The organism is Microcoleus sp. FACHB-68 (assembly GCF_014695715.1).
GTDB lineage: Bacteria > Cyanobacteriota > Cyanobacteriia > Cyanobacteriales > Oscillatoriaceae > FACHB-68.
Genome location: NZ_JACJOT010000018.1, coordinates 57,672 through 115,342, shown reverse-complemented (window position 1 = coordinate 115,342; position 57,671 = coordinate 57,672). Strand labels below are relative to the sequence as shown.

Here is a 57,671-nt window from a genome sequence, read left to right as displayed (position 1 = left end):
TTAACAATTACTATCATATGAGGTTGTTTTTTTGCGATGGGTACCGGCAATTTCTACAATTTTGAGCAGTCTCCGCGTGGACAAGCCACAGATACTGCGCGAATGGTGGCGTTTTCGCGATATTCCTTTGTTTGGCGGTAGGCGGTTAAGTTACGCACGTTACGTGGGTCGAGCCTCGGATAAACTCCTGCTAAGCGGTTCTCACCTTTACCTACAACCGAACCCAGGCGAAAATTGAGATACGCCGGTGCGTTGGCAAATCTGACATATTCTATGCCTTCGACCCGAAGCGTGTGATGTAAGGTGGCGTCTCCGTAAACTTCCTCAGCTTTTTTGATCGATGTACCGGGGCCAACGTTTTTATCGGTTCGATATTGGGAATTTTCGGTGCTTAACATGACGATAATATCGGAATCTTGAAGCGGCTTTCTGGTTGAGTAGGGAATGTAATACTGCACGATTCCGCCTTGGATGACCGCTACTGCGTCATATTCCTCCGAGGAATACCACCCTACTATAAATTCAGTATTTGTGCCTAACTGCTGTTTAAGTTCTCCTATTGTCATTCCCAACTTAGCAGATCCAATACCACTGGCTGAGATTTGTAGGTTTTGAGAGGCGACGAGGTTGCCGGGACTCGGTGCCGCCAGTGACTGGGGTGTAATGATGCTGCCTGGAGGCGGTGGTGCCGGCAGTGCGGTGGTGCTCGATGCGGGGGAATTTTCTGCTGCTAGTTCAGTAGAGCCGGTGAGGGCGATGAATATGCCGGTGAGTAACCAATGAAATTTCATATTTTTTTTAAACAACGGTGAGTTTATTATATAAGCTTAAACTTTCAAGAATTTTGCTTCTGAGCTTTTGCCTTTTATTTTCCTTAAACTGCCCAATCACCCACAACCGGCTCACCTTATTTTTCTTTTTCTGCTCATTGTTGATTCAATTTAAAAAGGTTCTCGAATTTAATAGTTTACTAACATTCATCTGCGCTTATATGCCTATCCCTGACGAAAGACTATCGCCAACATCTGTATCTGTGGATGCAGGTGGAACTCCTATGACAAGCAAAGCACATTCGGGTTTCACCTGCGGAATCTGTGGTTAAAAAAATTCCTGATCCTCCCTCTAATCACTCTCATCCAAAATCGTCAAAGCCAACTGATAAATTTGCCGTCGAGGAAGAGACGTTTGCTGCGCCAATAACCGGCTGGCTTCAGAACGGGAAATTCCCTGATTTAACAGCGCTTGTAATTCCGCTTTGAGCGTTTCCTCAGAAATTGCCGGCACCTCCATCTCGCAGCCGGCAACCACCAAACTTATCTCACCTTTCACTTGAAAATTGCCATCATAATGGGCAGTCGCTTCTTCAAGTGTTCCCCGCCAAAACTCTTCATGCAACTTCGTCAACTCTCTCGCAACAACAATCTGCCGGCTAGTTCCTAAAAAAGTCTTCAAATCTTGTAGAGTTTGCAGCAGCCGGTGCGGCGCTTCATATAAAATCATCGTGCGAAATTCAGTTTGTATAGCTTGCAGACGAGATTGCCGATCTTTACCTTTTGCCGGCAAAAAACCTTCAAATACAAACCGATCTGCCGGCAAACCACAAGCACAAAGCGCCGCAATTACAGCAGTGGGTCCCGGAACCGGCACCACTGGAATTCCCGCCTCAATACACGCCTTAACCAACTCATATCCCGGATCAGAAATTGCCGGCATTCCCGCATCCGTCACCAAAGCAATTGTCTGTCCCTGAAGCATCATTTCAACCAGCTGGGGAATGCGTTGCTGCCGATTATGTTCGTGGTAGCTAATCTGTGAAGTTTTAATTTGAAAATGCTGTAACAGCTTGCCGGTGTGGCGTGTATCCTCAGCAGCGATCACATCTACCGCCTGCAAAATCCGCACCGCCCGAAACGTCATATCTTCCAGATTGCCAATTGGCGTACCAACAACATAAAGTGTGCTGGGCTTTGGTTCAGTTTCCATTAAAATCGTCAAAAATGAAGTCTTAAAACCGAAAGTTAACGGTCACGAGTGTTTTCAATTCTAAACGATTTATGTTCAACTGTGATCAGTCGCTGCGGCATAGCAATTTCATAACCTTGAGCATAATCTACGCCCAGAGCTTTAATTTTCTCCAAAATAATCTCATCAGACACAAACTCTGCTATTGTTTTCAATCCCATCACATGACCGATTCGGTTAATCGCTTCCACCATGACAAAATCAATCGGATCATCTGCGATATCTTTAACAAAATTACCATCAATTTTTAAGTAATCCACCGGCAAATTTTTGAGATAAGCAAAAGAAGACATTCCGGTTCCAAAATCATCCAAAGCGAAGCGGCAACCTAAAGCCTTCAGTTTGCGAATCAGTTGTGCAGCCTTAGTTAAATTGGAGATAGCCACGGTTTCAGTAATCTCAAAGCAAATCGCCTGGGGGGGAACTTGATGAATTGAAAACTGCTGTTGCAAGAAATCAATAAATTCGTCATCATTAACACTTGCACCAGACAAATTGATCGCATAAAGATTATGGGGTTGATCTTTTCTCCACTGTCCAGAGTCAGACACTAATGACGTTTGACCAATGACATAAGACAAATAAGCAAAAAACTTGCCAATCACCCAGCGATCAATCATTGGCATTAAGTTATATCGTTCAGCAGCCGGTAGAAAAGCCATCGGTGGAATTAATTCCCCGCTTTCTTCCACCAAACGCAGCAGCACTTCGTAATGCTCTCCAACTTCACAACCATTCGTCAGAGAGGCAATTGGTTGAAAGTACAAACAGAACTGATGCTCCTCACAAGCTTTATTAATCCGCGTCACCCACTGCGCCTCGCTGCGCTGCTGAGCCACATCCCTATCATTTGGCTGGTAAATATGTACGCGATTTCGTCCTCGATTTTTAGCCGCATAGCAAGCTGCATCAGCCGCACTTAACAAGCTATCTGTGGAGATGCTACCCGTCAAACTGATCAGCTCGGCATCAATTGTTACCAAACCAATACTTGCACCGATGTTAAACGTTTTTTCTTGCCAGATAAAGCGGAATTCTTGAAAGCTTTCGAGCAGCGATTGGGTAACTTTTCGACCTTTTTCTAAGGGGCATTGCATTAAAAGCAAAGCAAATTCATCGCCACCTAAACGTGCGAGAATATCGGTTTTGCGACAGCGAGATTGCAACAGTGTGCTAACTTGGCGCAAAAGTTCATCTCCCGCCACATGACCACAAGTATCGTTAACAATTTTGAAGCGATCCAGATCCAAAAAACATAGCGTGTGCTGTTGGTTTTTCGTCGTAGCCGTAACCACGCATTGCTCTAGATATTGCTCAAATTCCCGGCGATTCGCCAGTCCAGTCAGCGGATCATGGCTGGCTTGCCAAGATAATTGATGGGCTAAGTTACGCCGTTCCGTGACATCTCGAAACACTAAAACCGCGCCTAAAATTTGCCCATCTCCCGTTTGGATAGGAGCGGCAGAGTCCTCAATCGCGTATTCTTTTCCATTACGAGAGATCAGCAGGGTATGGTTAGCAAGACCGACAATACGCCGCTCTTTGAAAACAGTTTCTACAGGGTTGTCCGCCGGCTCTCGTGTCGTTTCATCGACAATGCGGAATCTCTCAATTAGAGGCAATCCTTTGGCATCTTCAACTTTCCAGCCGGTGAGCTTTTCCGCAATTGGGTTGAGATAAACAATTTTGCCAAGCGCATCAGTCGTGATCACTGCATCCCCAATCGATTGCAATGTAACTTGAGCGAGTTCCTTTTCTTGAAAAAGCGCTTGTTCCATTTGTTTGCGCTCAGTGACATCCTCCAAAATTCCAGCAGTGCGGTAAACTTCTCCCGCCTCATTTCTGACGGGAAAGCCTCTCGTCCAGATCCAGCGCACTGAACCATCGGGTCGGATAATTCGATACTCGTGATGAAAATACTTGCCTTCGCGGTGTTTTTGGCTAGCAGCGATGAAAGATTGCAAATCTTCTGGATGGATGGTGTCAAGAAAGGTCTGCGGTTTCTGGTATAACTCAGCACAGGAACGTCCCCAGATTTTTTCGTAAGCAGGACTGATGTAAATGATCTGAGCCTTTCCGACTGCGGCGATCCAAAAGACCTCAGCAATATTTTCTGCGATTTGGCGGAACTTCTCCTCACTTGAGCGGAGCGCCTCCTCGGTTTGCTGGCGCTCAATGGCCGTAGAGAGGACGTTGGCGACCGCTTGGAGAAAATAAATGTCATCTTGGGTAAACTGCCGGTGAGAGCGCGTGTGTGCGCCCAGAACCCCAAAAGGTTGATCTCTACCGGCAATCGTTACGCTTAAGCCGGCAATTACGCCATGCTCGTGCAGCAATGCTGGCCCTGTAAAGCGGGTTTCCTCACGCAAGTCTTCAACGATCACCGGCTCACCCACGTGCAGAGTGTAACCGCTTTGAGAATTGAGATCCGCACCAACGGTAGCGTAACCGACTAGCCCCTTTTTCCACCCGATGCCGGCTCTCAAAAGCAATGCTCCCACCCCTGGCAGGAGTTCCAACACCTTGCAATACTCAACTTGCAGCGTTTGGGCAACAAGCGCCACTGCTTCATCCATTAGACAGGAAAGCTCAGCGCCGGCCAGTGCTCGCTGACCCACTTGGGCCACCACTCGCTGCTGCCGCGCCCTTGTTTCTAATTGTTCGTTAGCAACCCTTAACTGTGCAGTTCGCTGGGTTACCCGTGCTTCCAACTCTGCGTTTAAATTGCGAATCTCTTCCTCTGCCTGCTTGCGCTGTCTGATGTCCTCTACCATTGCAATGGTGTATTGTGGCCTTCCTTCAGCATCCCGGATCGGCGAAACCGTAAGATTGGCCCACATTAGCTGCCGGTCGCTGCAGATATAGCGCTTCTCTAGCTGGTAGCTGTCGCGTTCCCCTGCCATGAGTTGCCGGTCAAATACGTGCTCGGCATCGAGATCCTCTGGGGCCGTCAATGCTGCGTAACTCATTCCGCACAGTTCGTTCTCGCTGTAACCTAGCATCTGCTGGAATGCCGAGTTTGTCGCTAAAATCCGCCCTTTCAAGTCTCCAAGGGCGATCCCAATCGCGGCGGACTCAAAAATTGAGCGGAAACGGGCTTCACTTTCTCGTAACGCCTCCTCTGTGTACTGATGAGCTTGGATTTCTTGGGCCAACTTTTCATTAGCTGCTCTTAATTGGGCAGGACTTGCCAGTGCCAGTGCTTGAGGGATCAGGGGAAACAGCGCCACAGCCGTGTACAGGGAAACTGTCGCTGTAACCGCTTTAATGCCCCCCGACAGCCAGTAAGTTGGATGCCACAGCGTCCAGACTTCCATCAAATGGGTGGTGCCACAAGCAGCAATGAACGCCCCAAATAGCCAGAACATCGCGGAAAAAGGCACATCATGCCGCTGGCGGACAAAGTAGCCCAGGCTGAGGGCGATTATATAATAGGCCAGTGCAATCAGAAAATCTGACAGGAAGTGCACCCCTACTAACTCTGGTTTCCAGAGATAGCCGTGCCCGTGAGGCATAAAGGCTGAGGCTAAGTAAGAACCGAACGGCATCAACTGGTTTGAGAAAAAAGGGTATTTTAGGAGTTCCAACATCGAAGGCAACCCAGACTTGGGGTTGAGACAAATTTCTAGTTTTAGCCGGGGCTTGACAGGATTTCAAGCTTTGAGAATACTTTTTTTAAGGCTGACTTCTTAAAAACAAAGATTGTACAAATCCAGTTTTTGGAAAAAATTTAGTTTTTTCTACGCCCAACTTGATAATATAATTGATAGCTTATTATATCTTCTGTTTTTCAAAGCGGGTTTGCTATCAATTAGCCGATCCACGATAGTTTAAAAAGCTTGCAGGTTTAATCGTTGATATCAATATCAATGTTAGCAGCCGGAATCGAAGTGGTAGAAGAGGTTCAAACTGAATCGTGACCGCACAATTGGCTAGGCAAGGACTGTTCGTAGGATTATCAACTCTGGACTTAGTATATTTAGTGGCAAGTCCCCCTCACAACAATCAAAAAATTGTGGCCTCCGATTACATGGTTGCTGCTGGCGGCCCTGCTACTAATGCCGGCATCACCTTCAGCTACTTGGGCAATCAGGCAACATTCCTGGGGGTTTTGGGTGTTCATCCCATCGCCCAACTAATTCGGGCTGATTTAGAAATTCATGGTGTGACAATCGTAGATTCTGATCCTTACCGGATTGCCCCTCCAGCAATTTCTTCAATTATGGTGACTCAAAGCACCGGAGATCGGGCTGTTGTTTCTATCAACGCAACTCAAGTACAAATTGCTGCTGAACAACTGCCGGCAATGGATTTGGACAACGTTAATATTATTTTAATCGATGGCCATCAAATGGCCATCAGCAAAGTCATTGCTCAGGAAGCTTACTCAAAAAATATCCCAATTGTGATTGATGGGGGAAGCTGGAAAGCTGGTTTTGAAGAAATATTACCTTTGGCAAGCTATGTCATTTGTTCAGCCAACTTTCATCCTCCCAATTGCTGCCGGCCTGAAGAAGTTTTTGCCTATCTTCAGGGGCTAGAAATTCCCAACATCGCGATTACTCACGGAGAAAAATCAATTCAATATTTCAGTATTGAAAAGATCGGTGAGGTGCCGGTGCCGGCAGTTAATCCTGTAGATACCCTCGGTGCCGGTGACATTTTTCACGGCGCGTTTTGCCACTACATTCTCCAAGAAAATTTTACCGACGCCCTAACATTATCTGCGAAAGTTGCATCCCATTCTTGCCAGTTTTTTGGCACTCGCCGGTGGATGAAGGAAGAAACTAACGCTGACATTTGATAAATATTTTTTTATTAAATTCTAATTGCAGTAGATCTATGAAAAATGTAAAACTAATCCTTGGGCATCAACGGCAATGTCACAGTAAATGTCGTTCCCATCCCAACCTTACTCGCCACAGAAATTTCACCCCCGTGTAAATCTACACACCGTTTGACAATTGCCAATCCTAAACCAGTCCCAGCAATATTGCCAACATTTGTAGCTCGATGAAAAGACTCAAATAGATGAGTGATATCCTCATCTGGGATGCCAATACCCTGATCCTTAATCTGAAAAATTGCCTCGCACTCCTGATAAATCAGTTCCAACCGAACCTCTCCCCCGTTAGGAGAATATTTAAGCGCGTTCGAGAGCAAATTGCTAAGAATTTGCCGCAGTAACTTTTCGTCCAGACAAGCCGGCACCTCAGATATGGCGAGAATATTTGGGTGAGTTTCTACAAAATGAATCTTGTGTTCGCTTGTTACGCAAAGCTGGATTTCCGCCACTAACTGACTACAAAACTGTGTTAAGTTCAGCGGCATGGGATTAAAAGGAAGTTTGTCGGCATCTGTCCGACCAATAAACAAAACATCCTCTAACAATTCTGTCATATTAATGGCAGCAATTTGAATTCGCTGAATGTATTCGAGGAGTTTTTTGTCAGAAGTCTCAAATGGCTCTTGTTCCAGGTAATATTCCAGTAAATCCGCAGAAGAAAGTACAGTAGTCAAGGGAGTACGAAACTCATGGGAAACCATCGATATCAAGCGATTTTTAAGTTCGCCAAGTTCTTTTTCTTTAGCAAGTGCTTTCAGCGTTTCTTCCTCAGCTCGCTTGCGTTCCGTAATGTCTATACCCACAGCTTGATACTCAATAAAGCGACCCAAAAAGTCAAAAATGGCGCGACCTGTCCAATGTTGAGTGCGAACTTCCCCAGAAGGTAAAACGACTTTTTGTTCGCGAGAAATGAGAGGATATTTAAAAGGATCACGCTCAATATCAGGAATCAGCGTAAGAATATATTTATTTCTCAGATCCTCTTGAGTGACGCCAAAATAGCGACAGTAAGCGTCATTAACAAAAGTCACCGTGCCATCCAGCGCAAAACGACAAATAAGTTCAGTTTGATCCTCAACAATAGCCCGATAGCGAGCCTCACTTTCCCGGAGGGCTGACACAGCCTTTGAGCGCTCTTTGTGCAACGAAACAGCCGCTGCTGCTGCCCGTAAAAACTCAATTTCTGAGGCAGACCAAACTTCTGAACAATCCCAATGTTCAAAGCCGAGACAACCGAAATACTCTTTATTAACTGTGAGAGGCAAAAGCAAAATTTTGACAATACCCAGTGGCTCTAAAATTAGACGTTCTTCAGCGGGAAACTCAGATGCCGGCCCAGCAACAATCTCGCCTTTTGCTAGCATTTCTACCCACCGAGGAGGAAACAAACATAAAGTAGAAGATAAACGATTAGAATCTTTTGTTTTGCTTTTTTTTGATTGACTTTTTTCTTCATTAGCCAACCATTGGGCACACACAATCGACGCTCGATGAGTTTGCCCAGCTAACAAATTATCTGTCGTATCCCAGCAGTTTTCGATGACATAAACACGGCTGGCACCGGCAGTTTTTCCCAGCAGTTCTACAATTTGATCGTAGCAGTTGTCATCACTGTTAAAAGCTAGCAACCGGCGCTGTACTTCCACCAGTGCTGCCAAATGTTCGTTTGCTTGACTTAATTGTTGCGTTAATTGCCGCGAACGCAAACCGGCTCTCACCCGCGCCAGTAACTCCTCAACTTCAATGGGTTTAGTGAGAAATTCATCCGCCCCAGCATCTAGCCCTCTGACGCGATCAGACACCTGTTCCCGTGCGGTTAGCAGAATTACAAAGGTTGTTGCCAGTTCTGGATTAGTTTTCACGCGCCGGCATACTTCCAACCCATCGAGACGTGGCATCATCCAATCGCAAATCATTAAATCAGGATGCCATCTTTGGACTTCGAGTAAGGCTTCTTCTCCATCACCAACGACCCTAACTTCACAATTTTCACCTTCAAGTAAGTGCCGCAAGACTAACTGAACGGTTAAATCATCATCAACTACTAAAATTTTAGGCATATCAAACAAATGGTTGATTAAAGCTGTTATAGTTTCTCTTATTATTTTCTAAATAGAAGTTAACTCTCGTTTTTAATTTAGCTTAAATAAAATTAAATAAAAGCTCCAACTTCTCCAACTCAGTTATTAAAGCTGATAAGATTTCAAAAGTTATAATAAGCGTGTGTTAATGCATCTGACATCCTAGTTGGGCGGCAACCTCGCTGATTGAGAGTAAATCCATCTCGCAGTCACTTGGCGTCCCATGAGCCGTTAAAGCAACAATCGCTGTATATGCCGGCCTCTGCTTTTTCTGGCGTGGAGTTGTCGCATCGCTTTATAGCTCAATATGTGCAATTTATTCAGAATAACTTGCGGGTTGATTGGGTGGTCTTTTACGACCAGAAACTTTGCAGACGTTGCCGGCAATTATAGCCAAATTGTAGAGACACTAACTTTTTGCAGAAGGATCGAAGCATTTAAAGCGTCTACAGCTTCGTTAAGGTACAATTCCCCAAATTTGTGGGAATATAGCCCGCTGACAGACAAGTGCCGGCCTGAGCATCCGCAACAAACAGCCTTGCAGATACAAAATTGCCTGAATTTTCAAGCGCAATCGCCACCGCTACTGTCCCGCACGCCGGGGGAACCACAAAGTGAGATTAATGAGAAACTTCGGGAACAAGTTGCAGCCGTCCCAAAAATTGGGGGAAAATCCTAAAGTGAAGACTGCCGGCTTAGCGCTAGAAAAATGTCAAGATAAGATTGAAGGGAACAGTGACAGATAAAAAGCCCATGAGTGCTGAAGTTTTGGTTGAGAAGAAAAAGTTAAAAACACCCCCACTGGAGATTCACTATCTAGGGGATCGGGCATTGCGCCAAAATGCCAAACGGATTGCCAAGGTAGATCGGGAAATCCGCCAGCTGGTGAAAGAAATGCTACAAACCATGTACAGCGCTGATGGCATTGGTTTGGCAGCACCCCAAGTGGGGATTCAAAAACAACTGATTGTGGTGGACTGCGAACCGGATAACCCAGCCACACCGCCTTTGGTGCTGATCAACCCAACGATCAAGCAGTACAGTGACGACGTTTGTCTGTTCCAAGAGGGCTGTTTGAGTATTCCTGGGGTTTACATGGATGTCAAACGCCCAGAAATGATTGAAGTGGCTTATAAAGACGAGCTGGGGCGTCCCCAGATGATCATCGCTACAGAGATGTTGTCCCGTGCAATTCAGCACGAGATGGATCATCTCAACGGGGTGCTATTTGTTGATCGAGTAGAAAATCAACTAGCGCTGACTGAGGAACTAACGAAGCATAAGTTTTCCCATCGGGCTGTTAAACCTGTTGCGTTGTAAAGGGGCTAGGGATAAGTACAAAGTGCAAAGTGAGGATTTGTTTGATTTGTCTGTTGTCAATGAGGGCATTTTTCACTTTGCTTTGACTTGTTTCTCTTTTGCCAGAATTTTCTTAGCAACCTAGATGCGGTAGGCTCTTGATAGTCTTGTGGTTTTAGCTTGTGATGATGACAGGAACTCCTAAAAGTGCTTTGTTTCTAGGTGCGTGCTGTGTGGCTGCGATTGCTGCAGTGGGTTCGATTTTTGAGCTGTCTTCTGGCCACCCCCAGTTAGGGAGTTCAGTCACCGGCATTATTTTGGCAATTAGTGTGCCGGCGGTGGGGTTACTTTTTTATGCGGCAGTGCGGGACGCGAATGCCAACCAATAAACTGGGAAAACTGGAAGGGTTAAACGTGAAGCGTGAGGTGCAAGTATTTCACGCTTCACGCTTTGGTTCTGTTGATCGCAGCATTTCACAGGAATGACCGGCTACCCGAAATCTCGTGTATTTTTGCGCCAGCTGAACACGACTGTGGCAGCCGGCACACAACCCTTCCTCTACCCGCTATCTGAGACACAGCCGGTGGCCATCGGGCGAGAACCCAGCTGTGAAATTGTCTTGGATTCAGGACTGTATGGCGGTGTGTCCCGGCGTCACGCCACAATTGCCTATCAGCCCCAAATTCAAGCCGGCTCAAATTTGGGCGGTTGGCAAGTTTGCGATCTCAATAGTGCCAATGGCACCTATATAAATGGCCAGCGCTTGCAGGGCTGCCGGTTTTTGCAAGCCGGCGACCGAATTGCCCTGGGTGTCAATGGCCCAGAATTTATCTTTGAGAACACAGCCGTTACGCTTGTGCCGGCAGCCAATGTGGGGAATGCCGGCATTAATAATCAAACAGAGGCAGTAACTTTAAGCCAATTATTTCCCATTCTCTCAACAGGCCGGGAATTGAGGAGCAAAGCTTACTTGGTGCCGGCGACGGTTACGGTTACCTTCGTAGTGTTGCTATTTGCCTCGATTGGTAACTCCCCTGCGTTTAACCTGCTGCTGGCAGCTTACCTGGGCGGTGTGGCGTATTACTTTGTCTATCAACTCTGTGGCAAGCACAAGCCTTGGTGGTGGCTTTTGGGCTGTTGCTTTTTGACGATAGCAATCCTGCTAAGCCCCATCCTGACAGGCTTTGTTGTCGTATTTCGTGAAATTCTACCCGGACGTTTGCCGGGAGAACATGAGTCTTTAAGCTTCGGTTTACGGTTAGTGCGAATGTTTTTTGGAGCCGGCTTGATGGAAGAATTGCTCAAAGCGCTGCCGGTGCTTGGGGCTGTTCTCATCGGTTACTGGCTGCGATCTCCTTGGCGAGAGCGTTTGGGAGTCTGGGAACCGCTAGATGGCATTTTGTTGGGAACGGCTTCTGCTGTTGGCTTTACCCTCTTGGAAACTTTAGGGCAATACGTTCCTGAAATTATTCAAAATGTCACCCTGCAAGCGGGAAAAGACTTGGGGGAACTGGCAGGATTGCAGTTACTCATTGCCCGCATTTTAGGTTCTGTGGCCGGCCACATGGCTTACAGTGGCTATCTAGGGTATTTCATCGGTCTAAGTGTCCTCAAACCCAACCAGCGCTGGCTAATTCTAGCGGTGGGCTACCTCACAGCAGCTGGACTTCATGCCCTCTGGAATGCGACCGGCTTCATCAGCGTGCTGATATTGGCGTGTGTGGGGATGGTTTCCTATGCCTTTTTGGCAGCGGCTATTCTCAAAGCGAGGGCACTTTCTCCCACGCGTTCACAAAATTTTGCGACTCGCCTTTCCGGGAAGTGAGTGCTGAGTCCTGAGTCCTGAGTCCTGAGTCCTGAGTCCTGAGTTGGGGAGTTGGGAGTATCTGAACCCTGAGTTAGCAAAATTGATATAAGTGAGAAGGTAGTTCGATAGTCTTGAGTGCTGAGTTGGGGAGTTGGGAGTATCTGAACCTTGAGTTGCCAAAATTGATATAAGTGAGAAGGTAGTTCGATCTAACTTTTTACGCTTCACGCTTGACTTTCTTCTCACTTTAGTTACTTTATTTTTCAGTTTGTAATTTTGTCAGAGCGTAACGAGCCACTGCTAAAGTGATGCGAGCTTGTTCGATTTCTGATAGCTCTGTCCAAGGTACAGGAGGCGTGCCGGTAAGGGTAGATTCTACACCGACAACTTCGCTGCCACGCATGGCGTAGGCGATCGGTCTAGCTAATACCTGCAAATCTTCTTCTGCCCAGTGAGGTAACAGCTGCTGCACGCAGTGTACGAGCTTTTCGGCAACAGATAGGTTACTTGAGAGCAAATGCTGGGCTTGATTGGCGATGCTATCTAGCCAGCTTGCCGGCAGATAAGCTGCAAACTGCTGCTGCAACTCGTTGCCAAGTTCGCTGAGGGGTTGCATAGACTCGCTGCCGGTACTTGCGACCGGCCACAATTGCTCTAGTTGAGTGTACAAACCTTGGGAACGCGTCTCTACTTCCTCTGCCGGCCAATCTTCAAGCACAAACTCTTGTTCTAAAGCAGCCAAGTAGGTTTCTGACTCAGGGGATGCTGGATTCCACGGATAGGTCACATCAGTCAGTAGAAGCGCTTCTAACAGTTCTAGCTGAGCCTGCGATTGGGAATCCTGGTAATTTTCAGGCCGAATGCGTTTATTTGTCATAAATGGCTGCGATGTGCGTGAAAGGATTAGCCTCGGTACGGGTGGATACACCCTCAGTCCTTCCCGTTCCGCAATAAAGGGCACTTTACCCCAATCTGTTTAGGTTTGAATAGATGATTGAGGGGAGTCAATCACAAAATCCCACGTTTGACCTTGGGAACTGCCAAATTTTAGCTGAACACCTGATTGCAGAGGGACTTCCTGATGGTGGATTTTTTGCCAACCTGCCGGCAATAAAATGAGCGTGCCATAGCGAGAAAAATCACGCAGAAAGTAGCAGGGTGACGGATAACCATTTGAGGCGGTATCGCGGCAGAAGATTTCGGCGTGTCTTTGAGATACCCAACGCTCTTGAATGACCAAGTCGTTTTCCCAAAGCCGGCCTACCCGCATTAAACCGCCGCGAATTGGCCAAACTTTGTCTAGCGTACCCACGGGGCGCAAGAAGGCTCCGGGCATAGACTGCCCAATCCAGGTGGTAGAGTTTTTGGGAAGTTCTGTACAGACTTCATCCACCGGCTCGATCAGTTCGCCGTGAAACTCTGGGTGCATATACAGCACCGGCAGCGTCCAAGCCGGCTGATTAAATTTATATAAAGTGAGTAGCTGCTGTCTGGCGATTGCTGCCGCTCGGTCAATCGGCATCCGTTCCGCCAAGGCTTGGGCAAAGGCTTGAATAAAGCTCAAGGCTTCTTGGTCGGCTATCGAGTCTCGCATGGCCAAAACGGCAGGGACGCCATGATGGATCAAGACCTCTGCTAAACTGCTGCGAGGGCTAGGAGCATGATTGTAGCGGTCACTTTGAGCGCCCCAGCAAGCGTTAAACACGGCTAGGGTGACGCGGCTAGAAACGAGAACTTGTGCCAATTCTGTGCCGCTGAGGGTGGTGCCGGGACGTAATAGCAGTTGGCCACCGGCAGGAGCCGGCACGCCATGACCGGCATAAAAGAAAATATTGTAATTGCCATTTTCCAGACGTTCGATTAATTCGGCTGGAGTTGGCTGGATGAGGGTATCGACTTGGCAAGGGACACTAAAAGTATCTTCGCCGGTGATATCAGCTTGCGGGCACTGTTCTAGAATTTGAGCGAGTGCGGCGGCTTCTTGTTGCAGTTGCAGCCGGTTTTGCTGTCCGCCAACTGAGCTAAGGGCGTCCTCTCCTAAAACGAGCAGAATATTTAAGGACTGAGCCGGGTTGCGGTTAGGCAGGGGGTCTACATCACTGACAGTACGGCTAAACAGAAGCTGCTGATTGAGAGAAATGGCCGGTTGGCCGGCTTGGGGTTGCATAATTTCCCAAGGCAAAGCAATTAATTCTGGATCGCGAATTTCCAGCCGCAGTCGCAGGGGTTTATCCTGTCCAATGGCAATGCCTCGGCTTTGGGCAAAACTGTTTTGGATGATGCCGGCAAATAGCCACTGCCAGAGGCTTAACCCCAGCTGTTGCATCAGGCGTGCGCTGTAACTGCTTGTTTGGCCGGCAGATGCTAGGGGAATGGCAGGAATTACTGTAGCCGGCTGGGTGGCCGCAACTGGCAAGGGTATACTCTCCAGGGAAAATAGCTGTTGCCAAGCGTACCAAGTCTGGCTCAAGTCTGCCGGCCACATACAATCGTGATGGACGTATCCACCGGGATAAGGCGCTTTGAGAACCCAGATAGCAAAGTGTTCTGCCGAGGCAGTGGCTTTTAGGCGGGCGATGCAAATGCTGAGGCAAGGACTCTCAGACCGAGACATTCAATAGCGGGGGTAAGAGGTTTTTTATCAGTCTATCCGTTCCATCGCCGGTTTGAAATTTCGAGCTTCAGGCGTGTTGACTAAATTATCTGATTTTTGGTTGGGTGTTTAAAAGTTATTGCTATTTATTAAAGCTTGATAGACTTTTGGAAAAATTCTTTTTTTTTACCGCAGATAAATCAAACAGAATATGCAGTTAACGGTTTTATGGATTTGTCTGTGAGATTTTAAAGTCTTTTTTTAGTTTTTTAGACAAAGTTTTATTTAAAGTTTGAAATAATGGTTGGATTGGCCACGAAAAAATTAGCTCTGTGATAATTTTAGACTGCATTGAAATAGGTGGCGAGCAAGCGCTGGCTAATTAACAGGAAAAGGGAAATTTTAGCAGCTAGGGCTATTACGAAGCTTGACCAAGGGAAGATTGACAAGAAGTTTTGACTTTTTAGTACAGGTAAACTTTAGAAAAATCAATCTAAAGGAAGAGATTTAAATCTGCTGTAAATTACTTGGCAAATGGGATGTTTTTTTTCAAAGAATTTTCTAAATTAAGAAGAGAATCACATCTGCAGCTCATCCTTGGAGCAATAAAGGTTTTTTATGAATTTCTTTACCCATGTCCTGCATCTTGTGGGTTCTGGTGCTGTCGCCTATATTTCTGCCCGCAATTTACGAGATCCTCTGACTCGACCCAATACCCTAGCAGGGCTACAATTGGCAGAATCCGGCTCAGTTCCCTTCTTAGAAACACTCTCAAAACGAGCTGCCGATGAAGGCGATGCGTGGCTTGCGGAAAAATTGGCTCGCCATGCGGCTGACGAAAAGCGTCACGGTCAAATTTTTGCCCACGCCCTAAAACAGCTCAACAAGCAAGTGATTGACTTCAAGAATTTGCCCAAACCGGCAGAAACTGACAAGCAAGACAAACCCAAGCGCAGTCCCTTCTTTGCCGCTTATTTTGAGGGTTACGATCAAGCGCAGCTCAAGCCTGAGAATATTGACTGGAACGTGTTTATGGCCAGCACATATATTCTGGAACTTGATGCCAGCAAAGATTTCGCACGGATGGCAAACGTCCTGCCGGATGACGATCTCCATAGCGCCAATCTTAAGAAGGGAATGCTCAGCGTTGCTAACGATGAAACCGGCCATGCTGCTTATCTGTATGAAGCAATGCAGCGTCGGCTTTCGGCTGCCGGTGTTCAGCCACTGATTGATGAGTGGCGCACTCGCAAGATAAATGCGATGTTGGCAATGGCCGGCAACTTCTTGCAAGGGAAACCGCAGCCTTCCTTAGTTCAAGATGGTGCGCCGGTGGAAATGCCTGAACCGACTTTCGCAAAATGATTACAACAGATAGCCTAAATAATCCCTAGGGGCTTTCTAATACCACTTTAATTTCATCGCTTTGGCTCCCCCCATCTCAACCTTGTTGGGGGGATTTTAACAGCTTTACCACCCTAATTCGGTTCTCCTGTACTTTTAGTGGCAACCTGCTTAGTTTTTAATAACTTCCTCAAAAAATAGTTTGAAAAGCCTTGATCTACGATGCACTTCATTGTTGCGCTGGCGCATTTTTGATCAAATTTCGACAAAACTTAATAGGGTGATTATTTGCTCACAGATGAGTGGATTCGTAAGTAAATTTCTCCTAAAATAATGCTTCCTGCAACACTAACTAAGCTCAGCCATGCTCCAGCAGAACCCAGATAATAAATACTACAGGCAACGAGCAGTGTGATGGCGATGTATGCACTAGCCACTTGTGCATGAGACCAGCCAGACTGCTGTAATCGTTGATATAAATGAGTGCGATGAGCCTTGAAGATATTTTCGCGGCGTATCAAACGGCGAGTGAGGGTGTAGATAGCATCAGCGACGAGGGGGAGGGTAATGGCGATGGCTGACCAAGCTGGAATTGGGTCACTGTGGGTGTTTAACAGGGAAGTTGCAATAATCGCACCTAAAACTGTGCTGCCGGCATCACCCATGAAAATTTTAGCGGGAGACCAATTCCACCACAGAAATCCCAGTAGTGCAGCAACAAGAAGCCAAAGTATCGGCTGATTCAGGTAGATAGCTAAGAAGCTCAGTTGAACTGCGCTAACACCGGCAACCAGACCATCAAGGCCATCCATAAAGTTGTAAAAGTTAATCAGGGCAGTCATGCCGATACAGGTGCCGGCGATTGCTGCCATTTGACCGATCATCCCGAAATCGGTAAGCCAAGGTAGAAAAAAAGCGCCAAAACACGCAACAGCGATGGCAGATACCGCCAGTTGTACTAAGTATCGCAAGCCGGCGGGCACACCGCGTTGGTCATCTATAATGCCAACAATAGCTAGGGGTGTGAGAATTAACCATAACCAACTTAAATTTGGGTAGATCAGTTGGTTGTGAAATGAGTCGGGAAAATAGCGAGCTAAAATCGCGGCACTCCCACTTGTGAGTGCGAATGCAATAATAAACCCCAAACCGCCGCCGCGTGGTGTCGGCTGGGTGTGAGAACTACGCTCATTGGGGATATCGAGCAGCTGTTGGTTGAAACGTTGCTTAATCAGGGCAACGCTCAGCAGGCTAAGTAGAAAACTGGCCAATACCAGTATGAGGTACATGAGAATCCTCAAATAATTCCTTGGCTACGCAGTAACTCTACCTCCTGCTGCAGTCCAACTTCCAGAGTTCGAGGGAAAAAGTTGAGATCCTGTTGAGCAGCATCGTGAGGATAGGCTTTATCTTCTTGTAATCGCAGGATCTGTTCGCGCCTGACAGGGGAACGTTGCCCTAAGACTCCTTCCAACCTTGTAGCGAACCATATACCCAAGTTAAGTGGGAAGGAAATTTGTCGAACCGGCTTGCCAATCAGTTTAGCAACTAACGCTAAAAGTTCTCGGAATGCCACGACACTGCCACCAGAAAGATTGTAAGCACCTTGGATTTCTGGGCGTTGCAAGGCAGCAAGAATCGCTTGAGCTAAATCATCCGCATGGACAGGTTGTAGGAGACAATTACCTGAGCCAAAAACTGGGAAAAAGCCATAGCGGTTACAAAAAACGATCAGCTTGTGCAGGTTTTGATCGCGGTGCGAACCGTATATCATTGTGGGGCGTAGTAAACAGGAAGAACCTGGATACTGTGCCAGTTGAGTTTCAATATCTTTGTAAATCGCTGAATAGTGATTGTATTGAGAATATATGCCGGTGGTGCCAATGACGATCAATCGGGGCGTCTGTCCAGCTTTTTTCAAACTCTCAAGAATAATCGGGATATGCCTTATTGAAGCAATTTGGATAATTGTTTCTGGCTTATGCACAGTGAGCAATTCATCCCAGGTTTGGCTTGTAGAACTGTCACCTGTGAAATAGCTAATATCTGCTTTTAAGTTTTGAAGAGAGCGAGTATCAGTGGTGGGGCGTACCAAACAAAGGATTTTAATATCATTTTGGGATGCGGCAAGACGCTCTATAAATAAAGAACCTGTCATGCCGGCGGCTCCAGTAATCAGAAGCTTCATTAATTAATGATTTAACTCTACAACTGCAATTTGTCAAAGATTGGACACTAAAGACTCATAATAATCTACTAGAGCATTCGTTATTTTCTCTTTCGGAAATTCCTCAATCGCCCTTTTATGAGCATTATCTGCCATCTGTTCTCTCAAAGAGATATCATCTGTTAACTGTAGCATTTTTTCAAAAAGTGACTCTACATCGGCTGGTTCATGAAGCAAGCCAGTGATGTTTTCTTCAATCGCATCCGTTATGCCATAAATTTTTGAGCCGATTGCGGGAAGCCCAACGGCTGCTGCCTCTATAATCACGCTACCAAATCCTTCCCGGTAACTTGGCAAACATAAAATATCTGATGCAGCCATATAATGCTCTGGTACATTCGTGTAGTCAACAAAAGTTATTTTGTGAGAAAAAGTCTCATATTGCTGTTTAATTGCCGGCAATATCTCTTCTTCATCAGGCCCAACAATTAACAAGTGAACCTCCTCTCTGATTTGACAAAGTTTAACAAAAGCTTGAACGAGATCTAGAATTCCTTTATCCCGAGTGAGTCTACCTAAAAACAAAAAAACTGTAGTTGATTCAGCAATTTTTAAATTATTTCTAATTTCACTTCTCACACTTTTATTTGGCGAAAACCGTAATGTATCCACTCCACTTATAGACCCTTTCCCTAAAACCATTGATTGGTTTGGTTTAACAACATTTTCAGTGATTAAAAAATGCTGTTGAGATAGGCTGTCTACAAGAATATTACTTGAACAGAAAGCTATTACTTTATCTAAATTTTTGAATATCTGTCTGGATAGACCCGATCGAGTCACCCAAATTTGGCCGGTAAATGTATGTATTCTGATTGGAACCTGCGTAAACGCAGCAGCCATCATTGCCAACAAACCAGCTTTAGGCGTAACAGAATGAACTACATCAAATTTATATTGAGAAAAAACTTGTAATAAATGCAGTAGTGCTTTAATATCTTTAACTATGGAAATTTTTCGTTCAATATAATTAGAAAGTGTATTAACTTTAATATCCATTGGATCAATAAAGTCAAAATTACTTGTGTTTGCCATAACAGTTACATCATATTTGTAACTCAGCGCTCTAATGTGATCTAATAAAAACCATTTCATGGTTTTCTCACCGCTAGAGACTATGATGCAAACTTTTTTTCTTTTACTCATGAACCTTCTGTTTCCAATTCTCTACCAACTAACGCAATCCATCTTCAATTGAAACTACATGACTATACCCTAGTTTCCGCTCAATTTTCTCATTAGAGTACACACACTGATTTGTCAACGCATCAATTCTTGATATAGCGAGTGGTATTTGGGTGCTCCGCTAACAGTTGGTTGGAGGACGGCGCCTCAAAACCCACATTGTATCTCTTTCTGCCAAATGTTTAAATAAACCTAAACGCTTACCGATAAAGCCGATTTCACCCGTGAGCGCTACAATCATAATTTTTTAAACTTTTGTTTATCAACTTAAATTTCAAAGAGTTTTGAGTTCGTAAGCTAGTTAAGTATTCTTCTATATGAATGAAACAGTGAATTATTAAAGATTTACTGCGTTAATCTGTATTGGCTTAACAGCTACCTCATATTTATAACTTAATTATCCAATCCGATCTAATAATATATTTAGAGTATGAAATCCGTCTCAGTAAAATATAGCCGTGTTCATTATACTGATAAGGTTTGCTTCCATAAATCTACAATCTCACACAATCCATCTTCCATCAAGTGTAAATGTCTATATTCAAGTTCTTGCTCTATTCTTAGATTGGAATAGATACAGGTGCTAGTTAACCCCGCAACCCTGGACAATGTGAGGGGCCACCGAGGCAACCAAGATAGCGACAGAACTATTACGGTTACTAAAGGTTTTGGAAGTCGTAGAGTTGGTAGTGGCTTACCTAGAGAATGAGAAATAGTCGAAACAAAGTCTTCCAAAGTGCGGCTATCAGCTATGTTATATATTTTACCTTGAGCTGCTGACATTGTTCCACATCTTACTAATCCCTCAACTACGTTATCAACATGGATATAATTAGCATAGGCTCCGGGTTTTCCTATAAAGAAGAATAAACCATTATTTATGACATTAATTAGCTGAAATAAGTCACGGTTTCGCATCTCAGGTCCATACACTTTGCAAGGACGTAGAATAGAAAAATCAATACCTCTACGCTCTCCAGCTTGAATAAGTAACCGCTCTGACTCTGTTTTGGTAGTTTCGTAAATCCCCACTGGATTTAAAGGAGTTTCCTCTGTTATAATTCCCGAAAATTGTGGCCCATAAACACCGACACTACTGAGCTGCACCCAACGTCCTATCTTGTTAACAGCCGCATCTAGTAAGTTATTTGTACCTGTTACATGAACAGCTTGCATACAAGCTTCGTTTCTTATTTCTCCTGCACAATGATAAAGTACATCAGCGCCATCAACAAACGGAATCAAGTCTTCGGCACTGTTAGTTAAATTGGCATGATAAAGATGAACTGTTTCTGGGAGTCCTGTATTTGTTGAAGGACGGCGCGTCAGAACTCGAACTGTATCTCCTGCAGCTAAATGTCTTAAAACTAAGCGCTTACCGATAAAGCCGGTTCCACCCGTGATTGCTACAATCATATTTTTTTAACTTTTGCATTCTAATGCGAGGTTTAATTGTCTTACAAACGCTAAATATTATATTGCTTTTTTTAACCTCCAGCATTTGCAGTATTAGCGATATTTGGACTGATTGCAGCTTCTGGTTGTGTTCAAAGTCTATCCAAAAATAGTTGCGATACGTAGGAATCTATCTTCCATCACTCCACTTGCGTTATTCGCATTTTTCAGCTATTTTGTTGACTCTTTCACAATGCAAAAGCGATCCAAAATTTTCTAAACCTTTTCTCGTTATCTATTAATGCTATTGATTTCGCAAATAGCTCATGAAACTTCAATGCTTTCTAGTTTTTAACTTTTATTTTGTCCAAATTGCTGGACGCCCTGTTATTTTTCTATAAAAATCTGCCAAATGACTGGTTGCGCTTTCGCCAAGGGTAGAACGCAACGATAGGTAAGTATAGACTAATAAACCTCGCATAATTTCTGTGTAAGATATGAGCAATCCATTTTTACGTCTACACTTTATATTTTCTCGATGGGTGACAACCATATTATCTAACGTGCTGCTCATCCCTCCCATTCGCACTCCTGTAACTATAATATCTTCAATGTGATATGCGTCTTTGCGTTTTAACTCCCGTAACAAGAAGTCATAATCACCACAAATTTTAAATGAGCTATCAAAGTTTCCATACTCTTCAAAAAGAGAACGATGATGAAATAAACCCGGATGAGGAAGACACATTTCGTACAAAAACTTATTTTTTACTTGATTCCAAGGTTTGCCATGAGTCATTATAATTTGGCTATCTTTTAAACTTATAAAGTTACTTTTACCATAAACTACTCGAGAATTTGGCCAAGCTTTATTAAGTTGTGGCACAACTTTTTCAAGCACATCAAGTGACCAAAAATAATCATCTGCGCCCAAAAAACAAACCCATTCCCCCTTGGCGTGTTTTAGTGCTTTATTCCATGAACTGTAAAGTCCACTATTTGTTTGACTCTCCCAATAAGCAATTTGCTCGTCATACTTTTTAAGAATGTTAACTGTATTATCTGTAGAACCATCATTAATTATTATATATTCTACATTTTTGTAAGACTGATTAATGACTGATTGAATTGTTTGTTCTAAATATTCTTCTCCATTAAGAACTGCTGTAATTACTGAAATCAAAGGTTGTTCAGTAATAGATTCTTCTGAAAATTGCTGCTTGACCATTTTTCCTCTTTTGTTGTGAACCCTAAATTTAGCTTAAAAATTTGCAGTTTTATCAATTAATGAGTATATATTTTAACATAAAAATGCAAAAATATAAAATAAAATCTTATCTATTTAAAAGCCATACCCTTGCTGCTGGGAATGATTTCGTTTCCCTCGTTTGATGATCAAGTATAGAATGAAGCTAGATATTCCAAATCCAAAAGACACAATGCTTCCATATAACGGGTTACTAATTAAACTTATAATGCCGTAGAAGTTAATCAGTATACTTATGAATCTTAGCCGAGGCTCAACGTTATTTAGCAAGCGATCCGCAGAGGAAGCAATTATACAATATGCTAAAGAAACGAGTAACACACCTAATAACCCAGCCCCTGAAAAACCTATAGCTAAGAAACTAGCATTTGCGCCGAAACGTAGACCCGTCATGGCCTCTCCTACATCATAAAAGCCGATATCGCCATTTTGGGCAATTCCATACATTTGAAATGCTTCAAGAATACCCCTATAAGGAAAGGCTCTTGGGAAAAGATAATAGTAATAACTACTAGTTCCAGCCGGCACAATCAAGGCCCTATCTAGAAGTAAACCTACTCCTTCCAAAAGCCCACCTCCACTAATTGCCGAAAAGAGGAGGCCACCAGTTCCAATTATTGCTAAAAATATAGAAATGACCAAGTAAGGTTTTTTCCAGTGAAGAAAATATAGTTCAAGATTTCCCTTATACTTATAAATAAAAACAGCCATGATGATGAGCAAAAAAACATAGAAAAACATAAATCTATGAGCGAAAGTTATACTCAGAACAGCGATTAAAGCAAGGGCTATTGAAAACGTAATCCAGTAAATTATTTGGGGCTTTTTACTGAGTTTACGATTGGCCGCATAGTAAACAGAAGTAAATAATATAGTGGGAAGTAAATAGTTAGTTGATATGGTCGCCCATCCAAGCCCTTTGCCTGCTACGACAAGAGCATCTCCAATTTCAAGTCGTGTTTCGTAATATTGAGCTAGATTACCCATACTGGAAAAGATAGAACCCATGAAAGAGACTCCACCTGAAAATAGCATAAATCTTAAAACGCTAAAAACTCCTATTCCTAAAAATAGCCAAAACCATAAGTTTGCGTATTTTTTTTTCCTTTTATAATTATAAGGATAATTTTTTTCTTGGTTTTTATTTTTATAAAAACTTTGAGATTGGAAAATAAATGATATAAGTATAAACAAAATTATGGCAAAAAAGGAAAGCCATACAGTTTCAAGCTCAGATGATCTGGCAAAATTACTGTAACTGATAGTGGTAAAAGGTATAGGAGCACCATTAGTCAGCACAATCATTATACTGGAAATATGCAAAAGGCGGAGTTTGCCTGTCACCAACATCGCTCTTAGGCTCCAGAATATGTATCCCAAACAAACACTCAAAATTAGTAAGGTTATTGATAAGGGTGGCATACAATTTCCTAAATAAAGGATGCTATGAGCTACGTAACTGCAACTATAGCGTCAACTCTTTTATCATCTTTGCTGTCGTTCTCATATCCTTTCCGTGCTTCCCTCTCACTACTCACCCTCCACTACCCAGACTGTATGCTCAACCAAAATGTTCACCTGGAAGCTTTAAAGCTGCTTTCGTTCCGCCCAGCTATGATTTCTGCAAACACGGCCAAGTAGCGGCTGGCTTGTAACTGTTGAGTGAATTCCTGTTCTGCTTTCTCACGCGCCCGCTGACATAATCTCAGCCAGCGCTCCTTATCCTCCAACACCCAAACAATACCTTTAGCAAAATCCTCCACCTCAAAGGGGCTGGCCAGATAGCCGTTTTCCTGATGCTCAATCATATCAGGCATCCCGCCAATTTTGAATGCCACGCAGGGAGTCCCGCAGGCTAGAGCCTCCATCACTGTGTTTGGCAAATTATCTTGAACTGAAGGTGCGACAAAGACATCAGCTGCCGCATAAACCAGTGCGAGCGAAATATCATCACTCAATCTCCCCAGATAGTGAGATTTAAGACCTAAATCGGGTGGATGAGTAGGCTGAGAGGCACCAAAAACAACCAGTTCCAGTTTCTCGTGCCATCCAGACTTGCTTAGACTTTTCAAGGCCGGCTGAAGTAAATGAAATCCCTTACGATGTTCGCTAGTAGCCCTAAGTGAGCCAAACAGGATAAGCAGCTTGTCTTGGGGTAAATTTAGACGTTCTCTTGCCAGCCGTCGGTCAATAGGCTTGTACTGCCGACTATCCAGTCCATTGGGAATCACTTCTACCCGCTGATTCTCGAAAAGAGAACTAGAGGCAGCGCATTTTGCTAGCCAATGGCTAGGAGTAATAATGGTTAAATTTAAATCTTTCCAAGCTTTAGCCTTGCGCTGCCATACCCAGCGCGATAAATCCTTATCTTTGTGACTGCCAAGTTGAGGACAAGCACCGCAGGAATCAGTGTAACGAGCACACTCTTGAGTATAGTGACAGCCACCAGTGAATGGCCACATATCATGAAGAGTCCAAACAATGGGCTTACCCAGTTTAGCCAGCGTTTCAATTTGCACGAATCCACCGCAAACCCAATGCAGGTTGATCACATCTGGGTTGAGTTGGCTCACTTTGGTGGTGATCGTATCTGGCAGCCACTGTGGGAAGTATGGGGTGCGCTCTCGTTTAGAATAAAGGGCCAGCGGCAGCAAGTCTAGCGTTGGTCTCAACATGGCGAAACCCATCCCCATCTTAGTCTGCGGGGCGATAACCGTTTCATCCTCACTTTGTTTTGCCTGCACCAACATCTGCGAGTTGACACCTATATGCTGCAAACCCCCATGCAGCCGGTAGGCAGCACGAGCTGCCCCACCAGAAATGTCATAAATGCTGAGAAGCAAAGGCTTCATGGTTTGATTCCTTCCATGAACAAAGAATCAGGTTTGCGAATTTTGCCCTCAATAATATCCAAGTTATAACTACTGAAGTCTGGAATACGACTTTCATCAGCGCGACAGACACGCACATCTACAAATCCTGTTTTTTCAAGCATGCGTTGAAGAGAAAAGCGGTCATACATCCAGCGATGTATTTCTCCTGAAGCTCGAAAAACACCCTCTTTAAAAGCATGCTGTGTTTCTCTGCCGGCAATCAATGCTACTAAAATTTCCGCAAGCTTAGTTCTAAACTTTCGGATAAACCAGGAAGGGTTCTTAGATTTTAGTTTTTTCCACATTGATGCCTGATTAATTTCAGATTCAAATCCTATTCTTGAGCGTATAAAATCGCTATTTTTAATATCTGGTCTGCTTAAATAACGGCACATCTCACCTCCGCTATATTGACGCACAGTTTGATCGTACATTTCTAGCAACATCCAATCATAGTCGGATTCTGAGCCAACTATTCCCTTCTCAACTCGCTCAAGAGTCTCCAGATAATTTCTGGCAATCGCTTCCAAATCTGGAACAACAATTCTAACTACGCTTCCAGTTTTCAATACGCGCAAACACTCAGCCAGAAGATTTCGAGCCTCTTCTTTGGTTAGATGTTCTAACACATGGCTGCTGTAACAAGCATCAAAGCCATTTTCTAAAAACGGCAATTTTTTACGAATATCATATTTTTGAACCTTTGGCGATTGAGGAGCAACGTCAATGTTTATCCAAGCAGGATGAAATGTGGAACCGCAACCTATATTTAAAAGCTTCATCTGCCGCTCTGGTAAATTTTATAAATTTTAATTTTTTATAAGTCTGCTCAATTTAAAACAACTCCTATTCTTCCTGTATAATCTATTCTGTTCAAAAGAATTTTAATTTTATTTTCTTCTATGTACTCATCTACGGCTTTGCGGGCACCTTGCCAATGACCGTAATCATCTATAATAATAACTCCTCCCGGAGAAATTCGAGGAAATAAATGGATAAGTTCGTGTTTGGTAGACTCATACCAGTCAGTATCGAGCCTAAGAAGGGAAATTGTTTTTGGAGCTTTAGAAGGTATAGTCTCTTCCACTTTTCCCTTTACAAAATGAATCTTATTGCTATCATAACCCACAGTTTTAACAGCCATTTTCACGGCTTCAAGAGGCGCGTAACACCAGATAGAGTTTATATCCTCTTCTTTGTTACTGCTCTTTAAATATTTTGAGGCTGAAAATCCTTGATAATCTACATCTTTTTCACCAGGTTCTGTCATCCCTTCAAAGGTGTCAAAAAGATGAAGATTTCGGCTGCAATCGTTCAACTGAATTAAAGTACGAGCTACAGCAATCATGCTTCCGCCTTTCCATACCCCACATTCAACTATATCCCCGGGAATTTTAGAATTGACTATGTACTTAACGGCCTCACATAAAGCATAAATTCTCTCCGGGGAAGTTAGTGTGTAAGGTCTAACGCTGACAATCCTATCGATCATTTCTTGATCAAAATCTGGCGGAAAATCCTCGGTTGCTCCAAGTAGATGTTTCACCCGATTTACATCTAGCCTTTTAGTGAGACCTCTGAGAGTTTCAAACAATAGTTTTTTCATGTCTGTGCTAATAAATTTAATGATTTAACCGTTACTTTAAATGCTTCTATTTTTCTCTCCGCAAGGCTATCATTGAATCACGTTTTACCAATCCCAAATCGGGAGAAATAACTTGCCATCCTACTTCTTTAGCAAGAGATGACATCATTTGTTGGTTGTTGCGTGGCCACCATATCTCATCATTTGGCAAATTTTTGAACCTTTCTGGAACTTTACCTTTTTTCCAACCATAATCATTTAACTTCTCCCAGTCTCCGTATTGATGGATAGCAACTCCCCCCACTTTCATTTTTTGCAATGAATTTTGAAGTATTTCTCTTATATTTTCTAAATTATTGTGGCACAATACTCCAAAAGACCAAAAAAAATCAAAACAATTATCGTCCAAGCAAGAAAAGGAGCTATTTTCTACTTGATGACAGACCAGCCTTCCCCCATAATTTTCAGGTTTCAACCATGGAGAGACATCCTGAAAATCTAGTGTGTGCAATTTTCCTTCAGGAATATAGTTTAAAATAGCTCTTGACCAAGAACCTTTACCCGGACCGAGTTCAATAACAACTGAATCTGGTTTTATGTATGGCAATACTCCTTTAAGAAATACCTGACGGTAAGAGCCACCAATTCTTGTTTCATCGCGAAAGCGCCTGAAGTTAGGTATGATTGACAGTACATTACCACTGTCATAACCATAGCTATACTCCTTTTTAAGCCAATCTAAAGTAGGCATATCTAAATGTTTACTCCTTCATGTTTATGTAATGAGACGCCTATTTACTTTAATAAAAAAGTTTACGGGGTTAAAAATTTTTATTAATTAGCTGATTTAACTGCACCGCTCTCTTTTCATAGGTATGATCTTTCAATGTTCGAGCTTGGCCGGCTTTGGCAATTAGTTCTCTTTCCAGGGGATTTTCTAACAGCCACTTAGCTTTTTCTATACACTCATCAGCGGATTTGTAAGTTACTACTTCTCTATCCAGTTCAAACAGCTCGTGTAAGTTTTCTTTCCAGTCCGTCAGTAAGCAAGAGCCTACCCCTGTCACTTCATACAAACGGATATTCCCTGCATATGGCCCGGAAGCATCGCCGTGAAAATTCAACCCTACTTTACCACATGAAAGTACGCGAAGCATATTAATGCCATACAAGGGAGGCTGAATTACTCTTATCAAGTTTTCCGAATAGTAAGGGGCTTGAGGTATTTGAGTCCAATGCACTGCTGCTTTCAATCCCGGTATCTGTTGGCTGACCCTTGTTAAGCCTACATTTTTCAGGGTTTTAGCCGTGATATAAGCTGCCTGTTTCAGCAATATCTTACTCGGCTTTGCTTTGGGTAAATCTCCAGATATTTTCAAAGTTATATTAGACTCTAAAAGAGTCTCTAGCATCTTTACTCGCTCATTGAACAAACCTTCTCCTTTATAAAGAGAACCTATAAAAGTACAATCTATGACACTTTTCTCATCATTATAACTAATCTTTGGTAGCAATGAGGCTTCAAATCCATGATTAAATTGGTACATTGACAAGCCTTGGTCTTTCAGTTGTTGACGGAAGCCCGGATGAGACGTCAGCATATAATCAAATACCTTAAATTGCTGAATATCATCAGCCGTGTGCGGTGCCGCTACCCAACCTATAACTTGTTTGATTGAAGGCACTTGTTCTTTTAAATAAGTAATCCACTCCCCATTAAATCTAAAGCTATCTTGAAAAAAAATAACATCAGGTTGTAAAGCTTTCAACTGAGCCATTACTATATTTTTGCCTGATGATTTAAGGCCATGTTCTTGCGCCCATGCCTGCTGTAAGGGTAAAGCATTCGCTATGATTTCGCAGGCGTCAACCCCCAGCTTCATCAAATGAGTTGTAAAAAAATCAGCCCACCCATACGCTTCCGCCATGATATGCTGCATCTGTTCTTGATAAGTTTTATGCACCACATCTCCGTTGCGCCGATAGTAGTCGTTTAAATACTCCTTATAGTGAGTTGTAACCTTAACAAACCGATAACTCATAGATTTTGCAACGCGCTAATGACTGTTTGTATTGCCTTACTAACTGTCTCAACCTGCTGCGTTGTTAACTCCGCGTATATTGGCAAGCTGACAATTTCTGAAGCTACCTTCTCCGTCACCGGCAACGACCCCTCTGGAACGCCTAAATATTTATACGCTGGTTGTTGGTGGAGCGGCAATGGGTAATGAATACCTGTGGCAATTCCTTGCTCTTTTAGACGCGCTTGGAGATGTTCGCGTTCCCTAAGGCGCACGACAAATAAGTGCCACACGGATTCTGCCTGTGGATGCACCATCGGCAGCTTTACCCCACTGCCTCTTAAAGCTTCTAGATAATGGGCTGCGTGTCGTTGTCTCCCTGCATTCCACTTATCTAAATGGCGCAATTTTACCCTTAAGATCGCAGCTTGCAAGCCATCTAACCGGCTGTTAACTCCCTCAATCTCGTGGGTGTACTTCTCTAACCTTCCATGATTGGCCAGCCGGCGAAGACGACGAATCAAGTCTTCATCTTGGCTAACCACTGCACCGCCATCCCCATAAGCACCTAAATTCTTACCGGGATAGAAGCTAAAGCAGGCTACATCCCCAAGAGTTCCCACTCGTTGCCCTTGCCAGTAAGCACCATGGGCCTGAGCTGCATCTTCAACTACTTTCAGATTGTGGTGTCGGGCAATTTCCAATATCCGATCCATCTCGCAGGGCTGACCATACAGATGAACAACAATAACGGCCCGTGTTCGGGGTGTTATTGCTGCTTCTAAGGCATCCGGATTCATTAGCATTGTATCTTCCCGGATGTCTACAAAAACAGGCTTAGCTCCTGTTAAGGAGATAGCTTCTGCTGTTGCAATAAAGGTGTGCGCTACAGTAATCACCTCATCACCTGGCCCGATGCCGAGACACCGTAGGGCTAGATAGAGCGCATCGGTTCCATTGCCAACGCCCACACAAGCTTTGGCTCCGCAGTAGGCTGCAAATTCTGCCTCAAACTGCTTTAGTTCTTCGCCACCAATAAAGGCAGTTTGGTCAAGTACCGCTTGCATGGCAGCATCGATATCGGTTCGGATTGAGGCATACTGGGCTTTCAAATCTACAAGTGGGATCATTTTACTGTTCAATTAAATTGTGGTGTTGCCGTATTGATAGGCTTCAAGTTGATCTAACAACTTAGTGGCTCAATCAATAATGTGGGTCAAAAAATATTTTTACCTTAATATATTTTCTGCTTGTTGATTATTCATCCAATAATATATTTTGGTTATATTCATTTCTTAATAAGCCCATTAAAAAAACGTTTTCATATTTTCCGTTTACCCAAAATTGCTCTCTCAGCACCCCTTCTTTTGTAAATCCACAAGATTCATATAATTTTATGGCATTTACATTGTAGTCTAAAACTGTCAAGCTAATTTTATGTAAATTAATTTCCAGAAAAGCATAGTTAAGGAGTAATTTAAGAGCTTCTTTTCCTAAACCTCTGCCTCTGTATTTGTCCTCGCCTATATAAAGACCGAGTTCCGCATTTCTACTGATCCAATCTATATATTTTAATCTAACAACTCCAATTATGCTCACATAATCTTTTAAATAAATTCCTAGAAAAATCTGATTTTTATCTAAATGGTTTTTTTTAAGCCATTCTTGAATTTCAGATATAGCTATAGGTAAAGGATACGCTTTTATCTGCCGTGCTAATTCCCAATCATTTTTCCATTTGTAAATATATTCTAAATCCTGAGCTTCTAGAGTTTTTAGACAAACTTGATAACCTGATAACAACCTCCTATCTTTTTCCATATTGTCCATGCTCAAATTATCCATAATTTGATTAAACTAAATTCTAGCCTAAGTTGGCCTAGCTACGATTATTAGGGAAGACAGCGCCGCTCAATTCTTAACAAAAATACTTATACAAAAGATTTCCAGCTTCTTGTACTACTTCATCAGGAATTTCAGGTCTAACCAAAAGTCCTGTTACTCCAGACAACAGATTTTTAATCTTGCCTTCCCGCTCAATATCATAGCATTCTGGAGTATACCTGTAATAATTTATTGGCGTCTGCACCCCTCCCATAGAATCTTTAAATCTAATCAAGCCTGTGTAATTAATTTGGCTTAATCCCATATCTAAATATTCAAATGCTTGTTGGTTTCCAGACTTCATTATTTCCCACAGCAGAAGGTTGTTCGGCCTAAATTCAAGATATTCTTCATCTGACACCCCCATTTTATCAAAAAGTGCTGAGCCATTGTTTAAAATTAAAGCAGATGCAATTGGTTTATCATCCATAAATGCAACCCAAACATTACCCTGGCCTTTATTTATAAAATTCTTTATAAAACTTAGATAAAATGATTTAGGTTGAGGCAGTATATGAAACTTTTTACGCCTTAAGTTGGTTAGGAGCCTATGAAACATCTCTATGCCCTTATCCGTGTTTATAATTTCTACTCGTACTTGGTTTCTCTGTGCTTTCTTTACTCCTTTTTTAAAAGCATGACTTGTCCGGTTCCACAGTTCGTCAACACTTCCCCTGAGATTTACTCTATGACAAACCGCTTGACGAATGTTAGTATAATTTATTTTTTCCAGTTCTTCAAGCTGACCGTGAAACTTAAAAGTAATTGTCCAATCATAATACTTTTCTTTTAAAAAACTTAAGATCGAAACTATCTCTAAGTCATCTAAAGCGAAAGGTTCTGTATAATCACTAAAAGGCAGTGAAACTAGCCGTTTACCAAAAATGTCATCTACCTCAGCAAAAATCAGTAAACTGTCTTCAGGATGAGTGTCCTCTTTAACTACGGCTTTAAAATTAAATCCATACTCCTCTGTTATAAGGGATATCCATTCTCGCGAATAGAACAAATTGTTACCTTTAAACAAGCAATCTTCTTTGAAAAATGCTTCTATGGGTTCTATCTTCCAGTTTTCCATAAGTTACAAAGTTATAGGTTTTCCATTATTTTTTATTGAGTGCTGTCCGGCTTCCAAGATAGCCACTACATCTCGCCCCTGCTTGCCTCCCGTTAGGGGGCTCTGGCCCTGTAGCCGTATACAATCTAAGAAATGAGCAACCTCAGTTTTTAGAGGTTCCTGAAAGTTAATTTTTGGCAGCCAAATATCGCCGGCTCGATGAAAAAGCTGGTAGTTATTAAAGTTATCATAATCCATGCTTTCACCAGCCTTAGGAATCCGATCAATTCCTTTATCTAAAATTGTGAGTTTGTCATCACTGACATCGTCGTAAACAAGCATTTTGCGGCTACTCACTAGCGTCATTTTCCGCACCTTACCCGGATCGAGCCAACTGACTTGAATGTGGGCAGTAACCCGATTCGCCCAAGTTAAAGTGGCGAACACCACATCCTCAATGCCGGCTTGAATGTAGTCCATCCCATAAGCACTAACTGAAACAGGAAGTTCGCCATCCATTAAATACAGCAGAATGCTAACATCGTGAGGGGCTAGATTCCACCAAGCATTGACATCTGAACGTACCTGACCGAGATTTAGGCGCTGGCTATAAATATAGTAGAGTTCCCCTAGTTCACCTTTGTCCAGAAGTTGCTTTAGATGCCGTACAGCAGCGTTGTAGAGAAAGGTGTGCCCTACCATCAAAGTCCGCCCTGTTGCCTCAGCAAGGGCAACTAACTCATCCGCCTCAGTCGTACACATGGCTAAGGGTTTCTCTACCAGCACGTGCTTGCCGGCTTCAAGGGCTACCTTTGCTAATTTGTAATGAGTGGAGGCCGGGGTAGCGACAACAACAGCATCCACCTCTGGATCAGCCATGACATCTTCCCAATTGGCTGTTGTCTTGGTTTTGGGGTAATTTGCTTCAACATAACTCCGTCGTTGAGGACTCAAGTCTGCCAGCCATTTGACCCAACAATCCGACTGCGCCGAGAAATTGCGCAATAAGTTCGGCCCCCAGTAACCACAGCCAAGCTGTGCAACAGTAATCGTCACACTCCCTTCTCCATAATCTGCGTTAACCTGATTGCATTTAAGCAAACCCAAAATTGTGAAGCTTCAGCCCACTCAAACTGACCCGAAACAATTTTCTCATTGTAAAAATTTTTAAGTTTTTTCATGTCTACTAGATCGCTGCCCATTGAGTCGCTTTCTAGGGTGTCTTGAATCCATATCTTTAGCTCGTTTTGCAACCACTGAGTAAGGGGTGAGTTGAAACCAAACTTTGTTTGCCGCAATCTAATCGGATCGGGCAGTAAATTAGACATGGCTTTGCGTAATACAAGTTTAGTATATCCCTCGCCAATTTTACTGCTGCTAGGCAAAGAAAAGACATAATTAATCAAACGATAATCCATAAACGGCATCCGGACTTCTATGCCATGAGCCATTGACATCAAATCAAAGTTTTTAAGAATTCTGGGCAGTATTATATGATGAAAGTCTTGATATAGTGACTGATTTAGTGCATCCCATCGCAACGGTAATTCAGTTTTTAATTTATCATAACCTTCGAGTTTATGAGCTTCCTCAGATAAAAATTTACTATTTAACGATAAATTTCCCAAAATTTTCTTTGCTAGCTCTTTATTCGCTTTTATCCAAGAACGAGATTTTAGTATAGTCTGGATAGTAAAATACCGAGGCACCATATCGCCCAACATTTGCCGTTGTTGCTCTAGAAGTGACCAAAATCGAGAAGAAAAAACAGAACTATCTTCCATAGCCGCAGTGACATAAAAGCCATAGCCGCCCAGCATCTCATCAGCACCGTGGCCGTCTAGGGAGACGATAACTCCATTTTCTCGCTGAGATTTATAGACTCGCCATCCACTATCAGGCATACCTGGGTAAATGCTTTCAAAGGCATACAAAATACTATCCAATCTTTTTAAGAGTTCATCAGGATCGGCTGTCACATATATCTTTTCTGCATCGGCTGCATTTGCCGCTATATCTGCATAATCTGTTTCATCAAATGATGTGCCCTTAAAGGAGTGGATGAAAGTTTTTTGCCAACTTTTAGAAGCACGCTCACCTACTTCTCCAGAATAGGCCAAATCGCTTAGCATGACCACAACGCTGCTAGAATCTATTCCTCCACTTAAAGATGTACCAACCGGCACATCACTGCGGAGGCGAAGGCGGCAGGCATCTCTAAACAGCTCTTCAAGCTGTTCAGCTTGTTCCTCAAGAGTTGCCGGGACTTCAACCAAGTGATCTAAAGTTCTCCACCACTGATGAACCTCAACTCCTGATTCATTGGCTACCAGATAATGTCCGGGTAGTAAATTCCGAACTTTTTCCAATAGGGTAAAGCCAGAACTTTCAAGGTAGAACGCACTCCCTAAAGCAGTCTTAATACCTCTAAGATCCCAAGATACACTTAGTTCCCTGGCAACTGCCCAGAAAACTTTGTACTCGGATCCAAACACTAGCTGCTGCTTATCTAAGTGGTAATATAGTGGCTTTATGCCATAGCGATCCCGGCACAGAAGCAACTCTTTACGGTTTTCATCATAGAGGGCAAGCGCCCACATTCCGTTAAATTTTGCAAATGCGTTCTTTCCCCACTCTAAGTAAGCCGCTAAAATCACCTCAGTATCACTATCAGAACAAAACCTGTATCCTTTCTGCTCTAGCTCTGTTCTAATTTCTATAAAATTGTATATCTCACCATTAAAGACTATCCAAAGACCTGAATTTTCATAAGTCATTGGTTGATGCCCTAATGGACTGAGGTCAAGAATTGATAATCGACGGTGACCTAATCCAGTTCCTGATGATTGAGCAAAGTAGAATCCCTCGTCATCAGGCCCCCGATGACTAATCGCTTTAGTCATGCGTTGCAGAGCCGCTGAATCAAGGGTAGTTGACTGATAAAATCCAGTTATACCGCACATAATATTTTCTTTAATAAGTTCAGGGGAAGAAGGAGACTAATCAAGTACATTCTCAGACTAATTCTAATCGGTTTTGAGTAAATAGCAACAATAAAGTTAGCTCCAAAGGCAGTGAGTAACGAAGCTACTGTAGCTCCAATTGCTCCTTGTGTTGGAATGAGTATAAAATTTAAAATTACATTTAAAATACAGCCGATAATGTTCACATACATTTCATCTAGCAGATATCCTTCTGTAGTTACCCAGGAAGCTCTAGCAACTCCAAAGAACACAGATGTCGCCATCCACGCCTGAATAGAAAGAATAGGGGCTGCTTCGATATATTGCTCTCCATAAATAACTTTGACCAACTGGCTTGAAATATAAGAAATTAAAATAGCAGCAATAATAGCCATCCAAATCATTAGTGTGTAAAGGCGCTGAATTCTTGCCTCATAAGTTTCTGGAGCAACTTTTTTCAAATTAACAATTGATGGAAACAAAGCCTGATTGAGAGTCATTGGTATTATATACCAAACTTCTACTAAGCGCACTGCTACTGAGTAATTTCCAATGTCAGCAATAGATGCTAACTCTCCCAGCATAACTTGGTCAATACGCATATATATAACTATACTTATACTAGAAAGAAGCAAAGGCCAGCTATCTTTCAATAGTTGCTTGGCACGTTTTATGCTGACTTGCCAAGCCAAGGCATTATCCCCAGAAGCTTGATAAACGATTACCAAACCTACAGCACTTAGTAAACTTTCTATAAAGATCAACCAGGCGAATGCAATCAGTGATGCATTCATTTGTATTAAAACGATTCTCAGAACATTAACGAAAATAAAAGCTGAGTATTTAGCATATATTCCATACTTTGATTTAATTTGCGAGTTAAACCAAAATTCAATCACGTCAAAAGCTTGAAAAATACTGGCGACTGCTGCAAGTCCGACAAGCCAGTGAGCTAAGTTATCATCAAAGCGCAAAAAGAAAATTGCACCTGTCGCTAAGCAGAAAGTTATAAAGCTACCTATAAGCTTTAAGACAAACGCTGTCCCTAGCGTTTCGAGCTTAGATAAGGGTTCACGGACAATATCACGGATTACAATACTATCTAACCCAAGCGTCGCTAGCGGACTAAATAATACTACGAAGGAAATAGTGTAGTTGTAGAGGCCAAACTGTTCTGGACCTAGATACCGGGCTAGCAAAACTCCAACAACCAGTCCCAAACCCAATCGGAGAATGCGACTGGCAAATAACCAACCTGTATTGCCTATAATTTGACGCTGCCCGGGGTTAATTTTTTTAATAGCTGTAGCTATCTTGCTCAGCATTGGCACTCCATAAATTTTGCAAACAAGGGAGAGGAAAATATTTCAATAATATTTTTCCTCTTCACAACCAGTAACCCCAAGACATCCCCCTCTCGCTCGATTGAACTATTTTCACAGTCTTCTCTGTCATCAAAAAGACGGCGCTGCTCTATCAAAGTTCCTAGTAGAAGTCGTCAATTCTAATATGTGAGCTGTTTTTACCCTAACTTTGTTTAAGGAATCAGCCCCTGTTTTTTTTACTTGAGATTTGAGGTAGTACAACCGGCATCTCTTAAGCCTGTACACCTCACCCCCCACTAATCTTCATTGCTTCACTTCTTCCTGATATCAGGGATAAATGAGAATCTTATAGGTTTCTGCCGCCGGCTGCACAGCCCGATCCACTGCTGCTGCTAAATCTTGCAACGGATAGTGATCACTAATGAGCGCTTCCACATCTATTCGCTTATGGAACACAATATCAGCAGACAACGCTTGCAATCGATAGGAAGAACTGTAACTGCCCATCAGGTCAATTTCCCGCCGGTAGAGAATGTTGGGATTAATCGGAATTTCCACCTCGTCAGGAAACTCGGCAAAGAACAGTATTTTTCCACCTTTGCGAGTACAATCAAGGGCTTGAAAAAAAGCTTTTTCACTAGGGACTGCCAGTAAAGTCGTATCCACTCCTAGGCCATTAGTGAGCGCCTGCACCTTAGTCGGCAACTCGGCATCGCGGGCATCAAAAGCAGCATCTGCCCCTACTTGCAAGGCTTTCTCAATGCGGGAGGGTAGCAAATCTGTGGCAATCGCTCTGGCTCCAAAATACTTCACTAACATAATAAACATCAGCCCGATTGGACCGGCACCCGTCACTAAAATCGTTTGGCCAGGAGCGATCTGGGCTTTCTTAACTGCTTTGAGACAGCAGTTGGTGGGTTCGACAAAACTGGCTTGCTCAAAACTCACTTCATCAGGAATTGGAATCAACCCGCCGTTGCGAACAATGTGCCCTGGAACTTTGACACACTCTGCAAAACCGCCTCCACTGGGTGCAAATCCCGCTGTAGTGGTGATGTTTTTGTAGGTTTCGCACATGGAAAAGTTTTCATTCAGGCAGTATATACAGTGCATACAGGGGATATGGTGCATCACTACAACCCGCTGTCCCACTTGCCAATTTGTCACGGCATCTCCAACTGCTGCAATCACCCCTGCTGTTTCATGACCAAAAATGCGTGGTGGTTCGTATAGGGGATAGCGAATTTTTTTGATATCAGACTGGCACAACCCAACGACTTGAACCTTTACCAGCACTTCATCCGGTGCGATTGCCGGCACCGGCACCTCTTCGTAGCTCAGTTGGTTGACACCTCTAAAAACTTGTGCTTTCATAGTTACCCCTTTTACCCATTCATACTAAGGCACGTCTGCTTACCACACAGCCCGAAACTTTTCTTTACATTACCTTACGGTGGTCTCTTTGCTACGATTGAATCCTTTAGGGCCGATACGTTCGATTGGGATAGGCTGAAAACCTAATTTAAGGGCCGGTGAGTCGGCTTTAAGCCGAAAGTCTCCCTTTTCCGCAGCAACAAACAGTGGCGAGGCTATCGGGGAGTTGCGATCAAAGCCGGCTGCTTGCCATTTACTAAAATCGCCCTCTGGTGTAATTACCCGTCCCGTCTTTTCTATATCTAAACCACCTGTATGCCAGTAAAGGTTGAAGTTGCTTTCCGCCAAGCGTTTGCGGTTCCATAAACTTGGGTAGCTAAACCACAGGTCAGCATTTGGGTTGTCAAACACAACGATGTTACGCCGAAAGATATTACCCTTCATAAATTCGTCAAGTGCGAACACAGTGATTTGATGCTCTGCGCCATTGATAAAAATATTGTTCTCTATTATGTTGTCCTTGCCCCCGAGAATACATAAACCACCCCACACTGTGCCAACAACAATGTTTCCATAAACAGTTGTACTGCTGCTGTAAGTGTCAAGGTAGATCCCCCAAGTAAAGTGAGGGAAAAGAAAGCGTTCCTCTGATGTGCTTGACAGACCTCCAGAATGGCGAATAAAGTTGAATCGAATAATGTTGCCAGTTAGTTGCTTACTGTCTCCGTATGTATAAATAGCTCCAGAGTCTATAGTTTCTAAACTCGTATCTACAACTTCGTTGTACTCTATAATGTTGTCCTGGGAATCATAACCTATAGAAATACCCCATCTTGGCATTCGGCTAATTTGATTATAAGCCACTCGATTATTCTTACCTTTTAAAATAGCAACACCGGCAACCCCTTTATAAATCAATCCACATTCATAAATGTAATTGTTAGCAATTAGATTAGAAGATGGGGAAGGTAATTCTTGACCCTCAAGATTACTTGTTGCTAGCAATACGCCACCTTGCCCTAACTTTTCCATTTTATTGCTTAAAATTTGATTGTCAGAAGATCCTTCCTTAAGTAAGATTCCATAGCCGACCATGTGAGTAAAGGTACAATCTTCAATTTCACATTTTCGTGCGCCTGTTAACCAAATCCCAGCATGCATTCGCCAAGCATACCCCCGACCGGGCGAAGTAGTATCAGTAAAGATAAGGTTTTTAAAATTAATACTTTCTACATATTTGTTTTTTCTTATGTCTCCTTCTAAAGAAATTATTACGGCTAATTTTGGAGCAACTATTTCTAATTTTTGAAAATCTTTTTGTACTGGCCAGTAAAAGACATCGCCAGTCGTTTTATTTAAACACCACTCACCAGGACTATCTAAAGCTTCTCTAACATTTGTAATAAAGAAGCGATTTCCCTGTCCAATTTCTTCCGGGCAATTAATATATAGTGTGTGCTTATCTTTTTCTACACGTTCGATTGGAAGCAGAGCATTCCACCAGCCCTTATTAGTATAAATGTTGATTTCTGCGTTGCTCCAGTCTGACCATGAGGGAAACTTTGCGGGATCAACAACGACTTCAGTTTTACTGGGTGAAGTATTCTTAGCAAATAACCATCCACCTTTATACGGATTTTTGGGTTCAAAATTAGGATACCGGGCGCGAGTGGCCCACTCATTGCCCACTCTTAAAGTAAGGAAATCCCAGCTTCCTTTGTCTGAGGCCGGCAGGGTAGCTTTCCAAATATTCCCCTCTTGCTTCCAACCTGTAACCGGCTGACCACCGCTGATCACCGGCTTCTCATCACGATACGCTTCATAGGTTATGGGAAATTTGGCAGTGCCAGAATCTTCAGGGGTAAAGATCACCGGCTCACTTAAAAAGTAAGTGCCGCCGCGCAATAAAACACTGACAGGTTGCTTGAGTGTAGCTCCTTGCTCACGCTTAAGTTTGCGAATAGCGTCGCGTGCCTTCTGGATCGTAGCGAATGGGCCATCTGTCTTTGCTGTATTGGGATCTGCTTGTAGACCAGACCAAGCATCATTGCCGTTAAGCGCCACATAAAATACAACAGGTTCTAATCGTTGGGAAACCAAATCATCGGCTAGCTCACCCTTAGCCCCTGCAGTGCCGGCCTTAACCATCGCCGGGGAAACGCTAGTCAAGCAACCCAACCAGACCCAAGTTAAAAAAGTCCGACGATCCATACAGATGGCTACTCCCTAGCGGTGATTTTAAAGGTCGTGACAAGCATTAAAAAATAAATGCAAGCGAAGCGAAAGTCAATATAGAAAAACAAATTGTTGAGGACGCACCGGCAGATGTCGGTCGTTTCTTAGCCGGCTCGCATTTGCGACCAACCCATCCTAAAATTTAGCAGGACTCAAGTATTAATGCACCTAAAACCCAACGTGGTAGATGAATTGAGCGCTGATGTCTTAGTCGTTGGTGGCGGCACCGGCGGCACAGCAGCCGCCCTGCAAGCAGCCCGACGGGGGGCCAAAACCATCTTAGTCAGCGAATTTCCCTGGTTAGGAGGAATGCTCACCTCAGCCGGCGTTTCAGCGCCCGACGGCAATGAACTAGCAGCCTTTCAAACCGGCATTTGGGGTGCCTTCCTGCGCTCACTCCACCAGCGACAAACGGGTGGATTAGACAACGGTTGGGTCAGCTTTTTTACTTACGATCCGCGCATTGGCCACCAAATTTTTGCTGACTGGGTGCAGCAGTTGCCAAACTTGCAGTGGATTAGTAGCCAAGTGCCCTTGGAAGTCTTGCAGCAGGGGAACCGGATCACCGGCATCCGATTTGCAGATTTCACCGTCCGTGCCCATTTAACCCTAGATGCCACCGAACTCGGAGACGTAATAGCCCTAGCCGAAGTGCCCCATCGTTGGAGTTGGGAATTTCAAGCCGAGTGGGATGAACCCAGCGCCCCTATTGAACCCAATACTTTTACACAACGCTACCCCGTACAGGCCCCCACCTGGGTTGTGATTATGCAGGATTACGGTGCCGGTGCCGTAGCCCCCGAAATTCCCGCCCCACCTCTGGATAATCCCGCTCAGTTTGCCGGTGCTTGGGACAACTATGGCCCACAGCGGTTTCTAAATTACGGACGATTGCCGTTTAATCGCTTTATGATTAACTGGCCACGGCGGGGCAATGACTATGGCCAGCGGCTTGAGCGCCTGATTCAATCGGAAGCCGCACGGAATGAATTTCTCCAAGAAGCCCGCTGGCACACCCAAAGTTTTGCCCGCTTTATCCAAATGCAACTTGGCCGCCAATATGGCCTAGCTGAACACATCTTTCCAGAAAGTTTAACAGCTAACAGGGCAACTCAAAATCAAAGCACGGCTTATGCGCTACATCCTTACTATCGGGAAAGCAGACGTCTCCTAGGACGTGTGACAGTGCGAGAGCAAGATATTTTGCCGATGCCGGGAGGCAGAGTTGCCAGCTTGGCGACAGATTCAGCCGGCCAAGTAACCGCGATCGCTTTGGGTAACTACGCAAACGACCACCACTACACCGATGCAGAGGCGCAAGACACAGCCTCTCTCCCACTACAACCAAAATCCCTTCGCTGGGGAGGGCGATGCACCGGCACACCCTTTACCATTCCCTACGGGAGCTTGATCCCAGTTCAAACTGATGGCCTTCTCGTCTGTGAAAAAAATATTTCTGTATCCCATATTGCCAATGGTGCCACGCGGTTGCAGCCGGTTGTCATGGGGATCGGTCAAGCAGCGGGGATGGCAGCAGCACTGTGTATTGAGCGAGGCTGCCAACCGCGAGACTTGCCCGTGAGAATTCTGCAAGAGGCGCTATTAACAGAACCAACTGCACCGGCAGCGATCATTCCTCTGTTTAATTTGACACCGGATCACCCAGAATGGCTGCACCGGCAGCGCCACTACTTAGATTTCCCAGACGCCTATCCTGCCGACGGCGACTCTCCTTTACTATCAGTCGTCACTCATCGCTCATCTGCCAGTCGTCCAGGACAAACAACCTTCACCGGCATCTTCCACCGGCACGCCCCGCAGGATTACACCATCACCCTTACCACCCCAACTGGAATTTCCCCTCAAAGCTGGACACTCGTTACCCTTCAGCCTGAGGTAGACCAACAGTTACAAACTTGTCTGACAGGACAACCGCTTAGTGTTTGGGGGCATCTCAATCAAGCCGGCAACTGGCTACTTGTCGAAGCAATTTGCTAAGAACCACAGCCACCTCATCTGTTCAGTCTGCTCAACGTTGACAAAATATCCGGATGACCCATTCGCCAGTGCGTATTAGGAGTAGAAAACTCTGATACGGACATTTCCCATGCGGACTTGCGCCTCTATCGTCTTATCAAGTTTGCTGTTGGTTGGCTTTGTCTTTGGTTCCTTAGGGATTGGCTCCGATTCGACTGAGTTGCTTCGAGCCACTTCTTTTCTCCATTCAACACAAGCAGAAAACGAGGATGAGATTTCTCCTCATCGGGGTAGTGGGCGAATGAATGGCTGAATCTTTAACACTGCTCCCCCTCAAATCGAGAAAGCAGCCAACTCGTGGGGAAGGCAGAGCCGGCAAGGCGAACTAAGCGATTTACACAGCCAGTCGTGACCGATGTCAATGCCCTTTTAACACCGGCATTTGGCTGACCGAGCGATCAGCAGCAGCAGCCGGCCAATCCGGTTTTTTTTTGGGATCTGAACGCACTGCCAAATTTACCCAAAAGCTTTATCCCCTTATTGTCAAAGGAAGTGTCACAATTAAAGCATTGAAGGCTATAAAGTAAATGTCAGCAACTCCATGCTGAAAGGCGGGGTCTACTGTAGCCGAGCCGGACGCTCTCATCAGGGTAGAGCAAGCTTGACGTTAACCAGCCTCAGCCCTATCTTCGTACTGAGGCATGAGAACTGGGTAAATAGTTACTCAGTCTTGAAAGGTAGGGGCTTCCGCTGTCAGTAATTTTAATGGGTAGCAAGCTACATAACTTTACGGATACCTCATTTCCTCTCAAGGAATAGGTGCATCTGAAGGCTGCTGACTCAAAGCGCCAAAATCGACATGACCGAATCTGGTTGTGTCGCAACCATCATACGCAACAATCAACTGAGGAGCATTTGACTCCTCCTAATCTATCCGTCTTAAGGATTGTGATGACCAACGACCTCGATCTGATCAAACGCCTTAGCCCCAGTGCCATGGATCAGATCATGTTTTATCTTGCATTCAGCGCCATGAGAACCAGTGGGCACCGGCACGGAGCGTTTCTAGATGCAGCCGCTACGGCGGCTAAGTGTGCCATTTACCAGACCTATCTGGAGCAGGATCAGAATCTGCGGATGACGGGGCACCTCCACCACATTGAACCTAAGCGGGTTAAGGCAATTGTGGAGGAAGTCAAAGAGGCACTGACGCACGGCAAACTCATGAAGATGCTTGGCTCTCAAGAGCCGCGCTACCTGATTGAGTTTCCCTATGTCTGGCTGGAACAGTATTCCTGGATGCCTGGACGCCCGCGCATTCCTGGCACCAGTCTCACTTCTGAAGAAAAGCGACAGATTGAACAAAAACTGCCGCCTAATCTGCCTGACGCGCAACTGATCAACTCTTTCCAGTTCATGGAAATGATTGAATTCCTTTATGCCCGCCATCAGGAAGATTACCCACCAGAGCGGCGGTTGCCTTTAAGTGAGGCGTTAGCAGAACATATTAAGCGACGCTTAATTTGTGCCGGCACTGTCGCAAAGATTGATTCTCCTTGGGGAATGCCTTTCTATGCGCTCACCCGTGCCTCTTACTCGCCTTCGGGTGAAGAGGAGCGGACTTTCATCATGGTGGAGGATACCGCTCGGTATTTCCGGCTGATGAAAGATTGGGCAGAACGGCAGCCCAAGAAGGTGATGCGGATTTTAGAAGAACTCGATATCCCCGCTGATCGCATCGATCAAGCGATGGAAGAGTTGGATGAAATCATCCGCGCCTGGGCCGATAGATACCATCAGCAGGGTGAAAATACGATGATTCTGCAAATGGTTTTTGGCCCAAAAGAGGATTAAGTAGGACGTGGAGCATTTTCCATGCTGGAGTTGAGTAAGTGCCGATCGCGGAGTCCGGGTTCCGGAATCCGCCTAGGCAGCTCATCCATCCTGCCGGCCCAACTTTAACTTTTGCTCTTTGTAAAAAATCGGGATGACAGGATTTGAACCTGCGACCCCCTCGTCCCGAACGAGGTGCGCTACCAAGCTGCGCTACATCCCGAAGTGTTTATCTACATTACCATGTTAACTGCGCCTGGGACAAGCCCATGCCGGTTTAAACTAAACGCAAGATTGTCCACTTGCAATATCCAATTTATGGGCTGTCATCGGCTCCTGTGTCCCAATTTGGGTAATTGAATAAACATAGGCTACGATGTAAAGCGGTGTAACTAAAATGGTTCAAATAAGCGCGTGACTGTCAAGCCAGACTGGTTGCGAGTCAAAGCCCCTCAATGGGAGCGCGTCGGCAACGTTAAAGAAATTCTGCGGGATTTATCCCTGAATACTGTTTGTGAAGAAGCGTCTTGCCCCAATATTGGCGAGTGCTTCCAAGCCGGCACTGCTACCTTTTTAATTATGGGTCCAGCCTGTACGCGGGCTTGTCCCTATTGCGATATCGATTTTGAGAAAAAACCGAAACCGCTCGATTCAACTGAGCCAGAACGATTGGCTCAAGCGGTACACCGGCTGAAGTTAAACCATGTGGTGATTACTTCCGTAAATCGGGACGATCTGCCGGACGGCGGAGCCTCACAATTTCTGCGCTGTATTCAAGCGGTTCGCGCCTTATCGCCCCAAACGACGATTGAGGTGCTGATTCCTGACTTGTGTGGTAACTGGCCGGCGCTAGAAGCGATTCTTGCCGCTCATCCAGAGGTACTCAATCACAATACCGAAACCATACCCCGTCTCTACCGGCGGGTGCGCCCCCAAGGTGACTACTTGCGTACCTTGGAACTGCTGCGGCGCTCGCGTGATTTGGCTCCTGGAGTCTATACCAAGTCAGGCATTATGGTGGGATTAGGGGAAACGGATGAAGAAATTCGGCAGGTGATGCGGGATCTGCGAGAGGCCGATTGCGATATTTTGACCATTGGCCAATACCTCCAGCCAACTCCCAAGCACTTGTCGGTTGCGAACTGGGTGACACCGGCACAATTTGATGCGTGGCAACAGTTCGGTGAATCTTTAGGTTTCTTACAAGTTGTTGCCTCACCCTTGACACGGTCTTCTTATCATGCAGAGCAAGTAAGAGCGCTGATGGAGCGTTATCCTCGAAGATAAAGGCAATCTAAAACTTGATTTGATGCAAAAAAAGACCCTGGCAATTATTGGAGCGGGTGTTTGGGGTACAGCATTGGCAAACCTGGCAGCGGGTAATGGCCACCGCGTGCGTGTTTGGTCTCGTCGCTGTTCAGAAAGCCTGGAAGATGTGCTTGCCGGCGCTGAGCTCGTGCTGTCTGCTGTTTCCATGAAAGGCGTTGGCGCAGTGATTTCCCAGGTGCAATCTCTGCCAGTAAGCTCTAACACCATTTTCATAACCGTAACCAAGGGTTTAGATCCACAGACAACCCGCACGCCTTCCCAGATGTGGCAGGCGGCATTTCCTGCTGCGCCGGTTGTGGTTCTGGCCGGCCCTAACCTGTCTAAAGAAATTGAGCAGGGTTTGCCGGCGGCAACGGTGGTAGCGAGTAAAGACCTCGTGGCAGCAGCAACAGTGCAAGCCGTATTTTCTTCTAGCAGCTTTCGGGTTTACACGAATTCCGACCCCTTGGGCGTAGAATTGGGCGGAACTTTAAAAAATGTGATGGCGATCGCAGCCGGTGTGTGTGATGGGCTGGATCTGGGTACGAATGCGAAGGCGGCACTGCTGACTCGCGGGCTGGCGGAAATTATCAGAATTGGCGCGAATTGGGGTGCCCAAACCGAAACATTTTATGGTTTGTCAGGGCTAGGGGATTTGCTGGCGACCTGCAACAGCGCCCTTAGCCGCAATTACCAAGTTGGCTACCAGTTAGCAAAAGGCCAAACACTACAGGCAATCCTGGCCCAACTTGAAGGAACGGCTGAGGGCGTGAGTACCACGCCGGTATTGATTCAGCGAGCCGATCAGCAGGGGATTTACGTGCCAATTTCCTATCTCGTTAATCGTTTACTTCAAGGCGAAATTACGCCGCAATCAGCGGTTGAAGCTCTGATGTTACGAGATGTTAAACCAGAGTCCAAACCACTAGCGGATTAAAGTTTAACCGGCTGTGCCGGCAAGGAAATTTTTAAAGTTTAAAATCTATCTCTGTTTAGGCGGAGAGTACAGGAGGCGCAAGCATTCAGGGCTTGGGCTGTAACTGTTTTGGTGGGAGGGTTTATCCCGAAGGAAACATTTTAAAGAATTCTTCGTAGTGATCGGGATAACCGATCAGCGGTGATGAAGATTAAAGCTGAAGCTAACAGAGGTCACAACCTTCTCACTGGCTTCACTTCTATACTACCTACACACGAGCAATCGTGTTGTTTCTCGCCTCCACTGTAGCAGTTAGATACCGAGAGATGTATCTATCTGCTGGAGTAGCTGCCATTACAACCGCAGCTCCGTCAGGCTTACACAGAGCCGAAGCCCAACCCAGTGTCGCCCTGTTAGCCCAGTCCGCAATGGAACTACCAGCTATGTTTGTTAGTCGCCAAGGGCGGGAACAATAACAAAGTGATCGACCGCTAACTGAGCCTCATTGTCACCCAGAGCAACTGAGACGAACGCTATGATGCCAGGAACTTTCTTGTACACGAATGCAGGCTATGACGAACAACTGAATGCCTCTGGTGTTCAGCCCGAAAAAATCGCCGGTGATGCAGAAGCAATCGCAGATGTATTTATTGAGCTGGAAATAGAGGGTGCAGACGCAGTGAGTTTTGGGCCAAGCGCCAGCCGCCGTACCACTGATCTAGTGCGTTTGTATCTTCAAGAAATCGGTCGAGTCCGTTTATTAGGACGCGATGAAGAAGTCTCGGAAGCTCAAAATGTCCAGCGCTATATGCGGGTGCAAGAGTTGCGAGATCAAGCGGCATCCTCTGAGGATGAGTTGATTAAGCGCTACAGCCAACTAATTGAGGCTCGTGATCGCTTAGCTTCTCATCTAGGGATGCGTCCTTCTTTGGAGCGATGGGCTGCTGAAGCTGGGATTATGGTCAGTGATCTAAAGCCTACTTTAGCCGCCGGTAAACGCCGATGGGCAGAAGTTGCCGGTCTGAGCGTGGAGGAGTTGGAGCAAGTCCAAGCTGAAGGCATTCGGGCGAAGGATCACATGATTAAGGCTAACTTGCGCCTGGTCGTGTCTGTTGCTAAAAAGTATCAAAATCGCGGTTTGGAATTATTGGATTTGATCCAAGAAGGCACCCTTGGTTTAGAGCGTGCGGTTGAGAAGTTTGATCCCACGCGGGGTTACAGGTTCAGCACCTATGCCTATTGGTGGATTCGTCAGGGAATTACTCGCGCCATTGCCACCCAAAGCCGCACCATTCGTCTGCCGGTGCACATCACTGAAAAGCTTAACAAAATTAAAAAAGCCCAGCGCAAAATCTCTCAAGAAAAAGGTCGCACCCCAACCATTGAAGATATTGCCGGCGAGTTAGATATGACGCCGGCTCAAGTGCGGGAAGTTTTATTACGGGTGCCCCGTGCGGTGTCTTTAGAAACGAAAGTCGGGAATGAGAAAGACACTGAACTGGGAGACTTGCTCGAAACTGACGACGTTTCTCCTGAAGAAATGCTGATGCGAGAAGCGCTGCATCGGGATTTGCAACAATTGCTGGCGGATTTAACGTCCCGCGAGCGAGATGTGATTCAAATGCGGTTTGGTTTGGGAGATGGCCACCCTTACTCTTTGGCAGAAATCGGTCGCGCTTTAGATTTGTCGCGGGAACGGGTGCGCCAGATTGAAGCTAAAGCTCTGCAAAAGCTGCGGCAACCGAAGCGCCGCAACCGGGTAAGGGACTATTTGGAGTCGCTTAGCTAGTTTATTAAGGGCTAATGGTTGATTGTTTTCAGCCATTAGCCTTTAAAGTTTGGAGGCAGCTTTTGTGATTGCTTTCACCGGCACTCTCCTTTGCACCGCTCTTAAAACGGGTTCAAAGAACCCCCCACATATCGCCTGGTCAGAGTGCCGGCAGCGCACATTGTGAGAAACTAAAATCGTCCCACTAAAATGTCATTGCTGCTAACCCCGTAATAACGTTGGGCTGCGTCAATGGCTGTTTGGGTTTCAAGGCCCAACTGACCATCTAAATCCCCATTATAAAAGCCCCGTTCTTTTAGCCGCTTTTGTAAGTCAAGCACACTATATTTGGGGATGTTCAAGCTGGTGGCGGTTGGTCTGCGCTCCTCCTGCCCTCGTCCGCCGGAAAGTGCCGCCAGGGTTTCCGAGCCAACAACTCCATCTGCTCTCAATCGGGCATCTCGCTGAAAGCGAATAACGGCTGCTTCAGTTGTGGCATCAAAGTAACCATCAATCTTGCCTTCAAAGTAGCCGGCTTCAGTTAACAGCCTTTGCAGGTCACTAACCGCCGTCCCTGTGTCGCCTCGTAACAGGAAGTCTCCGGTGGTACTGCTAGGCACGGCCACAGCCGGTGTAGCGAGTCCTTGCTTGTTTGTGAGGGCGGCTAAGGCAGATGAATCAACGATACCATTGGCTTTCAATCCCTTCGCTTGCTGCCAGCGGATCACACCGGCTTCTGTTAAAGAACCAAAAGTTCCCGTGAGTGGGCCATCATAATAGCCGGCAGCTTGCAACGATTTTTGCAGCGCCTCCACCTCTGAACCGCTAGCGCCCCGCTTTAGGCTGCTATCACTGGAAGTTGGGTAAAGGCTTTGATTTGAAACTGTGCCGGCTTGTTGCTGTAGTGCGGCTTGCGTCTGGGAACCCACGAGGCCATCGGCGGGTAATGCGTTGGCTTGTTGAAATTCCATCACAGATGACTCGGTTAAGGAGCCAAAATATCCTGTGATTGGCCCATCAAAGTAGCCTAGAGCTGTTAAATTTTCTTGGACAGCCGTCACTTGGGAACCGCTATCTCCTCGCCCCACGGCAGCTAGGGCGTTGCTCGTCAAACTCAAAGTGGCTGAGGCGATGGCTAGGGACAGCACTCGCAGCAAAGGCCGGCTTGAAAGCTTTTTCCATCTCAGCCCTTCAAAGTTTTCTAAACACCTAAAGCTTGTAAGGGGCTGGGGGTTTGTTGGTTCCTCGTAGGCGACAGCTAGATGAAGATAGGCAAGGGTTTCCATTATATTCCAGCTGAATTCTTACCACCTAGTTTATACTCATTGCGGACATGGATCGCGCTTGACGTGAGTTCTATAGCAATCTTTAATCGGTTGTCTGATTTCTCGCGGGCAAGATGCCCGCACGACAAGCTTTTTAGGCTGATGCTCATTGACAGATCACAAAGGATTGTTAGGGCTGTCAAATTTTTTTTAACAACTAACACGATAGCCGAGCATCGCTTCAGCTTCAGCGCCGGCTCTTAAACTAAACCGGCTCGATCAAATAATAAGGCAACGACTGCGGCGAACCCTGTAATTCCCAAACCCACAAGCGGGTTTTGGCCTTGACTAACGGCAAAGGATGTAACGATACCCGCTCCTAAAGCGGCAATAACAGCAGAGCCAAGCCAATCTTTATTAGAATTTTTGTGGTACATCTTTTCTATCCAGGGTCAGTTTTTTGATAGTGATGAGTTATCCTACCACCCTGTTTTTCCAACTCTAAAGCTGGCTGAGATTTTGCAATGAAGATTTAAACTTTGCTAAGTTTCTTAATACTTCCCATCTCACCCTTTATTCTTAGAGGCTATGCCACTTCAGTTGGAAAGAAAAGTTGATTATTCGTTAATTCGCTCAATGTTGCCACCTTTAATCCAGCCTTTTTGATCACTATTTTCCAAGCGCACTTGCTGCCATTCTTTATCTGAGCTTTCTTCGAGAACTACAACCTGTCCGTTGAAGGGGATACCTCCTAGACTGTTGGCGTTAAAGCTGGGACTGTCCCGCAGCAGTAAGCCTTGAGGCCAAGTTACACGAGCGCGGTAAGCTCCGGCTTCGAGAGGCTTCGGTGTGGAAGGTGGCGCACCTGGCGTTGCTGCTGGTTTTTGCTGGGTTGAAGCACTTTTGGCATTGCGGGCTGCCGATTGAGTGGCCACCCGCTCTTCATCGAAAACGGGTCTTTCGGGCTGTGTGGAGTGTTTGGCTGCTAGGTATAAGGCTGCGGCAATGCCCCCACCGAGAAGGAAGGCAATGGCCAACAGTAAACCGATGGTAAATTGTAGGAATCCGGACAACTTTTTCAAGGCTACTCCATCCAACTGTTACTGCGTTCACTCGGGTTTGTCGTTTCTGTGTTACACCGGCCTGCGGTTAGAGGGGGTTGCCGGCCAAATTGAAAACATTGTAGCGGGTCGGGGGCATGAGGAAAGCTCACTCAAGTTTTAAGTTTGACCGCCGTCTGCTTAAACTGCTGTGTCTAGAAGCCAGACGAGCTTTACCGGCATCAGCCCAATCTTGGAGAAACTGAATTTGTTCTTGAGCGGTGCGAGCGAGGGGCACAATCTGACTGGCCGATTCTAAAATATCATCTGTGGTGAAGTCTCGGTTTTGGCTAAAGCCAATGTGCATCGCCTCGATCAGTGATTGCTCGATTTCTGCCCCAGAAAAATCTGGCGTTTCATAGGCTAGCCGGTCTAAATCGTAGTTTTTCAAGTTGTGAGGCCGCAAACGGGACAAATGCACACCAAAAATGGCGCGACGTTCTTCCTGGTTGGGTAAACCAACAAAGAATATTTCATCAAACCGGCCTTTCCGCAGCATTTCTGCTGGCAGCGACTGGATGTTATTGGCGGTAGCAACCACAAATACCGGCGAAGTTTTTTCAGCCAACCAGGTAATAAAGGTGCCAAAGACGCGGCTGGTGGTGCCGGCATCACCTTTACTGTTAAAGCCGGCAAAGGCTTTGTCAATTTCGTCAATCCATAGCACACAAGGAGCCAAGGCTTCTGCTAGCTGGATCATTTGCCGAGTGCGCGATTCTGATTCGCCCACCAATCCCCCAAACAAGCGCCCAACATCTAAGCGCAACAAAGGTAAGTGCCAGTGGTGGGAGATGGCTTTGGCAGTCAAAGATTTGCCGGTGCCTTGGATACCGACGAGTAGCAACCCTCTGGGATGAGGCAATCCGTATTGCCTTGCTCGTTCTGAAAAAGCACTGCCTCGGCGTAGTAACCAGTCTTTGAGGTTATCTAACCCACCAATATCAGAAATTCGCTCGCTGGTGGGGTAGAACTCTAAAATTTGGGTTTGGCGGATAATTTGGCGTTTTTCTTCTAAAATCAGCTCGACATCATCGGGTGCGAGTTGGCCGTGTGTGGCGATGGCTTTTGCGAGAACCCGGCGAATTCGATCAATCGAAAGACCTTGACAGGAACGCACGATTTCATCTAAAACTCTACTTTCTAATGAGTGACCTGTGGCGTTTAACAGGCGCTCAACTTCGGCGTGGATGTCACTAGGGTTTGGCAGAGCAAACTCTACGACTGTCAGAACTTCGCTGAGATCCTCTGGAATCAATAGCTGGGGCGAAACGATCACCACATTTTTTGGCTGGGATTTAAGGAGTCTTGCCAAGTTTCGCAGCTTTCTTGACACCGAGACATCTTCTAAAAAGCGGTGGAAGTCTCGCAGGATGAAGATGGCGGCTGCACTTGCCGGCAATTTTTCCACGAATTCCAAAGCTTGCAGGGGATTGCGGCGTCCAAACCCACTGTCATTAGGGTTGCTCTGGTAGCCATCCACAAAATCCCAGATATAAACGGCTCTGTTTCCTTGCCGGTGAGCGCACTGTGAGATCGCGGCTTCGACTCGTTCTTCCTCACGAGTTGGTATGTAAATTAAGGGATAGCGAGCTCGCAGTAGCAGTTCAAATTCATCACTAAAAGCCATAGGATTTTAAATTTTTATTTTAAATTTTTAGAGTTTAGAGTTTAAATCAATCTAAACTCTAAACTCTAAATGACTCAATACTATTTAGGGAGCTGTCGTTTTAGTGCTTCCAAAGCCGACCACCGCTGATCTGCGGCTGGTTGTTCGCTAACATTACCCCCCTCATCTTCAGCCAGTTGAATTCCCTTACACTGAGAATCGCAGAGCTGCCGGTGCGGAATTGCCAGACAAACCTGTTGGTACAACCACTCACTCGGTTCAAAATAGCCTTGTGGGGGAAGGGTTTCGACTAAATCTTCGAGAGCCGTTTCCCGCTCTTGAGGGCCAGTATCTGGCCCATTAGCGGATTCTTCCAGCCAAATTAATTCAGACGGTTTTATCTTGAGCCGGTGATTGTACTGTTGTAAGCAGCGATGACAAGTGAGGGTGACGATCGTTTCTGCTTGGGCGGAAACTTCAAGATAGTTTCCGCGATGCGTCACTTTCATCTGCCCTCGTAGGGGTGTCAACGTTTCTAAATCGGGCAGAAATTCTTCAAACTGAACGACTTCTGTCTGTTCGCGGGTTCTAATGAGCTGCGGAATGTAAATCGCTTCCATGATTGAGTGCAATCCTCCGAACAAGCAGTCAACGGTGTAGGGGTGCCCTTTTCAACCCATCCACACGAGCCAGCTTTTTGACTCGCTGGTTCCTACACTCTAGAGCGGGCAATAAGTTTGTCTCCACCGGCAGACTCTTAAACGCTGTAGCCTGTTTGCTGAATTCAGCGCAGGCGCACAACGAGACGCCGATCGGGTTCTTGCCCTCGACTGTAGGTTTCTAAATCCTCACACTCCTTCAAAAAGGTATGAACCTGCCGCCTTTCGGCGGCAGAAAGGGCGCTCATCTCAAATTCTTGGCCGGTTTGGCGCACCTGTTCGGCTGCCCGATCTGCCATTTCACGGAGTTCAGCTTGCCGGCGAACCCGATAGCCCTGCAACTCTATGGTGTAGGAGGCTTGCTGATCCTCCTCTTGACCGATGTTCAGGATGCTGTTGGCTAGGTACTGAATGGCGTCGATCACCGCACCGTCAGGCCCAATCAAAAGTTCGATTTGTTGGGGCGTCAGGTGCTTTTCTTCAACCGTTAACCAGTAGCTACCCGGTTCTGCCAAACCTTCTGGACTTGGCTCGGCTGTTACCGTTGATGGAATAGCAGCTAGTTTGAGCAGTTTTTCCAACCACTCCTGACCCCGTATCATCTTTGTCTGATCGCTCATAGCTTCCATCAAGCTTTCTTCTTAGGACGGCCTGGTTCAAAGGGAAGTGATTCCCGTTCCTTGCCACCACTCTCAGCAGCCGTTGCTTGAGCCTCTACAAGCTTCTGCAGGTTCTCTGGCAGTGGCTCTCGCGACAGAATAAACGTCTGGACAGTCTGAAAGATGTTGGCAATGAGCATATACATCAGCACCCCAGCCGGTAGGGGAAAGAACAGAAACATCCCTGAAAAAAGTATCGGGGTGAGTTTGTTTACTGTTTCTTGCTGAGGGTTGCCCCCGGAAGATTGGCCTTGTCCTGAGAGTAGCTGGTTGATATACAAGCTAACCCCAAATCCCAGCACCATCACCAGAATATCCCAGTGGATGGTTCCATCTTCGTCCCAAGCACCCACGCGGCCCAAGGCTTCGATAAATAGAAAGCCTTTGTCAGCGGCAAGACCTGGAAGAGTGCCTTGTAGTGTCACTTCCCCAGGTTCTAAGGCTTTGAGAGTTCCATCTTCACCGATTTCCACCCGCTCTTCGCCTTTGGTGACTTGCCAGGTGGGAGCGAGTTTGGTTTCAGGATAGTCTGTCAGCAGCGCCTTTAAGGGTTTGCCTTCGACTGTCTGAAACTCTAGCTTTGTTTTTTCACCAACTGTGAGTTTATTTCCCCCTGGAAGCAGCGCAGTCACCGGCGCGTGTACCCCATCAGATAGATAAATATTTTGGGGAGGCGTTGTAAAGGCTTGGGGGACAATCCTTTCAATCTGTTCTTGAGGAAAGATTTCCAAATTGACCGTGTAATTTACGTTAGAAAATGGCGACCCTCTTAAGGTCGCAAACAGCGCAAATAACACCGGCATTTGTATCAGCAAAGGCAGGCAGCCGGCTAGCGGGTTGCCAAATTCTTGATAGACCTTTTGCATTTCTTCCTGCTGTTTCGCAGGATTGTCTTTGTAACGCTCTTGTAATTCTTTGACCCGCTTTTGCATCACTGGCTGAGCTACCTTCATCCGTCGCATATTGCGAATAGAGCCGGCATTCAGGGGAAAGAGGGCCAAGCGAATTACTAACGTCAGAGCCACGATGGCTAAACCATAGCTGGGCACGATCCCGTAGAAAAAATCCAGGATCGGCAGCATAACGTTATTGGAAAGAAACCCGACACCAAAGTCCATTCGTTCTATGTCAACCTGTGCGCTCTGAAGTTTTCAGAATTTAACTTAGCTTCAATATTAGCCAGCCTAAAAGCCAATCAGCACAATTACAACGACTGCGTTTTTTAGTATTCGTTGTGTGCTGCTATGGTTTTTAGTTGGTTTAGTAAAGGGTAACAACTTTGTGCTGACCTTTACTGGGTGTTTGCGGATAACCGCGAAACTTCCTCAACTATTTTAACGACCGATTGCCCCGCTTACTTGCTGTGCCTTGGGAGATAACCGTTCGTTGATGTAGGCATAAATGTCTCGGAACTTGGGAACTGCTCTGAGTTCTAAGCGACTGCCATCTTTTAGGGTGATTACCATATCTCCCCAAATACCGATGCCACGGGGCACTGTTACCACTTTGGCGATGTCTGAATAGATAATGTCGGTGCGATCTCGTCCCATCCAACCGCCGGTTACAGAAATTCGGCGGTTGGTGATGCGATAGCGCAGCCAAAGCGCCCTCACAGTTGCTCCAATGGTTAGGGGCAAGCAGATAATTGTTAACCCCAGCAGGATATTCACGATCAAATCTCCAATATGAGGACCGCCCTCAAAGTAGACTTCCTCTCGAATGCCCATTTAGTACCTCTGCTTGTGCCAACAACTGCTCTAATTCTTGCAGAAATTGACCGTAATTGCACTCTATTGCTGCCGGCCCAACAACGATTACAAAATCCCACCCTGGTGACAGGCGGGGTAAAAGTTGGCGTAAGGCTGCCCGAATTTGCCGCTTAATCCGGTTGCGGATTACGGCTTTTTTGCTCACTTTTTGGCTGATAGTAATGCCAATGCGAGTGGGTTTGCCTGCGGTTGGTGCCGCCGGCAGGACTGCTTGACGAGAATTTTTAGCATTTTTTTGGCAAGGATGCTGACGCCGTAACGCTCTCAGCGTGAGGTTTCCGCCGGTGCGGCGAAGCCCACCTCGGTATACGGCGTTAAAATCTTGCCGGTGTTTGAGTCTGTTCTCTTTGGGTAACACCGTGCTTGTTGTTTCGCTCCCCCATCTAAGCAGCTAACAACCCGCTACACTGCCAAACGATAGCGTCCTTTGGCACGGCGAGCTTTAATCACCCCCTGCCCGTTTTTAGTCCGCATCCGCACTCGAAACCCTGATACTCTCTTTCTTTTGCGGCTTGTCCCGCCCAAGGTACGCTGAGTCATAGAATTTTACTCCGAGCTTGCCTATCTACGCATAAAAAAGTCACAATCTCTAATGTTACACCTAAATGTCAAAATAAACCCCAAATAGCGTGGGGTTTATTTTAAACTGTCTTGGTTAGTTGTTAGCTAATGGTCAAAACCCAGGTGCCTAGGTAGCGCAGGAGGGGGACATCCCCTGGGGAGATGATCCGGCAGTTAAAATAGTACATCCCACGCCTGGTTGGGTTTTGGACGTTTGAGAGAACGATTTCAACATTGTTGCCGGCGGGAATCGGATCTTGGGGAAAAATTTCAATCAAGTAATTCTCTTTGTCCCAGACCACATCTTGCAGCGGTATTTCCTTTTTATCGACAATCACCTTAACGGCTTTTTTGTCAAATGAACCTTCGTAGTGATCGGGATAATTAATGGCGAACTGCGACACAGCCAAGTCGAGTTTCTTTGCCCCAATCCTCAGCCGATAGCGATCCCACGCGCCGGCTGCGCCATAGTCTAACCGGAAGTTCAACTGGTTTTCCCGCTGAGGGCCGCCGAACAAAGTCAGTCCGGGTAAACCTTGCGCTAAGCTGCTGAGGTGAGGCAATCCGGTGAATAGACAGCCGGTGATGGCGATTGCCGACAAGAAACGTCGCGTAGAGGCTACTTTAAAGACCATAGGCTTGATCCCTGACTTGCAGGGACTGGTGAAAGAGTTGGTAAATAGTTTACTAAACTTTACTGTTTCTGAATCGATGAGACAGGACTTACGCCACCGATTCTGAAGGAGCGACAGGTTTAGGGGATCAAGATCCTTTCAATCCGAAATCTGCCTTAACGCCCTGATTTTTCTCAATTGTGCGTAAATCCCTTGAAAAAGGGTGAGATTCTTCACCCCTGACGAGTTCCCACTGGCACAAGTTCCATAACTTCCCTCATGCCGGCTAGGATAATCGGATTTAAGGGTTAGAAAGTCCGGCATTTCTCCCCAAATTTCCACAAAAACTAATTGAAGATAGCTTGTGCAATCAAACCTGTCAAACCCTGAAAAGTGGTTCGGCTAAGCAGTGTGTGAAATGGCTTAAGGCTTCTTAATGCAATTTCAAAAATTTAATGAATTTTTTATTATTAGAAAAATTGAGACAATCATGGGTAGACCGGCAGCTCAATCGCACGAGGGTAAAAACAAGAAAAGTGGCTGTCATCCCTGATAGGCTAAGCATTTGAAAAAATTCAATCAGCGGGAAAGCAGCTTGATAGCGATCAAGGTCATGTGGTAATAGCAGAAAAAGAACCCAAGGTTGTACAGAAGTGAGTCTATTAAGATAAGTTAAAAATTCTGCGGATTATTTGGGGATCAAAATAGTATGCAAAAAGTCACTCTTGTTTGAGACGCGCTTTGTAAAATATCAGTAATATAGCTGTAATTCAACCGGCAGCGGTCAAGTATCGCTGCAAGCCGGTGCCCGTAGCTTTACAGTTGAGAAACTCAGTTAACAATCTGAAAATCAGGGCAATGAATGAATCACGCGCATATTCCCAGACAAAGGCTTATTACAGCGTCTAGAGTGACTTGCAGAATTTGGAAGGGAAGGAGAATTGTTTAGAGAAATAATCAGGCAAAGGTGCCCAACTGTAACGCTCGCTCGTTTTGTGATTAACTTGAGAGCCACCTCAAATTGTTGGGGGACGGGCGCAGGTGCCTGGTAAGGTCAAACAAAAATGATTTTATGGTGTGTCTGAATGCCGTGCGGAAAATCAAGCGAGCTTTTGCGAGAAGACACGCAACGCCTGCGGCGATACAGAAATTGACAGAACAGGGAAAGTTTGTTGACTCGGCTAAAAAAAGCGAGACGCATCATCCTATCGAGTCAAAGTTTTGATGGCAATAACTGCCCAAGCAAAAACAGATTTGGAGAGCTTATGAAAATAGCCGTTGCAAAAGAAATTGAAGTGGGCGAAAACCGTGTCGCCTTGGTTCCAGACGCTGTAGCCCGGTTGGTGAAACAGGGTTTAGAGGTTTGGGTGGAAGCCGGCGCGGGTGAAGGGTCGTTTTTCCCCGATTCTGCTTACGAAGAGGCAGGGGCGAAGATTATCTCCGATACCGCGACGCTGTGGGGCGAGGCAGACGTGCTGGTTAAAGTAGGGCCGCCAAAAGAGCGCGAAGTTAACAGCCTGCGAGAAGGCGCTGTATCAATCGGGTTTCTCAATCCCTTGGGAGATCCGTTTATGGTGCAGCAGCTAGCAAATCGGGGAGTGACGGCGTTCAGTATGGAGATGATCCCCCGCACCAGTCGGGCGCAAAGCATGGATGCTTTGTCTTCCCAAGCTGGGGTCGCCGGCTATAAGGCGGTATTGCTGGCGGCAGCAGCTTCGCCCAAGTTTTTCCCGATGCTGACAACGGCTGCCGGCACGATTAAACCGGCCAAAGTGTTTATCATCGGTGCCGGTGTCGCAGGCTTGCAAGCGATTGCAACCGCCCGCCGCTTGGGCGCGATGGTGGAAGCGTTTGACATCCGACCGGCAGTGAAGGAAGAAGTGCAAAGCTTGGGGGCGAAATTCGTCGAAGTGCAGCTAAACGAAGAAACCGTAGCTGCCGGCGGTTATGCCAAAGAAATTTCTGAAGCGTCCAAGCAGCGTACCCAGGAAACCATTGGCGAACACGTTCGCAACGCCGATGTGGTAATTACCACGGCACAGGTTCCTGGGCGGAAAGCGCCCCGGTTGGTGACGGAAGAAATGATCGACCAAATGCACCCCGGTTCTGTGATTGTCGATTTGGCTGCGGAACAGGGCGGTAACTGCGCTTATACAGAAGCCGGTAAAGATGTCAATCACAACGGGGTGACAATTATTTGTCCGATCAATTTGCCAGCGTCGATGCCGGTGAACGCGTCTCAGATGTATTCC

At 45.4% G+C, this 57,671-nt stretch carries 48 protein-coding genes and 1 tRNA gene (1 of these 49 only partly in view); 12 read left to right on the top strand and 37 right to left on the bottom strand.

The features are described 5' to 3' along the window. Nucleotides 1-53: 53 nt before the first annotated feature. From H6F73_RS24210 to H6F73_RS24200, 3 genes are all read right to left on the bottom strand, one after another. Nucleotides 54-791, bottom strand: a complete 738-nt coding sequence (locus H6F73_RS24210) for a hypothetical protein (protein ID WP_190761329.1) — start codon at nucleotides 789-791, stop codon at nucleotides 54-56. 331 nt (nucleotides 792-1,122) lie between these two features. Continuing rightward, complete coding sequence (gene rsmI, locus H6F73_RS24205; RefSeq protein ID WP_190761328.1) at nucleotides 1,123-1,983, bottom strand: 16S rRNA (cytidine(1402)-2'-O)-methyltransferase; 861 nt, start codon at nucleotides 1,981-1,983, stop codon at nucleotides 1,123-1,125. A gap of 35 nt (nucleotides 1,984-2,018) precedes the next feature. Beyond that, complete coding sequence (locus tag H6F73_RS24200; protein ID WP_190761327.1) at nucleotides 2,019-5,537, bottom strand: PAS domain S-box protein; 3,519 nt, start codon at nucleotides 5,535-5,537, stop codon at nucleotides 2,019-2,021. A gap of 413 nt (nucleotides 5,538-5,950) precedes the next feature. Between H6F73_RS24200 and H6F73_RS24195 the strand changes: the two genes are divergently transcribed. Then, nucleotides 5,951-6,826: a sugar kinase gene (locus tag H6F73_RS24195; protein ID WP_190761598.1), complete on the top strand. Its 876-nt coding sequence runs from the start codon at nucleotides 5,951-5,953 to the stop codon at nucleotides 6,824-6,826. A gap of 53 nt (nucleotides 6,827-6,879) precedes the next feature. Here H6F73_RS24195 and H6F73_RS24190 read toward each other — a convergent pair whose 3' ends face one another. Beyond that, nucleotides 6,880-8,928 carry an ATP-binding protein gene (locus tag H6F73_RS24190; protein WP_190761326.1) on the bottom strand — a complete coding sequence of 683 codons (2,049 nt, stop codon included), beginning with the start codon at nucleotides 8,926-8,928 and terminating at the stop codon, nucleotides 6,880-6,882. A 358-nt stretch (nucleotides 8,929-9,286) separates the two neighbouring features. Here H6F73_RS24190 and H6F73_RS24185 point away from each other — a divergent pair, with 358 nt between their 5' ends. The 4 genes from H6F73_RS24185 to H6F73_RS24170 all read left to right on the top strand — a co-directional run bounded on the left by H6F73_RS24185 (nucleotide 9,287) and on the right by H6F73_RS24170 (nucleotide 12,074). Continuing rightward, complete coding sequence (locus tag H6F73_RS24185) at nucleotides 9,287-9,628, top strand: hypothetical protein (RefSeq protein WP_190761325.1); 342 nt, start codon at nucleotides 9,287-9,289, stop codon at nucleotides 9,626-9,628. A gap of 74 nt (nucleotides 9,629-9,702) precedes the next feature. Next, complete coding sequence (gene def / locus H6F73_RS24180; RefSeq protein WP_190761597.1) at nucleotides 9,703-10,269, top strand: peptide deformylase; 567 nt, start codon at nucleotides 9,703-9,705, stop codon at nucleotides 10,267-10,269. Between the two features lie 164 nt (nucleotides 10,270-10,433). Further along, the gene (locus tag H6F73_RS24175; protein ID WP_190672634.1) at nucleotides 10,434-10,637 is read left to right on the top strand and encodes a hypothetical protein; all 204 of its coding nucleotides are present in this window, start codon (nucleotides 10,434-10,436) and stop codon (nucleotides 10,635-10,637) included. A 93-nt stretch (nucleotides 10,638-10,730) separates the two neighbouring features. After that, nucleotides 10,731-12,074, top strand: coding sequence for a PrsW family glutamic-type intramembrane protease (locus tag H6F73_RS24170; RefSeq protein WP_190761324.1), 1,344 nt, complete (start codon nucleotides 10,731-10,733; stop codon nucleotides 12,072-12,074). A 238-nt stretch (nucleotides 12,075-12,312) separates the two neighbouring features. Here the strand turns inward: H6F73_RS24170 and H6F73_RS24165 are convergent, their stop codons facing one another. After that, on the bottom strand, nucleotides 12,313-12,933 hold the full coding sequence (locus H6F73_RS24165; RefSeq protein ID WP_190761323.1) for a hypothetical protein: 621 nt from the start codon (nucleotides 12,931-12,933) through the stop codon (nucleotides 12,313-12,315). Nucleotides 12,934-13,032: 99 nt separating this feature from the next. Next, nucleotides 13,033-14,670 (bottom strand): CHAT domain-containing protein, encoded by a 1,638-nt coding sequence (locus H6F73_RS24160; RefSeq protein WP_190761322.1) that lies wholly within the window; start codon nucleotides 14,668-14,670, stop codon nucleotides 13,033-13,035. Between the two features lie 597 nt (nucleotides 14,671-15,267). Here H6F73_RS24160 and H6F73_RS24155 point away from each other — a divergent pair. After that, complete coding sequence (locus H6F73_RS24155; protein ID WP_190761321.1) at nucleotides 15,268-16,014, top strand: ferritin-like domain-containing protein; 747 nt, start codon at nucleotides 15,268-15,270, stop codon at nucleotides 16,012-16,014. Between the two features lie 263 nt (nucleotides 16,015-16,277). On the opposite strand, the gene H6F73_RS24150 is transcribed toward H6F73_RS24155, so the two are convergent. From H6F73_RS24150 to H6F73_RS24060, 19 genes are all read right to left on the bottom strand, one after another. After that, complete coding sequence (locus tag H6F73_RS24150; protein WP_190761320.1) at nucleotides 16,278-17,282, bottom strand: glycosyltransferase family 4 protein; 1,005 nt, start codon at nucleotides 17,280-17,282, stop codon at nucleotides 16,278-16,280. Nucleotides 17,283-17,290: 8 nt separating this feature from the next. Further along, entirely contained in the window at nucleotides 17,291-18,181 is an 891-nt protein-coding gene (locus H6F73_RS24145) for an NAD(P)-dependent oxidoreductase (protein ID WP_190761319.1), read from the bottom strand. 33 nt (nucleotides 18,182-18,214) lie between these two features. Beyond that, nucleotides 18,215-19,366, bottom strand: a complete 1,152-nt coding sequence (locus H6F73_RS24140) for a glycosyltransferase (RefSeq protein WP_190761318.1) — start codon at nucleotides 19,364-19,366, stop codon at nucleotides 18,215-18,217. 504 nt (nucleotides 19,367-19,870) lie between these two features. After that, nucleotides 19,871-20,821, bottom strand: coding sequence for an NAD(P)-dependent oxidoreductase (locus H6F73_RS24135; protein WP_190761317.1), 951 nt, complete (start codon nucleotides 20,819-20,821; stop codon nucleotides 19,871-19,873). Between the two features lie 337 nt (nucleotides 20,822-21,158). After that, a complete protein-coding gene (locus H6F73_RS24130) occupies nucleotides 21,159-22,028 on the bottom strand; it encodes a glycosyltransferase family 2 protein (RefSeq protein ID WP_190761316.1) in 870 nt (289 codons plus the stop codon). Nucleotides 22,029-22,142: 114 nt separating this feature from the next. Continuing rightward, entirely contained in the window at nucleotides 22,143-23,411 is a 1,269-nt protein-coding gene (locus H6F73_RS24125; protein ID WP_190761315.1) for a hypothetical protein, read from the bottom strand. A gap of 230 nt (nucleotides 23,412-23,641) precedes the next feature. After that, the gene (locus H6F73_RS24120) at nucleotides 23,642-24,919 is read right to left on the bottom strand and encodes a glycosyltransferase family 4 protein (RefSeq protein ID WP_190761314.1); all 1,278 of its coding nucleotides are present in this window, start codon (nucleotides 24,917-24,919) and stop codon (nucleotides 23,642-23,644) included. Further along, nucleotides 24,916-25,722 carry a methyltransferase domain-containing protein gene (locus H6F73_RS24115; protein WP_190761313.1) on the bottom strand — a complete coding sequence of 269 codons (807 nt, stop codon included), beginning with the start codon at nucleotides 25,720-25,722 and terminating at the stop codon, nucleotides 24,916-24,918. The genes H6F73_RS24120 and H6F73_RS24115 overlap by 4 nt, the downstream gene beginning before the upstream one ends. Nucleotides 25,723-25,769: 47 nt before the next feature. After that, on the bottom strand, nucleotides 25,770-26,546 hold the full coding sequence (locus H6F73_RS24110; RefSeq protein ID WP_190761312.1) for a TylF/MycF/NovP-related O-methyltransferase: 777 nt from the start codon (nucleotides 26,544-26,546) through the stop codon (nucleotides 25,770-25,772). A gap of 46 nt (nucleotides 26,547-26,592) precedes the next feature. Further along, complete coding sequence (locus H6F73_RS24105) at nucleotides 26,593-27,276, bottom strand: class I SAM-dependent methyltransferase (protein WP_190761311.1); 684 nt, start codon at nucleotides 27,274-27,276, stop codon at nucleotides 26,593-26,595. Between the two features lie 70 nt (nucleotides 27,277-27,346). Next, nucleotides 27,347-28,567 carry a glycosyltransferase gene (locus H6F73_RS24100; RefSeq protein ID WP_190761310.1) on the bottom strand — a complete coding sequence of 407 codons (1,221 nt, stop codon included), beginning with the start codon at nucleotides 28,565-28,567 and terminating at the stop codon, nucleotides 27,347-27,349. Next, nucleotides 28,564-29,676: a DegT/DnrJ/EryC1/StrS family aminotransferase gene (locus H6F73_RS24095; RefSeq protein ID WP_190761309.1), complete on the bottom strand. Its 1,113-nt coding sequence runs from the start codon at nucleotides 29,674-29,676 to the stop codon at nucleotides 28,564-28,566. Before H6F73_RS24095 ends, H6F73_RS24100 begins: the two co-directional genes overlap by 4 nt. 127 nt (nucleotides 29,677-29,803) lie before the next feature. Next, entirely contained in the window at nucleotides 29,804-30,376 is a 573-nt protein-coding gene (locus H6F73_RS24090; protein ID WP_190761308.1) for a GNAT family protein, read from the bottom strand. A gap of 88 nt (nucleotides 30,377-30,464) precedes the next feature. Then, entirely contained in the window at nucleotides 30,465-31,508 is a 1,044-nt protein-coding gene (locus tag H6F73_RS24085) for a GNAT family N-acetyltransferase (RefSeq protein WP_190761307.1), read from the bottom strand. A 3-nt stretch (nucleotides 31,509-31,511) separates the two neighbouring features. Then, nucleotides 31,512-32,543 (bottom strand): Gfo/Idh/MocA family oxidoreductase, encoded by a 1,032-nt coding sequence (locus tag H6F73_RS24080; RefSeq protein ID WP_190761306.1) that lies wholly within the window; start codon nucleotides 32,541-32,543, stop codon nucleotides 31,512-31,514. Beyond that, nucleotides 32,540-34,390 (bottom strand): asparagine synthase (glutamine-hydrolyzing), encoded by a 1,851-nt coding sequence (gene asnB, locus H6F73_RS24075; RefSeq protein WP_242072638.1) that lies wholly within the window; start codon nucleotides 34,388-34,390, stop codon nucleotides 32,540-32,542. Before asnB ends, H6F73_RS24080 begins: the two co-directional genes overlap by 4 nt. Before the next feature lie 47 nt (nucleotides 34,391-34,437). After that, a complete protein-coding gene (locus tag H6F73_RS24070) occupies nucleotides 34,438-35,775 on the bottom strand; it encodes a flippase (RefSeq protein WP_190761304.1) in 1,338 nt (445 codons plus the stop codon). A gap of 327 nt (nucleotides 35,776-36,102) precedes the next feature. After that, entirely contained in the window at nucleotides 36,103-37,149 is a 1,047-nt protein-coding gene (locus tag H6F73_RS24065) for a zinc-dependent dehydrogenase (RefSeq protein WP_190761303.1), read from the bottom strand. A 69-nt stretch (nucleotides 37,150-37,218) separates the two neighbouring features. Beyond that, complete coding sequence (locus H6F73_RS24060; protein WP_190761302.1) at nucleotides 37,219-39,360, bottom strand: right-handed parallel beta-helix repeat-containing protein; 2,142 nt, start codon at nucleotides 39,358-39,360, stop codon at nucleotides 37,219-37,221. A 186-nt stretch (nucleotides 39,361-39,546) separates the two neighbouring features. On the opposite strand from H6F73_RS24060, the gene H6F73_RS24055 reads away from it, so the two are divergent. Continuing rightward, nucleotides 39,547-41,382 carry an FAD-dependent oxidoreductase gene (locus tag H6F73_RS24055; protein ID WP_190761301.1) on the top strand — a complete coding sequence of 612 codons (1,836 nt, stop codon included), beginning with the start codon at nucleotides 39,547-39,549 and terminating at the stop codon, nucleotides 41,380-41,382. Between the two features lie 930 nt (nucleotides 41,383-42,312). Beyond that, complete coding sequence (gene hetR / locus H6F73_RS24050; protein WP_190666044.1) at nucleotides 42,313-43,215, top strand: heterocyst differentiation master regulator HetR; 903 nt, start codon at nucleotides 42,313-42,315, stop codon at nucleotides 43,213-43,215. A 128-nt stretch (nucleotides 43,216-43,343) separates the two neighbouring features. Here hetR and H6F73_RS24045 read toward each other — a convergent pair. Further along, nucleotides 43,344-43,417, bottom strand: a tRNA-Pro gene (locus H6F73_RS24045). Nucleotides 43,418-43,608: 191 nt separating this feature from the next. On the opposite strand from H6F73_RS24045, the gene lipA reads away from it, so the two are divergent. From lipA to sigC, 3 genes are all read left to right on the top strand, one after another. Beyond that, a complete protein-coding gene (gene lipA / locus H6F73_RS24040) occupies nucleotides 43,609-44,481 on the top strand; it encodes a lipoyl synthase (RefSeq protein WP_190761300.1) in 873 nt (290 codons plus the stop codon). A 22-nt stretch (nucleotides 44,482-44,503) separates the two neighbouring features. Continuing rightward, on the top strand, nucleotides 44,504-45,439 hold the full coding sequence (locus H6F73_RS24035; RefSeq protein ID WP_190761299.1) for an NAD(P)H-dependent glycerol-3-phosphate dehydrogenase: 936 nt from the start codon (nucleotides 44,504-44,506) through the stop codon (nucleotides 45,437-45,439). A gap of 517 nt (nucleotides 45,440-45,956) precedes the next feature. After that, nucleotides 45,957-47,207, top strand: coding sequence for an RNA polymerase sigma factor SigC (sigC, locus tag H6F73_RS24030; protein ID WP_190761596.1), 1,251 nt, complete (start codon nucleotides 45,957-45,959; stop codon nucleotides 47,205-47,207). A 170-nt stretch (nucleotides 47,208-47,377) separates the two neighbouring features. On the opposite strand, the gene H6F73_RS24025 is transcribed toward sigC, so the two are convergent. From H6F73_RS24025 to H6F73_RS23975, 11 genes are all read right to left on the bottom strand, one after another. Beyond that, nucleotides 47,378-48,472, bottom strand: a complete 1,095-nt coding sequence (locus H6F73_RS24025; RefSeq protein WP_190761298.1) for a peptidoglycan-binding protein — start codon at nucleotides 48,470-48,472, stop codon at nucleotides 47,378-47,380. 239 nt (nucleotides 48,473-48,711) lie between these two features. Beyond that, nucleotides 48,712-48,888 (bottom strand): hypothetical protein, encoded by a 177-nt coding sequence (locus tag H6F73_RS24020; RefSeq protein ID WP_190761297.1) that lies wholly within the window; start codon nucleotides 48,886-48,888, stop codon nucleotides 48,712-48,714. A gap of 180 nt (nucleotides 48,889-49,068) precedes the next feature. Beyond that, nucleotides 49,069-49,533 (bottom strand): SH3 domain-containing protein, encoded by a 465-nt coding sequence (locus H6F73_RS24015; RefSeq protein WP_190761296.1) that lies wholly within the window; start codon nucleotides 49,531-49,533, stop codon nucleotides 49,069-49,071. A gap of 127 nt (nucleotides 49,534-49,660) precedes the next feature. Beyond that, on the bottom strand, nucleotides 49,661-51,178 hold the full coding sequence (locus tag H6F73_RS24010) for an AAA family ATPase (protein ID WP_190761295.1): 1,518 nt from the start codon (nucleotides 51,176-51,178) through the stop codon (nucleotides 49,661-49,663). Between the two features lie 80 nt (nucleotides 51,179-51,258). Further along, a complete protein-coding gene (locus H6F73_RS24005; RefSeq protein ID WP_190761294.1) occupies nucleotides 51,259-51,777 on the bottom strand; it encodes a YceD family protein in 519 nt (172 codons plus the stop codon). Between the two features lie 164 nt (nucleotides 51,778-51,941). After that, nucleotides 51,942-52,436, bottom strand: coding sequence for a R3H domain-containing nucleic acid-binding protein (locus H6F73_RS24000; protein ID WP_190761293.1), 495 nt, complete (start codon nucleotides 52,434-52,436; stop codon nucleotides 51,942-51,944). 8 nt (nucleotides 52,437-52,444) lie between these two features. After that, nucleotides 52,445-53,593 carry a membrane protein insertase YidC gene (gene yidC, locus H6F73_RS23995; RefSeq protein ID WP_190761292.1) on the bottom strand — a complete coding sequence of 383 codons (1,149 nt, stop codon included), beginning with the start codon at nucleotides 53,591-53,593 and terminating at the stop codon, nucleotides 52,445-52,447. A gap of 216 nt (nucleotides 53,594-53,809) precedes the next feature. Continuing rightward, nucleotides 53,810-54,202: a PH domain-containing protein gene (locus H6F73_RS23990; RefSeq protein ID WP_190666014.1), complete on the bottom strand. Its 393-nt coding sequence runs from the start codon at nucleotides 54,200-54,202 to the stop codon at nucleotides 53,810-53,812. Then, entirely contained in the window at nucleotides 54,174-54,602 is a 429-nt protein-coding gene (gene rnpA / locus H6F73_RS23985; RefSeq protein WP_190761291.1) for a ribonuclease P protein component, read from the bottom strand. The genes H6F73_RS23990 and rnpA overlap by 29 nt, the downstream gene beginning before the upstream one ends. A 44-nt stretch (nucleotides 54,603-54,646) precedes the next feature. Next, nucleotides 54,647-54,784 carry a 50S ribosomal protein L34 gene (rpmH, locus tag H6F73_RS23980; protein ID WP_190761290.1) on the bottom strand — a complete coding sequence of 46 codons (138 nt, stop codon included), beginning with the start codon at nucleotides 54,782-54,784 and terminating at the stop codon, nucleotides 54,647-54,649. 122 nt (nucleotides 54,785-54,906) lie between these two features. Next, nucleotides 54,907-55,440: a DUF2808 domain-containing protein gene (locus H6F73_RS23975; RefSeq protein WP_190761289.1), complete on the bottom strand. Its 534-nt coding sequence runs from the start codon at nucleotides 55,438-55,440 to the stop codon at nucleotides 54,907-54,909. A 1,244-nt stretch (nucleotides 55,441-56,684) separates the two neighbouring features. On the opposite strand from H6F73_RS23975, the gene H6F73_RS23970 reads away from it, so the two are divergent. Beyond that, a protein-coding gene (locus H6F73_RS23970; protein WP_190761288.1) for a Re/Si-specific NAD(P)(+) transhydrogenase subunit alpha crosses the window boundary here: on the top strand, nucleotides 56,685-57,671 show its 5' portion. The gene runs 168 nt beyond the window's last position; only the first 987 of its 1,155 coding nucleotides appear in the window; its start codon is at nucleotides 56,685-56,687; the stop codon falls past the right edge of the window.

Excerpts from the sequence above, each read along its gene's own strand:
- H6F73_RS23990 (WP_190666014.1), bottom strand. The coding sequence starts at position 54,202 with ATGGGCATTCGAGAGGAAGTCTACTTTGAGGGCGGTCCTCATATTGGA.
- H6F73_RS24145 (WP_190761319.1), bottom strand. The coding sequence starts at position 18,181 with ATGAAGCTTCTGATTACTGGAGCCGCCGGCATGACAGGTTCTTTATTT.
- H6F73_RS24025 (WP_190761298.1), bottom strand. The coding sequence starts at position 48,472 with ATGGAAACCCTTGCCTATCTTCATCTAGCTGTCGCCTACGAGGAACCA.
- H6F73_RS24175 (WP_190672634.1), top strand. The coding sequence starts at position 10,434 with ATGATGACAGGAACTCCTAAAAGTGCTTTGTTTCTAGGTGCGTGCTGT.
- H6F73_RS24210 (WP_190761329.1), bottom strand. The coding sequence starts at position 791 with ATGAAATTTCATTGGTTACTCACCGGCATATTCATCGCCCTCACCGGC.
- H6F73_RS24090 (WP_190761308.1), bottom strand. The coding sequence starts at position 30,376 with ATGGACAATATGGAAAAAGATAGGAGGTTGTTATCAGGTTATCAAGTT.
- def (WP_190761597.1), top strand. The coding sequence starts at position 9,703 with ATGAGTGCTGAAGTTTTGGTTGAGAAGAAAAAGTTAAAAACACCCCCA.
- asnB (WP_242072638.1), bottom strand. The coding sequence starts at position 34,390 with ATGACTAAAGCGATTAGTCATCGGGGGCCTGATGACGAGGGATTCTAC.
- H6F73_RS24095 (WP_190761309.1), bottom strand. The coding sequence starts at position 29,676 with ATGATCCCACTTGTAGATTTGAAAGCCCAGTATGCCTCAATCCGAACC.
- H6F73_RS24165 (WP_190761323.1), bottom strand. The coding sequence starts at position 12,933 with ATGACAAATAAACGCATTCGGCCTGAAAATTACCAGGATTCCCAATCG.
- H6F73_RS24065 (WP_190761303.1), bottom strand. The coding sequence starts at position 37,149 with ATGAAAGCACAAGTTTTTAGAGGTGTCAACCAACTGAGCTACGAAGAG.
- rpmH (WP_190761290.1), bottom strand. The coding sequence starts at position 54,784 with ATGACTCAGCGTACCTTGGGCGGGACAAGCCGCAAAAGAAAGAGAGTA.
- H6F73_RS24115 (WP_190761313.1), bottom strand. The coding sequence starts at position 25,722 with ATGAAGCTTTTAAATATAGGTTGCGGTTCCACATTTCATCCTGCTTGG.
- hetR (WP_190666044.1), top strand. The coding sequence starts at position 42,313 with ATGACCAACGACCTCGATCTGATCAAACGCCTTAGCCCCAGTGCCATG.
- H6F73_RS24100 (WP_190761310.1), bottom strand. The coding sequence starts at position 28,567 with ATGAGTTATCGGTTTGTTAAGGTTACAACTCACTATAAGGAGTATTTA.
- H6F73_RS23975 (WP_190761289.1), bottom strand. The coding sequence starts at position 55,440 with ATGGTCTTTAAAGTAGCCTCTACGCGACGTTTCTTGTCGGCAATCGCC.
- H6F73_RS24155 (WP_190761321.1), top strand. The coding sequence starts at position 15,268 with ATGAATTTCTTTACCCATGTCCTGCATCTTGTGGGTTCTGGTGCTGTC.
- H6F73_RS24055 (WP_190761301.1), top strand. The coding sequence starts at position 39,547 with ATGCACCTAAAACCCAACGTGGTAGATGAATTGAGCGCTGATGTCTTA.
- sigC (WP_190761596.1), top strand. The coding sequence starts at position 45,957 with ATGCCAGGAACTTTCTTGTACACGAATGCAGGCTATGACGAACAACTG.
- H6F73_RS24135 (WP_190761317.1), bottom strand. The coding sequence starts at position 20,821 with ATGATTGTAGCAATCACGGGTGGAACCGGCTTTATCGGTAAGCGCTTA.
- H6F73_RS24085 (WP_190761307.1), bottom strand. The coding sequence starts at position 31,508 with ATGGAAAACTGGAAGATAGAACCCATAGAAGCATTTTTCAAAGAAGAT.
- H6F73_RS24105 (WP_190761311.1), bottom strand. The coding sequence starts at position 27,276 with ATGCCTACTTTAGATTGGCTTAAAAAGGAGTATAGCTATGGTTATGAC.
- H6F73_RS24120 (WP_190761314.1), bottom strand. The coding sequence starts at position 24,919 with ATGAAGCCTTTGCTTCTCAGCATTTATGACATTTCTGGTGGGGCAGCT.
- H6F73_RS24070 (WP_190761304.1), bottom strand. The coding sequence starts at position 35,775 with ATGCTGAGCAAGATAGCTACAGCTATTAAAAAAATTAACCCCGGGCAG.
- rsmI (WP_190761328.1), bottom strand. The coding sequence starts at position 1,983 with ATGGAAACTGAACCAAAGCCCAGCACACTTTATGTTGTTGGTACGCCA.
- H6F73_RS24000 (WP_190761293.1), bottom strand. The coding sequence starts at position 52,436 with ATGAGCGATCAGACAAAGATGATACGGGGTCAGGAGTGGTTGGAAAAA.
- H6F73_RS24005 (WP_190761294.1), bottom strand. The coding sequence starts at position 51,777 with ATGGAAGCGATTTACATTCCGCAGCTCATTAGAACCCGCGAACAGACA.
- H6F73_RS24010 (WP_190761295.1), bottom strand. The coding sequence starts at position 51,178 with ATGGCTTTTAGTGATGAATTTGAACTGCTACTGCGAGCTCGCTATCCC.
- H6F73_RS24020 (WP_190761297.1), bottom strand. The coding sequence starts at position 48,888 with ATGTACCACAAAAATTCTAATAAAGATTGGCTTGGCTCTGCTGTTATT.
- H6F73_RS24190 (WP_190761326.1), bottom strand. The coding sequence starts at position 8,928 with ATGCCTAAAATTTTAGTAGTTGATGATGATTTAACCGTTCAGTTAGTC.
- H6F73_RS24140 (WP_190761318.1), bottom strand. The coding sequence starts at position 19,366 with ATGAGTAAAAGAAAAAAAGTTTGCATCATAGTCTCTAGCGGTGAGAAA.
- H6F73_RS24035 (WP_190761299.1), top strand. The coding sequence starts at position 44,504 with ATGCAAAAAAAGACCCTGGCAATTATTGGAGCGGGTGTTTGGGGTACA.
- H6F73_RS24170 (WP_190761324.1), top strand. The coding sequence starts at position 10,731 with ATGACCGGCTACCCGAAATCTCGTGTATTTTTGCGCCAGCTGAACACG.
- H6F73_RS24160 (WP_190761322.1), bottom strand. The coding sequence starts at position 14,670 with ATGTCTCGGTCTGAGAGTCCTTGCCTCAGCATTTGCATCGCCCGCCTA.
- H6F73_RS24200 (WP_190761327.1), bottom strand. The coding sequence starts at position 5,537 with ATGCCTCACGGGCACGGCTATCTCTGGAAACCAGAGTTAGTAGGGGTG.
- H6F73_RS24130 (WP_190761316.1), bottom strand. The coding sequence starts at position 22,028 with ATGGTCAAGCAGCAATTTTCAGAAGAATCTATTACTGAACAACCTTTG.
- yidC (WP_190761292.1), bottom strand. The coding sequence starts at position 53,593 with ATGGACTTTGGTGTCGGGTTTCTTTCCAATAACGTTATGCTGCCGATC.
- H6F73_RS24150 (WP_190761320.1), bottom strand. The coding sequence starts at position 17,282 with ATGTACCTCATACTGGTATTGGCCAGTTTTCTACTTAGCCTGCTGAGC.
- H6F73_RS24110 (WP_190761312.1), bottom strand. The coding sequence starts at position 26,546 with ATGAAAAAACTATTGTTTGAAACTCTCAGAGGTCTCACTAAAAGGCTA.
- H6F73_RS24060 (WP_190761302.1), bottom strand. The coding sequence starts at position 39,360 with ATGGATCGTCGGACTTTTTTAACTTGGGTCTGGTTGGGTTGCTTGACT.